The organism is Pseudocitrobacter vendiensis (assembly GCF_943590815.1).
Taxonomy (GTDB): domain Bacteria; phylum Pseudomonadota; class Gammaproteobacteria; order Enterobacterales; family Enterobacteriaceae; genus Pseudocitrobacter; species Pseudocitrobacter vendiensis.
On sequence record NZ_CALSBS010000009.1, the window covers coordinates 1 to 57,440 of the forward strand.

Annotated in this window: 55 protein-coding genes (1 of these 55 running past the window's edge); 40 read left to right on the top strand and 15 right to left on the bottom strand. The window is 54.0% G+C overall.

Features of this window, described 5'->3' with window-relative positions; all coding sequences use genetic code 11:
• Positions 1–253: 253 nt before the first annotated feature.
• The 5 genes from idnO to NMC31_RS11480 all read left to right on the top strand — a co-directional run bounded on the left by idnO (position 254) and on the right by NMC31_RS11480 (position 5,369).
• Complete coding sequence (gene idnO, locus NMC31_RS11460) at positions 254–1,018, top strand: gluconate 5-dehydrogenase (RefSeq protein WP_253897988.1); 765 nt, start codon at positions 254–256, stop codon at positions 1,016–1,018.
• 46 nt (positions 1,019–1,064) lie between these two features.
• Positions 1,065–2,354: an MFS transporter gene (locus NMC31_RS11465; protein WP_253897989.1), complete on the top strand. Its 1,290-nt coding sequence runs from the start codon at positions 1,065–1,067 to the stop codon at positions 2,352–2,354.
• A 78-nt stretch (positions 2,355–2,432) separates the two neighbouring features.
• A complete protein-coding gene (gene idnR / locus NMC31_RS11470; protein ID WP_149462173.1) occupies positions 2,433–3,425 on the top strand; it encodes a DNA-binding transcriptional regulator IdnR in 993 nt (330 codons plus the stop codon).
• Positions 3,426–3,525: 100 nt separating this feature from the next.
• Positions 3,526–4,953, top strand: a complete 1,428-nt coding sequence (gene phoA / locus NMC31_RS11475; RefSeq protein ID WP_253897990.1) for an alkaline phosphatase — start codon at positions 3,526–3,528, stop codon at positions 4,951–4,953.
• A 98-nt stretch (positions 4,954–5,051) separates the two neighbouring features.
• Positions 5,052–5,369 carry a PsiF family protein gene (locus NMC31_RS11480; RefSeq protein ID WP_015965640.1) on the top strand — a complete coding sequence of 106 codons (318 nt, stop codon included), beginning with the start codon at positions 5,052–5,054 and terminating at the stop codon, positions 5,367–5,369.
• 65 nt (positions 5,370–5,434) lie between these two features.
• Here the strand turns inward: NMC31_RS11480 and proC are convergent, their stop codons facing one another.
• The gene (gene proC, locus NMC31_RS11485; protein WP_015965639.1) at positions 5,435–6,244 is read right to left on the bottom strand and encodes a pyrroline-5-carboxylate reductase; all 810 of its coding nucleotides are present in this window, start codon (positions 6,242–6,244) and stop codon (positions 5,435–5,437) included.
• Positions 6,245–6,381: 137 nt separating this feature from the next.
• Between proC and NMC31_RS11490 the strand changes: the two genes are divergently transcribed.
• The 5 genes from NMC31_RS11490 to ppnP all read left to right on the top strand — a co-directional run bounded on the left by NMC31_RS11490 (position 6,382) and on the right by ppnP (position 9,289).
• Complete coding sequence (locus NMC31_RS11490; RefSeq protein ID WP_253897991.1) at positions 6,382–6,834, top strand: YaiI/YqxD family protein; 453 nt, start codon at positions 6,382–6,384, stop codon at positions 6,832–6,834.
• A 273-nt stretch (positions 6,835–7,107) separates the two neighbouring features.
• On the top strand, positions 7,108–7,632 hold the full coding sequence (aroL, locus tag NMC31_RS11495) for a shikimate kinase AroL (protein ID WP_149462169.1): 525 nt from the start codon (positions 7,108–7,110) through the stop codon (positions 7,630–7,632).
• 51 nt (positions 7,633–7,683) lie between these two features.
• Entirely contained in the window at positions 7,684–7,875 is a 192-nt protein-coding gene (locus NMC31_RS11500) for a YaiA family protein (RefSeq protein WP_015965636.1), read from the top strand.
• A gap of 248 nt (positions 7,876–8,123) precedes the next feature.
• Positions 8,124–8,801 (top strand): AroM family protein, encoded by a 678-nt coding sequence (locus tag NMC31_RS11505; protein ID WP_253897992.1) that lies wholly within the window; start codon positions 8,124–8,126, stop codon positions 8,799–8,801.
• A 203-nt stretch (positions 8,802–9,004) separates the two neighbouring features.
• Positions 9,005–9,289: a pyrimidine/purine nucleoside phosphorylase gene (gene ppnP, locus NMC31_RS11510; protein ID WP_015965634.1), complete on the top strand. Its 285-nt coding sequence runs from the start codon at positions 9,005–9,007 to the stop codon at positions 9,287–9,289.
• 42 nt (positions 9,290–9,331) lie between these two features.
• On the opposite strand, the gene rdgC is transcribed toward ppnP, so the two are convergent.
• Complete coding sequence (gene rdgC, locus NMC31_RS11515) at positions 9,332–10,246, bottom strand: recombination-associated protein RdgC (RefSeq protein ID WP_253897993.1); 915 nt, start codon at positions 10,244–10,246, stop codon at positions 9,332–9,334.
• A 98-nt stretch (positions 10,247–10,344) separates the two neighbouring features.
• On the opposite strand from rdgC, the gene mak reads away from it, so the two are divergent.
• Positions 10,345–11,247 carry a fructokinase gene (gene mak, locus NMC31_RS11520; protein ID WP_253897994.1) on the top strand — a complete coding sequence of 301 codons (903 nt, stop codon included), beginning with the start codon at positions 10,345–10,347 and terminating at the stop codon, positions 11,245–11,247.
• Positions 11,248–11,407: 160 nt separating this feature from the next.
• Here the strand turns inward: mak and sbcC are convergent, their stop codons facing one another.
• Positions 11,408–14,545, bottom strand: a complete 3,138-nt coding sequence (gene sbcC, locus NMC31_RS11525) for an exonuclease subunit SbcC (protein ID WP_253897995.1) — start codon at positions 14,543–14,545, stop codon at positions 11,408–11,410.
• Entirely contained in the window at positions 14,542–15,744 is a 1,203-nt protein-coding gene (gene sbcD / locus NMC31_RS11530) for an exonuclease subunit SbcD (RefSeq protein ID WP_253897996.1), read from the bottom strand. Before sbcD ends, sbcC begins: the two co-directional genes overlap by 4 nt.
• Positions 15,745–15,937: 193 nt before the next feature.
• Between sbcD and phoB the strand changes: the two genes are divergently transcribed.
• The 7 genes from phoB to malZ all read left to right on the top strand — a co-directional run bounded on the left by phoB (position 15,938) and on the right by malZ (position 24,481).
• Positions 15,938–16,627, top strand: a complete 690-nt coding sequence (gene phoB / locus NMC31_RS11535) for a phosphate response regulator transcription factor PhoB (protein WP_015965629.1) — start codon at positions 15,938–15,940, stop codon at positions 16,625–16,627.
• A gap of 21 nt (positions 16,628–16,648) precedes the next feature.
• Positions 16,649–17,935, top strand: a complete 1,287-nt coding sequence (phoR, locus tag NMC31_RS11540) for a phosphate regulon sensor histidine kinase PhoR (RefSeq protein ID WP_253897997.1) — start codon at positions 16,649–16,651, stop codon at positions 17,933–17,935.
• 420 nt (positions 17,936–18,355) lie between these two features.
• Positions 18,356–19,675 (top strand): branched-chain amino acid transporter carrier protein BrnQ, encoded by a 1,320-nt coding sequence (gene brnQ, locus NMC31_RS11545; RefSeq protein WP_253897998.1) that lies wholly within the window; start codon positions 18,356–18,358, stop codon positions 19,673–19,675.
• Positions 19,676–19,760: 85 nt separating this feature from the next.
• On the top strand, positions 19,761–21,116 hold the full coding sequence (gene proY, locus NMC31_RS11550; protein ID WP_253898088.1) for a proline-specific permease ProY: 1,356 nt from the start codon (positions 19,761–19,763) through the stop codon (positions 21,114–21,116).
• Positions 21,117–21,379: 263 nt separating this feature from the next.
• Entirely contained in the window at positions 21,380–22,168 is a 789-nt protein-coding gene (locus tag NMC31_RS11555; RefSeq protein WP_253897999.1) for a DUF4225 domain-containing protein, read from the top strand.
• 1 nt (position 22,169) lies between these two features.
• Positions 22,170–22,505: a hypothetical protein gene (locus NMC31_RS11560; protein ID WP_253898000.1), complete on the top strand. Its 336-nt coding sequence runs from the start codon at positions 22,170–22,172 to the stop codon at positions 22,503–22,505.
• 158 nt (positions 22,506–22,663) lie between these two features.
• Positions 22,664–24,481, top strand: coding sequence for a maltodextrin glucosidase (malZ, locus tag NMC31_RS11565; RefSeq protein WP_253898089.1), 1,818 nt, complete (start codon positions 22,664–22,666; stop codon positions 24,479–24,481).
• Between the two features lies 1 nt (position 24,482).
• On the opposite strand, the gene NMC31_RS11570 is transcribed toward malZ, so the two are convergent.
• A complete protein-coding gene (locus tag NMC31_RS11570; RefSeq protein WP_253898001.1) occupies positions 24,483–25,385 on the bottom strand; it encodes a LysR family transcriptional regulator in 903 nt (300 codons plus the stop codon).
• Positions 25,386–25,659: 274 nt separating this feature from the next.
• On the opposite strand from NMC31_RS11570, the gene NMC31_RS11575 reads away from it, so the two are divergent.
• From NMC31_RS11575 to NMC31_RS11595, 5 genes are all read left to right on the top strand, one after another.
• The gene (locus NMC31_RS11575) at positions 25,660–26,301 is read left to right on the top strand and encodes a hydrolase (RefSeq protein WP_015965623.1); all 642 of its coding nucleotides are present in this window, start codon (positions 25,660–25,662) and stop codon (positions 26,299–26,301) included.
• A gap of 58 nt (positions 26,302–26,359) precedes the next feature.
• Positions 26,360–26,902: an antibiotic biosynthesis monooxygenase gene (locus NMC31_RS11580; RefSeq protein WP_108474800.1), complete on the top strand. Its 543-nt coding sequence runs from the start codon at positions 26,360–26,362 to the stop codon at positions 26,900–26,902.
• Between the two features lie 20 nt (positions 26,903–26,922).
• Positions 26,923–28,791 (top strand): amidohydrolase, encoded by a 1,869-nt coding sequence (locus NMC31_RS11585; RefSeq protein ID WP_149462160.1) that lies wholly within the window; start codon positions 26,923–26,925, stop codon positions 28,789–28,791.
• 142 nt (positions 28,792–28,933) lie between these two features.
• Positions 28,934–31,519 carry a DUF2339 domain-containing protein gene (locus tag NMC31_RS11590; RefSeq protein WP_253898002.1) on the top strand — a complete coding sequence of 862 codons (2,586 nt, stop codon included), beginning with the start codon at positions 28,934–28,936 and terminating at the stop codon, positions 31,517–31,519.
• Positions 31,516–32,880: a DUF3999 domain-containing protein gene (locus NMC31_RS11595; RefSeq protein WP_253898003.1), complete on the top strand. Its 1,365-nt coding sequence runs from the start codon at positions 31,516–31,518 to the stop codon at positions 32,878–32,880. The genes NMC31_RS11590 and NMC31_RS11595 overlap by 4 nt, the downstream gene beginning before the upstream one ends.
• 45 nt (positions 32,881–32,925) lie before the next feature.
• Here NMC31_RS11595 and NMC31_RS11600 read toward each other — a convergent pair whose 3' ends face one another.
• Together NMC31_RS11600 and acpH are read right to left on the bottom strand one after the other, a co-directional pair.
• On the bottom strand, positions 32,926–33,528 hold the full coding sequence (locus NMC31_RS11600; RefSeq protein ID WP_253898004.1) for a peroxiredoxin: 603 nt from the start codon (positions 33,526–33,528) through the stop codon (positions 32,926–32,928).
• 140 nt (positions 33,529–33,668) lie between these two features.
• Complete coding sequence (gene acpH, locus NMC31_RS11605; RefSeq protein ID WP_253898005.1) at positions 33,669–34,250, bottom strand: ACP phosphodiesterase; 582 nt, start codon at positions 34,248–34,250, stop codon at positions 33,669–33,671.
• 94 nt (positions 34,251–34,344) lie between these two features.
• Between acpH and queA the strand changes: the two genes are divergently transcribed.
• The 7 genes from queA (at position 34,345) to yajD (ending at position 41,754) form a co-directional block, all read left to right on the top strand.
• A complete protein-coding gene (gene queA, locus NMC31_RS11610; protein ID WP_253898006.1) occupies positions 34,345–35,409 on the top strand; it encodes a tRNA preQ1(34) S-adenosylmethionine ribosyltransferase-isomerase QueA in 1,065 nt (354 codons plus the stop codon).
• Positions 35,410–35,516: 107 nt separating this feature from the next.
• Complete coding sequence (gene tgt, locus NMC31_RS11615) at positions 35,517–36,644, top strand: tRNA guanosine(34) transglycosylase Tgt (protein ID WP_149462155.1); 1,128 nt, start codon at positions 35,517–35,519, stop codon at positions 36,642–36,644.
• Positions 36,645–36,666: 22 nt separating this feature from the next.
• Positions 36,667–36,999: a preprotein translocase subunit YajC gene (gene yajC, locus NMC31_RS11620; RefSeq protein WP_108474808.1), complete on the top strand. Its 333-nt coding sequence runs from the start codon at positions 36,667–36,669 to the stop codon at positions 36,997–36,999.
• A gap of 27 nt (positions 37,000–37,026) precedes the next feature.
• Positions 37,027–38,874, top strand: coding sequence for a protein translocase subunit SecD (gene secD / locus NMC31_RS11625; RefSeq protein ID WP_149462154.1), 1,848 nt, complete (start codon positions 37,027–37,029; stop codon positions 38,872–38,874).
• A 10-nt stretch (positions 38,875–38,884) separates the two neighbouring features.
• A complete protein-coding gene (gene secF, locus NMC31_RS11630; RefSeq protein ID WP_113858774.1) occupies positions 38,885–39,856 on the top strand; it encodes a protein translocase subunit SecF in 972 nt (323 codons plus the stop codon).
• Positions 39,857–39,969: 113 nt separating this feature from the next.
• Complete coding sequence (locus tag NMC31_RS11635; protein ID WP_253898007.1) at positions 39,970–41,370, top strand: M24 family metallopeptidase; 1,401 nt, start codon at positions 39,970–39,972, stop codon at positions 41,368–41,370.
• Between the two features lie 39 nt (positions 41,371–41,409).
• The gene (gene yajD, locus NMC31_RS11640; RefSeq protein WP_253898008.1) at positions 41,410–41,754 is read left to right on the top strand and encodes an HNH nuclease YajD; all 345 of its coding nucleotides are present in this window, start codon (positions 41,410–41,412) and stop codon (positions 41,752–41,754) included.
• A 180-nt stretch (positions 41,755–41,934) separates the two neighbouring features.
• Here the strand turns inward: yajD and NMC31_RS11645 are convergent, their stop codons facing one another.
• Together NMC31_RS11645 and NMC31_RS11650 are read right to left on the bottom strand one after the other, a co-directional pair.
• Positions 41,935–42,789: a nucleoside-specific channel-forming protein Tsx gene (locus NMC31_RS11645; RefSeq protein WP_149462152.1), complete on the bottom strand. Its 855-nt coding sequence runs from the start codon at positions 42,787–42,789 to the stop codon at positions 41,935–41,937.
• A gap of 291 nt (positions 42,790–43,080) precedes the next feature.
• Entirely contained in the window at positions 43,081–43,623 is a 543-nt protein-coding gene (locus NMC31_RS11650; RefSeq protein WP_253898009.1) for a SadB/YajI family lipoprotein, read from the bottom strand.
• Between the two features lie 153 nt (positions 43,624–43,776).
• On the opposite strand from NMC31_RS11650, the gene nrdR reads away from it, so the two are divergent.
• The 6 genes from nrdR (at position 43,777) to pgpA (ending at position 47,870) form a co-directional block, all read left to right on the top strand.
• Positions 43,777–44,226 (top strand): transcriptional regulator NrdR, encoded by a 450-nt coding sequence (nrdR, locus tag NMC31_RS11655; protein WP_108474814.1) that lies wholly within the window; start codon positions 43,777–43,779, stop codon positions 44,224–44,226.
• Between the two features lie 3 nt (positions 44,227–44,229).
• A complete protein-coding gene (ribD, locus tag NMC31_RS11660) occupies positions 44,230–45,333 on the top strand; it encodes a bifunctional diaminohydroxyphosphoribosylaminopyrimidine deaminase/5-amino-6-(5-phosphoribosylamino)uracil reductase RibD (RefSeq protein ID WP_253898010.1) in 1,104 nt (367 codons plus the stop codon).
• Positions 45,334–45,416: 83 nt separating this feature from the next.
• On the top strand, positions 45,417–45,887 hold the full coding sequence (gene ribH / locus NMC31_RS11665; protein WP_001021161.1) for a 6,7-dimethyl-8-ribityllumazine synthase: 471 nt from the start codon (positions 45,417–45,419) through the stop codon (positions 45,885–45,887).
• A gap of 21 nt (positions 45,888–45,908) precedes the next feature.
• Complete coding sequence (gene nusB, locus NMC31_RS11670) at positions 45,909–46,328, top strand: transcription antitermination factor NusB (protein ID WP_015965605.1); 420 nt, start codon at positions 45,909–45,911, stop codon at positions 46,326–46,328.
• Positions 46,329–46,402: 74 nt separating this feature from the next.
• On the top strand, positions 46,403–47,374 hold the full coding sequence (gene thiL, locus NMC31_RS11675; protein WP_253898011.1) for a thiamine-phosphate kinase: 972 nt from the start codon (positions 46,403–46,405) through the stop codon (positions 47,372–47,374).
• Positions 47,361–47,870, top strand: coding sequence for a phosphatidylglycerophosphatase A (pgpA, locus tag NMC31_RS11680; RefSeq protein ID WP_149462148.1), 510 nt, complete (start codon positions 47,361–47,363; stop codon positions 47,868–47,870). Before thiL ends, pgpA begins: the two co-directional genes overlap by 14 nt.
• Before the next feature lie 126 nt (positions 47,871–47,996).
• On the opposite strand, the gene NMC31_RS11685 is transcribed toward pgpA, so the two are convergent.
• Genes NMC31_RS11685 through xseB form a run of 4 tightly spaced genes read right to left on the bottom strand, consistent with a single transcriptional unit; the run spans position 47,997 to position 52,052 of the window.
• Positions 47,997–48,971 (bottom strand): aldo/keto reductase, encoded by a 975-nt coding sequence (locus NMC31_RS11685; protein WP_253898012.1) that lies wholly within the window; start codon positions 48,969–48,971, stop codon positions 47,997–47,999.
• A gap of 57 nt (positions 48,972–49,028) precedes the next feature.
• A complete protein-coding gene (gene dxs / locus NMC31_RS11690) occupies positions 49,029–50,891 on the bottom strand; it encodes a 1-deoxy-D-xylulose-5-phosphate synthase (RefSeq protein ID WP_253898013.1) in 1,863 nt (620 codons plus the stop codon).
• Between the two features lie 18 nt (positions 50,892–50,909).
• Positions 50,910–51,809: a (2E,6E)-farnesyl diphosphate synthase gene (ispA, locus tag NMC31_RS11695; RefSeq protein ID WP_253898014.1), complete on the bottom strand. Its 900-nt coding sequence runs from the start codon at positions 51,807–51,809 to the stop codon at positions 50,910–50,912.
• Positions 51,810–52,052 (bottom strand): exodeoxyribonuclease VII small subunit, encoded by a 243-nt coding sequence (gene xseB / locus NMC31_RS11700; protein ID WP_253898015.1) that lies wholly within the window; start codon positions 52,050–52,052, stop codon positions 51,810–51,812.
• Between the two features lie 210 nt (positions 52,053–52,262).
• Here xseB and thiI point away from each other — a divergent pair, with 210 nt between their 5' ends.
• The 4 genes from thiI (at position 52,263) to NMC31_RS11720 (ending at position 55,919) form a co-directional block, all read left to right on the top strand.
• Positions 52,263–53,711, top strand: a complete 1,449-nt coding sequence (gene thiI / locus NMC31_RS11705) for a tRNA uracil 4-sulfurtransferase ThiI (RefSeq protein ID WP_253898016.1) — start codon at positions 52,263–52,265, stop codon at positions 53,709–53,711.
• A 213-nt stretch (positions 53,712–53,924) separates the two neighbouring features.
• Positions 53,925–54,305, top strand: a complete 381-nt coding sequence (locus NMC31_RS11710; RefSeq protein WP_253898017.1) for a hypothetical protein — start codon at positions 53,925–53,927, stop codon at positions 54,303–54,305.
• A gap of 180 nt (positions 54,306–54,485) precedes the next feature.
• The gene (locus NMC31_RS11715) at positions 54,486–55,115 is read left to right on the top strand and encodes a hypothetical protein (protein WP_253898018.1); all 630 of its coding nucleotides are present in this window, start codon (positions 54,486–54,488) and stop codon (positions 55,113–55,115) included.
• 69 nt (positions 55,116–55,184) lie between these two features.
• Positions 55,185–55,919 carry a GntR family transcriptional regulator gene (locus NMC31_RS11720; RefSeq protein ID WP_253898019.1) on the top strand — a complete coding sequence of 245 codons (735 nt, stop codon included), beginning with the start codon at positions 55,185–55,187 and terminating at the stop codon, positions 55,917–55,919.
• Between the two features lie 36 nt (positions 55,920–55,955).
• On the opposite strand, the gene NMC31_RS11725 is transcribed toward NMC31_RS11720, so the two are convergent.
• Positions 55,956–56,681, bottom strand: coding sequence for a glucosamine-6-phosphate deaminase (locus NMC31_RS11725; RefSeq protein ID WP_253898020.1), 726 nt, complete (start codon positions 56,679–56,681; stop codon positions 55,956–55,958).
• Positions 56,678–57,440, bottom strand: the 3' portion of a protein-coding gene (locus NMC31_RS11730) for a 6-phospho-beta-glucosidase (protein WP_253898021.1). 557 nt of this gene lie beyond the right edge of the window; only the last 763 of its 1,320 coding nucleotides appear in the window; its start codon lies beyond the right edge, outside the window; its stop codon occupies positions 56,678–56,680. The genes NMC31_RS11725 and NMC31_RS11730 overlap by 4 nt, the downstream gene beginning before the upstream one ends.

Genomic DNA, 57,440 nt, shown 5'->3' on the forward strand with positions numbered 1-57,440 from the left:
TCAGGCACGGCCAGTTCCCTCTCCCTGAGGGAGAGGGTGAAAAACAGCGTCATATGTAAGCCCAGGCACGGCCAGTTCCCTCTCCCTTGAGGGAGAGGGTTAGGGTGAGGGGGAAAATGCGACTTCCTCACCCTCATTTCACACAAATGTTCCCCCGATCACAAAACGATCATTTTCCCCACCAGCGATCTTCTCAAAACAACTGTTACGCGTATACAGTTACGCGTAACAGTTGATGTGCAAGAGGTTTTTTATGGGCAACTTATTTGATTTATCGGGTAAACGCGCGCTGGTAACCGGTTCTGCGCAGGGGATTGGCTTGCTGCTGGCTCGCGGCCTGGCAGAGCACGGCGCGGAGGTGGTGATTAACGACATCACCCAACAGCGCGCTACACAGGCAGCGGATGCCCTGACGGCTGAGGGATTCCGCGCAGTGGGTTACGGTTTTGATGTCACTCATGCGCAGGAGGTGGCCAAAGCCATCGACAACATCGAACAGGAGGTGGGCACAATTGATATTCTGATTAATAACGCCGGTATTCAACGCCGTTATCCCTTTACTGAATTTCCGGAAGCCGAATGGGATAAAGTGATCGACGTGAACCAAAAATCCGTATTTCTGGTTTCCCAGCAGGTCGCGAAATATATGATGCAACGTCGGCAGGGGAAAATAATTAATATCTGCTCAATGCAAAGCGAATTAGGACGCAAAACGATTACACCTTACGCCGCCTCAAAAGGTGCGGTCAAAATGTTAACCCGCGGAATGTGTGTTGAGCTGGCGGAATACAATATTCAGGTTAACGGTATTGCGCCGGGATATTTTGCCACCGACATGACCGCCGCGCTGGTTGACGACGAAGCCTTTTCCGCCTGGCTCTACCAGCGCACGCCCGCAGCCCGTTGGGGAAAACCAGAGGAGCTGATTGGTGCGGCAGTTTATCTCGCGGCGCCTGCTTCTGATTTTGTGAATGGTCATATTCTGTTTGTCGATGGCGGAATGTTAGCCGCCGTGTAACAACATAAAATAACGATAGATGATGCTCATCGTCTGAGGATTGAGTATGAAAACACTTAGCAAGCTGCCAGTTCGCCGCTGGTGGTATTTAATGCCGATTATTTTTATTACCTACAGCCTGGCCTATCTTGATCGCGCGAATTACGGTTTTGCCGCCGCAGCCGGAATTGAAAATGATTTAGGGATCACCAAAGGGACCGCATCGTTAATTGGCGCGCTGTTCTTCCTTGGTTATTTCTTTTTCCAGGTGCCGGGGGCAATGTACGCGGTAAAACGCAGCGTGCGGAAAATGATTTTTTTCAGCCTGATATTATGGGGGTTCTGCGCGGCAGCCACCGGTTTCGTCAGTAATATCCCGACATTGATGGCGATTCGCTTTACCCTGGGTATTGTCGAAGCGGCTGTGATGCCCGCGATGCTTATTTACATCAGCAACTGGTTTACCAAAAGCGAGCGTTCACGCGCCAATACTTTCCTGATTCTCGGTAATCCGGTGACGGTGTTGTGGATGTCGATTGTCTCTGGTTACCTGATTCAGGCCTGGGGCTGGCGCGAAATGTTTATCATCGAGGGCATTCCGGCGGTGCTGTGGGCTTTCTGCTGGTGGGCGCTGGTGCGCGATAAACCGTCAGAGGCTACCTGGCTCAGTGAAGAAGAAAAACAAGCGCTTCAGCAGGCAATGGACAGCGAACAAACGGCCATCAAGCCCGTGCGTAACTACGGTGAAGCGATGCGTTCGCGTAACGTCATTATGCTGTGTGCCGTGCATGCGCTGTGGAGTATCGGTGTCTACGGCTTCATGATGTGGATGCCGTCGATTCTGAAAAATGCGGCGCAAATGGACATTGCCTCCGTCGGCTGGCTGGCCGCTGTGCCTTATCTGGCGGCAATTTGCCTGATGCTGGTAGTCTCATGGCTCTCCGATAAACTGCAAAACCGTAAGCTGTTTATCTGGCCTTTGCTACTGATTGCGGGCGTCGCGTTCTTCGGGTCGTGGATGTTGGGCACCCAGGCGTTCTGGCTCTCCTATGCGTTGCTGGTAATTGCCGCAGCCTGTATGTACGCACCTTATGGGCCGTTCTTCGCGTTGATACCGGAACTGCTGCCACGCAACGTCTCGGGCGTGTCGATGGGGTTAATCAACAGTTTCGGCGCGTTGGGTGCGTTTATCGGGGCGTGGCTGGTAGGTTATCTCAACGGCATCACCGGCGGGCCTGGCGCGTCTTACACCTTTATGGCGACCGCGCTGTTTGCGTCGGTGGTACTGATGTACTGCGTGCGCGCGCCAGGCGAAACGACGCGCGGCACGCTGCAAACGAATAAGGCCGCCAGCTAAACGGGTTGGATGCAGATCCTGCCCGGCTGTGATAAGGTTCTCTGCGAGCAAAACAGGCATTATGTCGCAGAGAACCTCATGAAAAACAATCGGATGACATTGCAGGATATCGCTAACCTCGCGGGGCTAAATAAGATGACGGTCAGCCGTTATCTGCGAGACCCTAATCAGGTCTCTGCGCGTAGCCGTGAATTGATTTCGAAAATCATGGAAGAGAACAACTACATTCCCAATCGCGCGCCGGAAATTTTGCTCAACGCGCGCAGTAAAACGATCGGCGTTTTGATTCCTTCGTTTCGCAATCAGATCTTCGCCGACGTACTGGCGGGGATCGAGTCCGTGACCTCCGCGCATCAATACCAAACGCTGATCGCCAACTACGAATACGATCCCTGTCGTGAAGAGCGGGAAGTGCTGAATCTGCTTTCGTATAACATCGATGGCCTGATCCTCACCGGCCGCCAGCATACGGACAGAATGGTACAGTACCTGCGCGCCAGCGGTATTCCGGTGGCGGAGCTAATGGACGTTTCCGGGCAACCGCTCGATATCCAGGTCGGCTTTGATAATGAAAAAGCCGCCTGGGAGATGACCACCGCGTTTCTCGACAGCGGCAAGCGACAGATCGCCTTCTTTGGCTCAATGGATGACCCGCGCGATCTCAGTCGATATCGCGGCACGCAAAATGCGCTGGCGGCGCACGGCCTGGAGCCGTACCACCTGGCGCCGAAAACCATCTCTTCGGTTTCACTGGGGCGTCAAATGTTTCAGCAAATGCGCCAGCAGCGCCCGGATATTGACGCGGTATTCTGCACCAATGATGACCTGGCGGTCGGCGTGCTGCTGGAGTGCCAGGCGCAGAATATCAGCGTGCCGGGCGAGCTGGCGATCGCGGGTTTCCATGGGCTGGAAATAGGGCGGGCACGCCTGCAAAAAGTCGCCAGCGTGGTCACGCCGCGCTTCGAGATTGGCCAGGTGGCCAGCGAATTGCTGCTCAAACGACTGGCGGGTAAAGATGTGCCGGAAAGCGTGAATGTGGGCTATCAGATTTATTACGGCGATACGCTGTAATTAGTGCAAATCATCCTGTGATAAAAATGTAAGAATTTAGTCATGTGACCGTCACATTACTTTTATACAGTCGCTGCGATTTCATTTTTTTAGTTTTTTCATGGAGATGATAATAATGAAGTACAGCGCTCTCTTTATTGCATTAATACCTTTGCTGGCAACCCCGATTATTCACGCAGAAACCCTGACTGCACCCGCGCTTGATAGTCGTGCGGCGCAGGGTGATATCACTGCGCCCGGTGGCGCACGTCGCCTGAGCGGCGACCAGTCAGCGGCGCTGCGTGCGTCGATCATTGATAAACCGGCGAAAAATATTATTTTGCTGATTGGCGATGGCATGGGAGATTCCGAAATTACCGCTGCGCGCAACTACGCGCTGGGCGCGGGCGGCTTCTTTAAAGGCATTGATGCGCTGCCGCTGACCGGTCAGTACACCCACTACGCGCTGGATAAAAAAACCGGGAAACCGGACTACGTCACTGACTCCGCCGCCTCGGCCACCGCATGGAGCACCGGCGTGAAAACCTATAACGGCGCGCTGGGCGTGGACATCCATGAGCAGCCACATCAAACGCTGCTTGAGCTGGCAAAATCCGCAGGCCTTGCAACAGGCAACGTCTCTACCGCGGAATTGCAGGACGCAACTCCAGCGGCACAGATTTCTCACGTGACCTCGCGTAAATGCTACGGTCCGAGCGTGACTACGGAAAAATGCCCGACTAACGCGCTGGAAAAAGGCGGCAAAGGCTCCATTACCGAGCAACTGCTGAACGCACGCGCTGACGTCACCTTAGGCGGCGGCGCGAAAACCTTTGCTGAGACCGCTACCGCAGGCGAATGGCAGGGCAAAACCCTGCGCGAGCAGGCACAGGCGCGCGGCTACCAGCTGATCAGCGATGCCAGCGGGCTGGCGAGCATTACCGAGGCGAATCAGGACAAACCGCTGCTGGGGCTTTTCTCTGACGGCAACATGCCGGTGCGCTGGGAAGGGCCAAAAGCGTCCTATCACGGCAACATTGATAAACCAGCTGTAACCTGTACGCCGAACCCGAAACGTGATGACAGCGTGCCGACGCTGGCGCAGATGACCGACAAGGCGATTACGCTGTTGAGTAGCAACGAAAAAGGCTTCTTCTTGCAGGTGGAAGGCGCGTCGATCGACAAACAGGATCACGCAGCAAATCCGTGCGGGCAAATTGGTGAAACGGTCGATCTGGACGAGGCTGTGCAGAAAGCATTGGCATTCGCACAGAAAGACGGTAACACACTGGTGATCGTCACCGCTGACCACGCCCACGCCAGCCAGATTGTCGCGCCGGATACGAAAGCGCCCGGCCTGACTCAGGCATTGAATACCAAAGATGGCGCGGTCATGGTAATGAGCTACGGCAACTCGGAAGAGGAATCGATGGAGCACACCGGCACTCAGGTGCGCATCGCCGCGTACGGCCCACATGCGGCGAACGTCGTTGGCCTGACCGACCAGACCGATCTTTACTACACCATGAAGTCCGCGCTTGGCCTGTAATATTTCCAGTAGTCCCGACGGCTAAATAGCGCCGTCGGCTTGTTTTATTTCCGCCAGCGTTCAGAATTGTAAGGATTGTCTTATATAAGGATGGTGCAATGAAACTCGCAATACTGGGTGCTTTTGTTTTTGGTCTCTGTTTTGTCTCTACCGCAGGCGCGGCAGATCAAACATTAACGCCGCAGCAGCAGCGCATGCGCGACTGTAATGCGCAGGCAACGGCGAAAACGATCAAAGGTGATGAACGCAAAACTTACATGAGCGCGTGCCTGAAAGGGCAGGATGCAGCGAAAGAGAAAGGCGTGACGCCTCAGCAGCAGAAAATGCGTGAATGTAATGCGAAAGCGACCGAGCAGTCATTAAAAGGCGACGACCGTAAGAAATTTATGAGCGCCTGTCTGAAAAAATCCGCTTAACGCAATCGACTTTTTGGCAAGAAATACGCCCGGTAGAATTTAGCCGGGCGTTTTTATTCAGAGGATCAGGCTTTACTCATTTTCTCTGATTTTTCCATGCAGGCTGCCATGGCTTCGATAACGGCAGAGCGGAATCCTTTTTCTTCCAGTACGCGGACGGCTTCAATCGTTGTGCCGCCAGGCGAACAAACCATGTCTTTTAATTCACCCGGATGCTTACCCGTTTCCAGGACCATCTTCGCTGAACCCATCACCGCTTGTGCGGCAAATTTATAGGCCTGCGCGCGCGGCATTCCGCCCACAACGGCCGCATCGGCCATCGCTTCGATAAACATGAATACATACGCCGGTGCGGAACCGCTGACGCCAACGACCGGATGAATCATCTGCTCGGCGATGATTTCGGCTTCGCCAAAGCAGCGGAAAATGTTCAGCACATCGGCGGTATCTTCCGGCGTGACCAGTGCGTTGGGGGTTACGGAGGTCATTCCTGCGTTCACCAGCGACGGTGTATTTGGCATCGCGCGGACGATTTTACGATCGTGGCCCAGCGCGCGCGCCAGTTGATCCAGCGTGATGCCAGCAGCAATAGAGACCACCAAAGAATCTTTATTAAAGCTGGAAGCGACTTCGCTCAGCACTTTAATCATGATGCCTGGCTTCACGGCACCGAAGACGATGTCCGCCACCTGGGCGACTTCCTGCGCGCTTTCGGCGGCGTTAATACCGAACTGATCGTGCAGGGCGGCGACTTTATCCGGCGATGGGGTATAGACCCAAATCTGGCCCGGCAGCACCTGACCGCTGGCAATCAGGCCGCCAAGAATTGCTTTACCCATATTCCCGCAGCCGATGAAGCCAATCTTCTTGTCCATGATGTCTCCCATTGTGTGTTTTTTTATTAGTGTACCTTTATAGGCGATTTGTCGCGACGAGTAACCTGAACATTACGCGACAGCACGCGCCGGGCATGTCATCATTACCCACCGTTTTGCCAAATTCAGGAGAGGTAATGACAATTTGGGTTGATGCGGACGCCTGTCCGAACGTCATCAAAGAGGTACTGTTTCGCGCGGCGGACCGCACTCAAACGCAGGTAACGCTGGTAGCAAACCAGTCTCTGCGCGTGCCCCCATCACGTTTTATACGGGCGATGGTGGTGCCAAAAGGTTTTGACGTTGCCGATAACGAAATAGTGCGCTTATGTGAACCGGGCGATCTGGTGATCACTGCCGATATCCCGCTGGCGGCTGAAGTGCTGGAAAAGGGCGCGGCGGCGTTGAATCCGCGCGGCGAGCGTTACAGTAACGCGACGATTCGCGAGCGTTTAACCATGCGTGATTTTATGGACACCCTGCGCGCAAGCGGCGTGCAAACCGGCGGCCCGAGCACGTTGAGCCAGCGCGACAGACAACAGTTTGCGGCGGAACTGGATAAATGGCTGCTGGCGGCAAAACATCCTTAATGTGAATTTCGTCACAAAAATGTGTTACCGTTTGCACCGTCTGCTCGCTTGTCAACGAAGCCTGCTTTCGTGTACATTTATCTAAACAATATGTGACACTTTTTCTTTACGCTTTTGCACGTACTGTTTTCAGGCATATTTGTGCTTGTCTTACAGAGTCTGGATAGTTCTGTAACTCTTTATTTACACTTACTTGTGTACTAGTTTGGTGATATCATTCTTAATTCAGATATGCGTCCCGCATCTTCATCGTTCCAGGGAGAACGCCAGGTCATGACTCAGCCTATTTTTTTGATTGGCGCGCGTGGTTGTGGAAAAACAACTATAGGTCAACGGCTTACCCATGCCTGTGATTTTCACTTTGTGGATACCGATCAAGTATTGCAACAGCGTGCCGGCATGACAGTCGCCGATATTGTGGTGCGAGAAGGCTGGGCCGGTTTTCGTGCCCGTGAAACGCAAACGCTGCAATTCGTCACCCAACCGGCAACGGTCGTGGCGACGGGCGGGGGCATCATTCTGGCTGAAGTGAATCGCGACTTTATGCGTCAGAATGGCGTGGTGATTTACCTCAATGCGCCGGTATCGGTCCTGGCGGACCGCCTGGAAGCCTTCCCGGAAGCATCGCAGCGCCCAACGTTAACGGGAAAACCGATCACGGAAGAAGTGGCGGATATCCTGGCGCAGCGCGATGCTCTCTATCGCCAGACAGCGCACCATATTGTTGATGCATCGGCCTGTCCGGACGACGTGGTTGAGCAAATTCTGACCGAACTGCGTCTGGCTCGCGCCTCTTAATTCAGGCATTGCCTATACTTAACGCTCTGTCAGTCAACATAAGGAAGAGCGATGCCGACCAATCCCCCGTATCCACGCGAAGCGCGTATTGAAGTTGTCGAAAAAGGGCAGCCCGGCCAAACGGTCACCTGGTATCAATTACGCGCAGACCACCCCACACCCGATACGCTGATTAGTGAGCATACTACGAAGCAGGACGCGCTTGACGCCAAACAGCGCTATGAAGACCCTTCCAAAAGCTAACACCCCTCAATAAGGCCCAATAATAAAGTGGTTATATTGGGCCTTAATCACACTTTTTACTTATCGTAACTGTTATTAAAAGGTTAAAGTTTAGTTATATCAGGAGCGTGCCGGAATCATCCGGAACCTTTACATTTCGCCTGATAAATGAGCTGCTACGCTTCTGAACGGTGTTTTTTCATCCATCCAGGTGGCCAAGTGGTAAGAAGAGCCGTGTGCAGGCAGGAGTTGTAAAGAAGGTACATAACATGAATACGACGTTGGCGATTCTGACGGTAGGGGTTGTATCCGTCAAAGAAGTGTTGCCACTACTCACTGAGCACATCAGGGAAGATCAGATTACCCATAAGAGTTTGTTAGGAAATCTGAGTCGTGAGGAGGTTATGAAGGAGTATGGGGCGCAACCGGGAGAGGAAACAATTCTGGCGTTGCTTAACGATAACCAACTGGCTGAAGTCTCCCGTTCAAAAATTGAACGCGATCTCCAGGCCATTATTGAAGTGCTGGATAATCAACAGTATGACGTCATTCTGTTGATGAATACGTTTAAACTGCAACATCTGGTGGCGCGTAATGCGATGCTTATCGAGCCTCAGCGAATTATTCCACCGTTAGTGGCGTCGATTGTAGAAGGCCATCAGGTTGGCGTGATCGTTCCCATTGAGGAGATTCTTCGCGCACAACAGGAGAAGTGGCAGGTACTGCCCTCTGAACCCTATTACGAACTGGCAAACCCGATTCACGGTACCGATCTTGAACTGGTGACCGCCGGAGGCAAACTCGTTGAGCAGGGCGCGGATGTACTGGTGCTGGACTGTTTAGGCTTCCATCAGCATCACCGTGATTTGTTACAAAAAGCGCTGGATGTCCCTGTTTTACTGTCAAATGTGCTGGTCGCCAGGCTGGCGGCAGAATTATTAGTTTAACAATATATACCCAAAATAATTCGAGTTGCATGAAGGCGGCAAGGGAGTGAATCCCCGGGAGCGTTCATAAGTACGTGACTGGGGTGAACGAGCGTAGCCAACGCACAGGCAACTTGAAGTATGACGGGTATAAATTCGCGTGACAGGCTTCTGTCCGTACCCCTATATTGAGTGATTAAACACAAGACAATAAGGGCCTGTTTATGCTTCAAAGCAATGAATACTTCGACGGAAAAGTGAAATCCATTGGTTTTACCAGCAGCAGCACCGGGCGCGCGAGCGTCGGCGTGATGGCGGAAGGCGAGTACACCTTTGGCACCGCGCAGCCGGAAGAGATGACGGTAGTCAGTGGCGCGCTGAATGTGTTGCTACCAGGTGCAACCGAGTGGCAAGTGTATACCGCTGGTGAAGTGTTCAACGTGCCCGGCAACAGCGAGTTCCATCTGGAAGTGGCGGAACCGACGTCTTATCTTTGTCGTTATCTGTAAGAGTGTCTCCTTCCTGCTGCGGCAGGAAGGAGTAGTGAAGCATTAACGCTGTGCTTCTCCGCCAAGCCCTTCCACCAGGCTCTTAATCAGAGCAGCCAGTTCCCCGGTCATCAGGATAAAGTCAGCATCAAAACGCGCAGCGTAGTCTTCTCTGTCAAAATCTTCGTTCTGGTCACGCAGTTCATCGCTGAACTTCAGACGTTTAATTGAACCGTCGTCGCACATTACGAACTGAATGCGCTGCTGCCAGTCGAGCGCCAGTTTGGTCACCAGCTTACCGGCTTCGATATGCACCGCAATTTCATCACAAACCAGATCCTGTTTCTTCGCGCGGATCACGCCGCCATCTTCGAGGATCGCTTTCAGCTCTGCTTCATCGAGGATCTGGAAGCTCTGCGCCGCCGAACCGGAACGCACCCATTCGGTCAGGGTCAGCTCGATCGGGTTTTCCATTGTCAGCGGGACAACCGGCAGTGAACCCAGGCTTTTACGCAGCAGGGCGAGGGTGTCTTCCGCTTTTTTAGCGCTGGCGCAGTCAACCATAATCAGATCGTTCACGGTGTCGATCCACATCATCGTCTGGCTGAAGCGGCTGAAGGCGCGCGGCAGCAGAGAGTGCAGCACTTCATCTTTCAGCGAATCTTTCTCGGTTTTTTTCAGCTTACGACCCTGATCGGCTTCCAGCTTGTGGATCTTCGCTTCCAGCGCCTGCTTCACCACCGGAGACGGCAGGATCTTCTCTTCTTTACGGGCGCAAATAATAATCTGACCGTTGGCCGTGTGGGTCAACGCGTCGCTTTGTGACGAGCCCATCGGCGGAACCCAACCGGTTTTCGCCATATCCTGGCTTCCGCACGGGGTGAAAGTCCATTCAGCGAGCTGTTTTTCCATCTCTTCGGCGCGCAAAGAAATGTCGCGGCTGAGACGATAAACCATTAAATTTTTGAACCACAGCATGATATTTCCCACGGCTTTATCGTTAAATTCAGCGGGCATGATAACGAATTGTCTCTATGCTTGCATTGTTAATCGGGGAATTTCAGAAGGAGCGTTCTGTGCGTATTGGGATTGATCTGGGCGGTACAAAAACGGAAGTCATCGCGCTAAGCGACAAGGGAGAGCAGCTGTTCAGGCATCGCTTACCGACGCCGCGCGACTATCGTGAAACGATTGAAAACATTGCTCATTTGGTGGCAATGGCCGAAGAGGCGACCGGGCAAACGGGAACGGTTGGAATAGGTATTCCTGGCTCGATTTCGCCCTACACCGGGGTGGTGAAAAACGCTAACTCCACGTGGCTGAACGGGCAGCCGTTTGATAAAGATCTCAGCGAGCGTCTGAGTCGGGAAGTGCGTCTGGCGAACGATGCCAACTGCCTGGCGGTGTCCGAAGCCATTGACGGCGCGGCAGCGGGTGCACAAACAGTGTTTGCGGTGATTATTGGCACCGGTTGCGGCGCGGGCGTGGCGATTAACGGGCGTTCGCACATCGGCGGTAACGGTACGGCGGGCGAGTGGGGGCATAATTCGCTGCCGTGGATGGACGATGACGAATTGCGCTATCGGGCGGAAGTGCCGTGCTACTGCGGGAAACAAGGCTGCATTGAGACCTTTATTTCCGGCACCGGCTTTGCGACGGATTATCATCGGCTGAGCGGCAACGCGCTGAAAGGGCGGGAGATTATGCAACTGGTGGAACAGGGCGATGCGCTGGCGGAGCAGGCCTTCAGCCGCTATGAGCAGCGCCTGGCGAAATCGCTGGCGAACGTGGTCAATATTCTCGACCCGGATGTGATTGTGCTGGGTGGCGGGATGAGTAACGTTGATCGCTTGTATCGAACGGTACCGGAGTTAGTGAAGCCGTGGGTGTTTGGCCGCGAGTGCGAAACACCGATTCGCAAAGCGGTGCACGGTGATTCCAGCGGCGTGCGCGGCGCGGCGTGGTTGTGGCCGTTGTAGGGGACGCGTTCGGGGGAATTGTGCGGCTATTTCCCCCTCACCCTGGCCCTCTCCCTCAAGGGAGAGGGGACCGATTGTGCGCGATGTGGTGTTCTCCCTCTCCCTGTGGGAGAGGGACGGGGTGAGGGCATCAGCGCGCACATTCCCCCACATTTCAATTTCACTCCACCGCAAACACCTTATCCAGCCTGCTATACCCCAGCCCGTTAATTTTCTTCACTTTAATCTGTACCGGAATGCGCTCTTTCATCGCCTCTACGTGGCTAATCACGCCGATGATTTTGCCGCTCGCGTTGAGCGCATCCAGTGCGTCCAGTGCTGTGTCGAGTGTTTCGCTGTCCAGTGTACCGAAGCCTTCATCAAGGAACAGCGAATCAATGCGCGTCTTGTGGCTTACCAGGTCAGAAAGCGCCAGCGCCAGCGCCAGGCTGACGAGGAAACTTTCGCCGCCGGAGAGGGTTCGCGTGTCGCGTACCGCATCCGCCTGCCAGGTGTCGACCACTTCCAGTTCCAGCGCCTCGCTGGCTTTACGTTGCAGCAGATAGCGCCCGTGCAGGCGGCTTAGCTGGTCGTTTGCCAGCCATACCAGATTATCCAGCGTCAGCCCCTGGGCAAATTTGCGGAATTTATCGCCCTCTTTAGAGCCAATCAGTGCGTTCAGATGCGCCCAGTCTTCCACCTGCGCGCTGGCTTTTTCAATCTCCCGCAGCAGGTTTTGTTGCTGGCGGCGGTTCTCTTCATCCTGTTTCAACTGCTGGCGAAGTTCTCCCTGACGCGCGCTGTTTTCCCGCAACTGCTGGGCCATCAGCGCCAGTTGGGTTTGCACCTGTTCAAGTGAAACATCATCGCTAAGCGTTGCCGGGCGTTGGGCCTGATGACGTTGCAGAGCATCTTGTGCCTGAGTATCCAGCGTGCGGCACTGCTGAAGCTTGCTCTCCAGCGACTGTTTAAGTTGCTCCAGGCGCTCGCGCTCAGGCTGTTCCAGCAATGCGGCCTGAAACGCCACGCGGTCGCTGAATTGTGATTCCGCTAATGCCTGGTCGAATTCGCGCTCGGCCTGATCCAGACGCTCTTTTTCCAACGCTTCCTGCTGCGACAAGGTTTGCCACTGGCTGGCGAGGGAGATGCAATCGTTGTGGATCTGCTGCCATCCCTCCAGCGAAACGGATGTTGTCTCTTCGATTTCACATGCAGGCAGCGTGTCCAGCAACGGCAGAAGCTGGGCGAGTTTATGCTGCGTCTCACCGTGCTGTGTCTGCTGGCTTTGCCAGAGCCGATTTTCCTCTTCGCGCGCCGCCAGCCAGGCGCTCTCTTCCCCGGCAAGCGGTGCGGTGAGCGAAAGCGTTGCCAGTTGAGCCTGCAACGCCTCGCGGCGCTGGGTGAGTTCATTCTGTGCCTGCGAAATCTGCTGCTGAAGGTCGGTTACCTGCTGCTGTAAATTCAGCCGCTGACTGTGCTGATAAAGCTGCTGTTCGTACTCTTCCTGTGCGGCAAGCCACTCGCTAATCGCTTCCCCGGCGTGAAGCGTCACGCCTAACGCGGCCGTCACCTCCTGCCATTGATAGGTAAGTGCTTGCTCCTGCTGAGAAAGGGACTCCAGCTCGCTTTCTTCTAGCTGCTGTTGTTTTTGCAGGGCATCCTGCTGGCCGCGCAGGGTTGCACCTTCTTCCGCCAGCCGTTTGACGTCATGCTCCAGTACATCGCGACGCGCCTGATTGACACCGGGCGTCAGCGCCTGGTATTCCGCAATCGCCGGATGCTCGGTCGCACCGCACAGCGGGCAGGCGCAACCGGGTTGCAGCCTGGCGCGTTCGGCTTGCAGACTCACAATGGTTGCTTCCATGTCGCACAGCGCGCGGACGTCGTTCAGTTGCTGGTTTTGCTCTTTGTAGCGCTGGCGGCGATCGGTCAGGTCAGCGGTCAGTTTTTCCAGCTGCTGGCGACGGTTGCTCTGTGCTTCTATCAACTGCTGACGCCGTTTTTGCAGCGGCAGGAACCGTGCATGCAGTGTAGTGAGCTGCTGGCGCAACGGGCGCGCGGCACTGTGCGCGTTAATGGCGTCGCTGGCTTCGGCCAGATTCAGCGTCAGCGTGGAGGCCGGTAACTGGGCTAGCTGTTTTTCCAGCGTACTCAGGCGCTGCTGGTTGTTCTGCAACTGCGTGTTTTCACGCGCCTGTAAAGCAAACGCAGCGCGCCAGCCGGTGAGTTCACTGCCCCAGTGTTTGAAACGATCGTGCTCCTCAAGCCACTGGTTAAGCTGAGTTTGCGTTTGCTGCAACCTGCGAATCTGTTCAACCGCCGTGGTGCGGATACGGTTACGGCGGGTGGTTGCTTCATGTAAGCGAGTATTTACTTGCAGCGTTTGCTGCCGGGTTCTGGCAAGCGTGATTGCCTGCTCCTGAAGGTGTGCCCAGCGCGGGCGCAGCAGCTCCGCCGGTTGGGCGCGGCGTAACGTGTCCAGTTGGGGCTGCGCGGTTGCCAGGGCCTGTTCTGCTGCGGTTAGCGCTTCCCGGGCGGTATACGTTTCGCGCGTCAGTTCCTGCTGGCGCAGCAACCACTGTTGCTGATGTTGTGCGATAGTCTGCTGCTCCAGTGCGGCTTTCTCTTCGAGAGTAAGCGCCTGCAAACTTCCCAGCAGTGACTGTTGCTGCTCTTCACTTAGCAGCACCATCCCGGAGGATTGCGCCTGTAGCTTTTCAAGATCGGTTCGCGCCAGCTTATGCTTTTCAAAGACTTGCGCAGAAATTCGCCCATAAATTTCCGTGCCGGTGAGTTCCTCCAGCAGCTCCGCGCGCTCTTTCGGGCGCGCATTAAGAAACGCGGCGAACTGCCCCTGCGACAGCAACATTGAACGGGTGAAGCGCCCGTAATCCAGCCCGCTCAACGACGCGATAAGTTCGAGTTTGTCTTTGACTTTGTCGGCCAGAATTTTGCCGTCATCGCGACGCGCCAGCTCAACGCGCGGCGCCTGTAGGTTGCCGTCCGGCTGATTGCGCGCGCGGTTCTGGCTCCAGAATGCGCGATAGGCCACGCCCTGTACTTCAAACTCAACTTCCGCCAGACACTCGGCGGTGTCGCGGGTCATCAGATCGTTTTGTGATTGCGATACCGTGTTGAGGCGCGGCGTTTCGTGATACAGCGCGAGACAAATGGCGTCCAGCAGGGTGGTTTTCCCCGCGCCTGTCGGCCCGGTGATGGCAAACAGGCCGTTGCTGGCGAAGGGTTCGGCGGTGAAATCGATTTTCCACTCGCCTTTCAGCGAGTTGAGATTTTTCAGGCGCAGGCTGAGGATTTTCATGGTTGCGGCTCCTCATCAAGCGAGTGTACGGTGAGATCAAACAACGCTTTCATGCGCGCCTGCTGGGATTCTTCCAGCGTTTCCAGCGCCAGACGACGCTGGAAAACCTCTTCAACTTCCAGTTCGCTCAGGGTTTCACGCAGGCTGTTGTCCATAATGCGCTGACGCTGTTCGCGGCTGCGCCGGACCAGCAGCACATCCACGGGTAAATCATCGGTAATGACCTGAATTTTACGCTGAATATCATGCAGATATTCATCACTGGTGATTTCGATATCCAGCCAGATTGGGGTCTCAGACGGGGCATCGCGATACTGTGCCAACTGGCTGCTGATGCTCTCAAAGTCGCCCTTAATGACCGCCAGCGGTTGCGTGGCCGGGACATCGAGTGGCGTGACGTCCTGAAGCTTACCGTCGACAAAGGTCACCTGGTTAACGCTCTTACTTTTCCCCGTTTCATCGAAGCTGAGCGGGATAGGCGAGCCGCAGTAGCGAATATGCTCGCTGCCACCAATTTTCTGCGCGCGATGAATATGCCCCAGGGCGATGTAATCGGCGGGCGGGAAGTTTTGCGCCGGAAAGGCATCCAGTGTGCCAATATAGATGTCACGCACGGCATCACTTTTGCTGGCACCGACGGTGGTCAGGTGGCCGCTGGCGATAACCGGCAGCGGGCGATCGCTGCGAAGCGTACAGGCCTGCTGGTATTGTTTCTGATAGTAGTCAGTAATGGTTTCCAGTAAATGCTGCTGTTTTTCCGCACCGGAAAGCCCGGCCTGGCTGACGACGATATCGCGCGGACGCAAAAACGGCACCGGGCAGAAAACTGCGCCGGGTGTGCCGTCGCGGCGATTCAGAATAAAAGGCTCGTGTCCGGCGCTGGCAATCACCGTCGTATTCAGGAACGACAAAATATCGCGCGATTCATTCAGCGTGGCGACGGAGTCATGATTCCCGGCAAGCACCACCAGATGACAGCCGGTTTGTTGCAGATTCACCACAAAGCGATTGTAGAGTTCGCGCGCATAGCTTGGCGGCGAGCCGGTATCAAAGATATCGCCCGCCACAATAATGGCGTCTATCTGTTCGCGTTGCGCGGTCTCCAGCAGCCAGTTCAGAAACGCATCGTGTTCTGCGGCACGGCTTTTACTGTAAAAATTCTGGCCTAAGTGCCAGTCTGAAGTATGAAGAATTCGCATCGTCATCCCTGTGGGGAAAAAAGCATAGCCGGGATTATACATTCCCCGGCATCATGATCGACGGGGGAATTCGGGATGTGTCATAAAACGTAAAGGGTCATCATGTAACGGTCATGTTTTTCATAAAAGTGTCATAAATCTGACGCATAATGGCGCCAAATGTATACTGATGGCTAAAAAAACAGGGCATAAAATGGCGAGACGTATTCTGGTCGTTGAAGATGAAGCACCCATCCGCGAAATGGTCTGTTTCGTGCTGGAGCAAAATGGTTTCCAGCCGATTGAGGCGGAAGATTATGACAGCGCGGTGAATCAGCTCAATGAACCCTGGCCCGATCTTATTCTGCTCGACTGGATGCTACCGGGCGGCTCAGGGCTACAGTTTATCAAACATCTCAAGCGTGAAGCGCTGACCCGTGATATTCCGGTTATGATGCTGACGGCGCGCGGTGAAGAAGAGGATCGCGTACGCGGTCTGGAAACCGGCGCGGATGATTACATTACTAAACCCTTTTCCCCGAAAGAGCTGGTGGCGCGTATTAAAGCGGTGATGCGCCGTATCTCCCCAATGGCGGTGGAGGAGGTGATTGAGATGCAGGGTTTAAGCCTTGATCCCACCTCGCATCGCGTGATGACCGGGGAAAACCCGCTCGATATGGGCCCGACCGAATTTAAGTTGCTGCACTTCTTTATGACGCATCCTGAACGCGTCTATAGCCGTGAGCAACTGTTGAACCATGTCTGGGGCACTAACGTTTATGTGGAAGATCGCACGGTGGATGTGCATATTCGCCGCCTGCGTAAAGCGCTGGAACACAGCGGCCACGATCGTATGGTGCAAACCGTTCGCGGCACGGGCTACCGTTTTTCGGCTCGTTTCTGAATGTTGACAGGAGTGTGACGCGTGCTGGAACGGCTGTCATGGAAAAGACTCGCCTTTGAGCTTTTCTTGTGTTGTCTCCCGGCCCTGATATTAGGGCTGCTTATCGGCCATCTTCCCTGGTTTCTGCTGGCCGCGGTGACCGGGTTGTTGATTTGGCATTTCTGGAATCTTTTACGTCTTTCCTGGTGGTTATGGGTCGATCGCAGCATGACGCCACCTCCGGGGCGCGGTAGCTGGGAACCCCTGTTGTACGGCCTTAACCAGATGCAATTGCGTAATAAAAAACGTCGCCGTGAACTGGGTAATCTGATTAAACGCTTTCGTAGCGGTGCAGAATCGCTGCCCGATGCGGTGGTATTGACCACGGAAGAGGGCGCAATCTTCTGGTGTAATGGCCTGGCGCAGCGGTTGCTTGGCCTGCGCTGGCCGGACGACAGCGGGCAAAATATTCTTAACCTACTGCGTTATCCGGAATTTACGCAGCATCTTAAGCAACGCGAGTTTCTTAAACCGCTGCATCTGGTGCTCAATAATGGGCGCCATCTGGAAATCCGTATCATGCCCTATACCGACCGGCAGTTGCTGATGGTGGCGCGCGATGTCACGCAAATGCATCAGTTGGAAGGTGCGCGGCGCAACTTCTTTGCCAACGTCAGTCATGAACTGCGTACGCCATTGACGGTGTTGCAGGGCTATCTGGAAATGCTTCAGGAGCAGGTGCTCGAAGGCCCAACGCGCGAAAAAGCGTTGCATACCATGCGTGAACAGACGCAGCGTATGGAAGGGCTGGTGAAACAGCTGCTGACGCTATCGAAAATTGAAGCCGCACCGACACTCACCCTCAATGAAAAGGTGGATGTGCCGATGATGCTGAAGGTGGTTGAACGGGAAGCGCAGACTCTCAGCCAACATCAGCACGAACTTCATTTTGATATTGATGACACGTTGAAAGTGCTGGGTAATGAAGAGCAACTGCGCAGTGCGGTATCGAATCTGGTGTACAACGCGGTGAATCATACGCCTGCGGGCACGAAAATCACTGTGTGCTGGCAGCATGCGCCGCACGGCGCGCTGTTCAGCGTTGAGGACAGCGGGCCTGGCATCGCGGCGGAACATATTCCGCGTTTAACTGAGCGTTTTTATCGCGTGGATAAGGCGCGTTCCCGACAGACCGGCGGCAGCGGATTAGGGCTGGCGATTGTTAAACATGCGTTGAATCATCACGATAGCCGTCTGGATATCGACAGTCAGCCAGGGAAAGGAACGCGCTTTAGTTTCCTGCTACCGGAACGATTAATTGCCAAATAAAGGGCCTGAACTGGCGCTTGTCACGATGCGTTTCCACAGACCAGCCTCGGCTGGTCTGTTTACTTTGCAGTCAATCAGGGCTCGGATAATTAATGAACAACTGACGCTTTTTTGTTCGCACGATCAGCCATGTGTTTTTCCTATATCTGGTTATTCGTTCCAGGTTTGTCTTTACTATCGGTATAATCGTCTGGTTTTGCGATCCCATATTGCTTTAAAACGTTATAAGCGTTTAAATTGCGCCTAATGCAGTAGGAATCAGACTGTATTTACGTAGCAAATCAAAAAACTATTCTTCCTCACGCTACGAAGGGAGCATATCCCGCTGAGTTTGTTGCTTGTTTCCTCTGAAACATTCCGTTGGAGCGGGCACAAAGTTTTTTATTTGTACAACACCACATCCACAGGCAGTAGTTACATATGACCCATCAGTTAAAAACACGCGACATCATCGCTCTGGGCTTTATGACCTTTGCGTTGTTTGTCGGCGCTGGCAACATCATTTTCCCTCCTATGGTCGGTTTGCAGGCGGGTCCGAACGTCTGGATCGCCGCGCTCGGCTTTTTGATTACCGCAGTCGGTCTGCCTGTGTTGACCGTTGTCGCGCTGGCAAAAGTCGGCGGTGGCGTCGATAGCCTGAGTACGCCAATTGGTAAAGTCGCAGGTGTTCTGCTGGCGACCGTCTGTTATCTGGCCGTAGGTCCGCTGTTTGCGACGCCGCGTACCGCGACAGTCTCATTTGAAATTGGTATTGCCCCGCTGACGGGCGATGGCGCGATGCCGCTGTTTATCTACAGCCTGGTCTATTTTGCGCTGGTGATCCTGGTTTCCCTCTATCCGGGCAAACTGCTGGATACCGTCGGCAACTTCCTCGCGCCGATGAAAATTCTGGCATTACTGGTGCTTTCCGTTGCTGCGGTTATCTGGCCGGCAGGCCCCATCAGCCACGCGCTTGAAGCCTATCAAACAGCACCGTTCTCCAATGGTTTTGTGAATGGTTATCTGACCATGGATACCCTGGGCGCGATGGTATTCGGTATCGTTATCGTTAACGCGGCACGTTCTCGCGGCGTCACTGAAGCCCGCCTGCTGACTCGCTATACCATCTGGGCGGGTCTGATGGCCGGTGTTGGCCTGACGCTGCTGTACCTGGCGCTGTTCCGTCTGGGTTCCGATAGCGCGCTGCTGGTCGATAAGAGTGCGAACGGCGCGGCGATTCTGCATGCGTATGTGCAGCATACCTTCGGCGGGGCAGGCAGCTTCCTGCTGGCGGCGCTCATCTTTATCGCCTGTCTGGTTACCGCTGTTGGCCTGACCTGTGCGTGTGCGGAGTTCTTCGCGCAGTATCTGCCGCTCTCTTACCGTTCGCTGGTGTTTATTCTGGGTATCTTCTCGATGGCGGTCTCCAACCTGGGGCTGAGCCACCTGATTCAGATCTCCATTCCGGTACTGACGCTGATTTATCCGCCATGTATCGCACTGGTTGTATTAAGCTTTACCCGCGGTTGGTGGCATAATTCGACCCGCGTAATTGCACCCGCGATGTTTATCAGCCTGATGTTTGGTATCCTTGACGGTATCAAAGCATCGGCCTTCGCTGATGTGTTGCCTGGCTGGACGGCGCGTCTGCCGATGGCGGAGCAAGGCCTGGCCTGGCTGCTGCCGACGGTGATAATGGCGGTTCTGGCGATTATCTGGGACCGTGCGGCAGGCCGACAGGTAACGTCTAACGCGCATTAATTTTCGCGCGATAACACTCTGTTTAACCACGGGACTTTACGTCCCGTGGTTTTTTGTTTTTTGGTAAGAAATGGCATTGGAAACGATGGAAAACAACAAGCTGAAGCGCGGGCTAAGTACCCGGCACATTCGCTTCATGGCGCTAGGGTCGGCAATTGGTACCGGGCTGTTTTATGGTTCCGCCGATGCAATCAAGATGGCCGGGCCGAGCGTGCTGCTGGCCTATATTATTGGTGGCGTGGCGGCGTATATCATCATGCGCGCGCTGGGCGAAATGTCGGTGCACAACCCGGCAGCCAGTTCTTTCTCGCGCTATGCACAGGAAAACCTCGGCCCGCTGGCTGGCTACATCACCGGCTGGACCTACTGCTTTGAAATCCTGATTGTCGCGATCGCTGACGTAACCGCGTTCGGCATCTATATGGGCGTCTGGTTCCCCGATGTGCCGCACTGGATTTGGGTGCTGAGCGTGGTGATGATCATTTGCGCTATCAATTTGATGAGCGTGAAGGTCTTTGGTGAGCTTGAGTTCTGGTTCTCCTTCTTCAAAGTCGCCACCATCATCATCATGATTGCCGCCGGTTTCGGCATTATCATCTGGGGGATTGGCAACGGCGGGCAACCGACCGGCATACATAACCTCTGGAGCAACGGCGGTTTCTTCAGTAACGGCTGGCTCGGCATGGTGATGTCGCTGCAAATGGTGATGTTCGCCTACGGCGGTATCGAAATTATCGGTATTACCGCCGGTGAAGCAAAAGACCCGGAGAAATCCATTCCGCGCGCCATCAATTCCGTGCCGATGCGTATTCTGGTGTTCTACGTGGGTACACTGTTTGTGATCATGTCTATTTACCCGTGGAACCAGGTGGGCACTGACGGCAGCCCGTTTGTGCTGACTTTCCAGCATATGGGCATCACCTTCGCTGCCAGCATCCTCAACTTTGTGGTGCTGACGGCCTCGCTTTCAGCAATTAACAGCGATGTGTTCGGCGTGGGCCGTATGCTGCACGGCATGGCCGAGCAGGGCAGTGCGCCAAAAGTGTTTGCCAAAACCTCGCGTCGCGGTATTCCGTGGGTCACCGTGATGGTGATGACCATTGCGCTGCTGTTTGCGGTGTATCTGAACTACATCATGCCGGAAAACGTCTTCCTGGTGATCGCCTCGCTGGCGACCTTTGCCACCGTATGGGTGTGGATTATGATCCTGCTCTCACAGGTCGCCTTCCGCCGTCGTCTGTCGCCGGAAGAGGTGAAAGCGCTGAAATTCAAAGTGCCGGGTGGCGTGACCACGACGATTATTGGCCTGATTTTCCTCGTCTTTATCATCGGCCTGATCGGTTATCACCCGGATACGCGTATTTCTCTGTATGTTGGTTTTGCATGGATTGTGCTGCTGCTGATTGGCTGGATGTTTAAATCGCGTCGTAGCCGTCGTTAATATGCGCAATGGGTTGGCCTGATAAGCGAAGCGTCATCAGGCAAAAAATAGTTAAATCGAAGCCCGATAACGTCTAGTTATCGGGCTTTTTTTTTATATTGATATGGTAAATAAATTATTTTGATCATTGTCAAGGGATCTTATTAGAACAAGTGTAATGTAATGATTGTTATCATTTAATATTGCAAATATTCTATCGTTGATAATGATAAAAAATATGTATTGTCATTTGGTGTTTTTTTTGAGATTAAATGGAGTTACTCATGAGTAGTTATGGTTTAATGAGTTTGAAAAACATAAAGGCAGATATAGACAGGCTTGTATTCGATATAGCATTTCACTACTTGAATGATATAAAGATACGCTCTGAATTTATGGTGTCAGAAAATATGACCTCTGATGATTATATAGATGGTTATGTATCGGGGAGAACAAGTTTCGCGCAGGCGATGGACGGACTAAATAAACAATACCATCGTTTACTCGAGAATCAAAGTCAACTACAAATGGGAAGTATTAAACTTTACGCAATTGCTGAACGTGAAAAAGACAGACACTCTACACTTACCATTACTCTGAAAAGGGTCGGTTTTGTTAGTGGTGCTATGCAGGTTATTGGTGGTGCCGGTATTTGCAAAGTAAGTCTTGGCGCAGCGTGTAAAGCTTATGGTTTTCCTTTAATGATTCAGGGTACAGAGAATATTTGGGAGAACGGCTACTACTTGGTTTACCATACTGATCCCGAGAAAGTCCCAGTTCGTGAGGCTTACCGCTATGCAGCCAGGCTCCTTGGCGGAGACGACAAAGACGGAGACATCGCATTTTCTGCAGGAGATATTGTTTTATCCGCAGGTTCCTTATCGTCATTTGTCCTGAAAGAAGATTCATGGAAATTGTTTCATTTTATTCAAGAGGATTATATTCGTAACTGGAGTCAATTAGGTGCTGCAGGATGGCTTAATGAAGTAGTGGGTAACGCAGCAAGTGTATTCTCCATTAAAAAGGCTATTGGCGAAAATGAAACGAACTGGAAAAAGTTAGGCAAGGAATAACATGTACAATAAAGAAGATATGAACCTTATTGAAAAATTGACTGCACTAGGCCTGGATGTATATACAATTCAGCGGTTAATCAACGTTGCAAATATGAAAAGGATTAGCATCCAAAAAGCGTACAGATTAACTGAAGCTAATGTTTTTAATGTTGATTTGATTTTGATAGTCATTGTGATTTTTTTTGTTGCTTCTATTGGTCTGAGTAACATCAAAGACCTGCTTGCCTTAGCTTTGATATTTGGTCTGGTGTTTGTTGTTATTGAAATAACCTGTCGTTTTCATAAGGGGTTCTGGAGAATGCTAAAATGCTATATCAGGTTGCGTGGAATATAGTGTAATGAGAGCGATTTGTGATTTGCCTAACTTGTATTTTTTTAATTGTTAGCTGACTCCGCCCCCAGCCTCCGCCCCCGAAAAACGACGAAAAGAGGAGTAGAGCCCAAATAGCTTGTGGCAAGGTGGGCTCACTGTTAACTGAGGGGAATTAAATGATGTTGAACGCCTGGCATCTGCCTGTCGCACCCTTTATTAAGTCGCACGACGATCGCCTGTCGCTGACCTTGTGGTTGCGCGGAAACGACCTGCCGCAGCGCATCACGATGCGTGTGGAAATCGACAATGAAGAGTGCGTCGTGGCGATGAAACGCCTGAGCAAATCACCGGTACCGGGCGTAACCGCCTGGCGCGGTGAGATACCGCTCGACAGCGGGCAGCCGCGCCGCCGCTATGCTTTTAAACTCTTGTGGCCAGACCGCCAGCTTTGGTTTGCGCCAAAAGGGTTTAGCCCTATTCCACCCGCGAAGCTTGAGTTGTTTGCGGTCGATCTGCCCGACAGCGGGCCGCAGTGGGTGGCTGATCAGATCTTCTATCAAATCTTCCCGGACCGTTTTGCCCGTAGCGAAACGCGTACGCCGGAACAGGACAAGGTTTATTACCACCACGCCGCCGGGCATGACATTATTCTGCGCGACTGGGATGAGCCCCTCACCGCAGACGCAGGGGGGTCGACGTTCTACGGCGGCGACCTGGACGGTATCAGCGAAAAGCTGCCGTATCTGAAAAAACTGGGCGTGACCGGGCTGTACCTGAACCCGGTTTTCACCGCGCCAAGCGTGCATAAATATGACACTCAGGATTATCGCGAAGTAGACCCGCAATTTGGGGGGAACGCGGCTCTGCTGCGCCTGCGCGAAAATACCCAGCGCGAGGGGATGCGCCTGATCCTCGACGGCGTGTTTAACCACAGCGGCGACACGCATGCCTGGTTTGATCGGCAGAATACCGCAAGCAGCGGGGCGTGCCATAACGCGTCGTCGCCGTGGCGCGACTGGTACAGCTTCTCGCCGGAGGGCCGCGCGCTGGACTGGCTGGGCTATCCAAGCCTGCCGAAGCTTGATTATCAGTCAGAATCGCTGGTCAATGAAATCTATCGCGGCGAAGAGAGCATCGTCCGCTACTGGCTGAAAGCGCCGTGGAATATGGACGGCTGGCGGCTGGATGTGGTGCATATGCTCGGTGAGGGCGGCGGCGCACGCAATAATCTGCAACACGTCGCGGGAATAACCCAGGCGGCGAAAGAGACGCGCCCGGACTCTTACGTTTTCGGCGAACATTTTGGCGATGCGCGCCAGTGGCTACAGGCTGATACGGAAGATGCGGCGATGAATTATCGCGGCTTTACACTGCCGGTGTGGGCGTTTCTGGCCAATACCGACCTCTCTTACGATCCACAAAAAATCGATGCGCAAACCTGCATGACGTGGATGGAAGATTATCGTGCGGGGCTGTCGCATCAGCAGCAGTTGCGGATGTTTAATCAGCTAGATAGCCACGATACCGCACGCTTCAAAACACTGTTGGGCAAAGATGTCGCCCGATTAGGGCTGGGCGTAGTGTGGTTGTTCAGTTGGCCGGGCGTGCCGTGCATCTATTATGGCGATGAAGTCGGTGTGGACGGCGCGAACGACCCGATGTGTCGTAAGCCGTTCCCGTGGGATAAAAGTCAGCAGGACGGTGAACTGCTCGCGCTTTATCAGCGGATGGCGAAACTGCGTAAAAAGAGCGAAGCATTGCGGCGCGGCGGTTGCCAGGTGCTGTACGCCGAAGATAACGTCGTGGTGTTTGCGCGTGTCCTGAAAAGGGAGCGCGTGCTGATAGCCATTAACCGTGGTGAGGCCTGCGAAGTGGTGCTGGAAGATACGCCGCTGCTGAGCTTTAACACGCTCACGCAGCGGGAAGGCAGTGGCGAAAATCAGGATGGCGTACTGACGCTACCTGCACTGTCGGCCACGGTCTGGTTTGGCGAGTAAATCAGGGGTAAAGCGGGACGGTCAGATTGTAGTTGATGACCGCTTCCCGCCACCATTGCTGTGCTAGCCCGTCATGGCCGTTGCGCCAGGCAATATAGGCAACATCTTTCTGTCGGCACGACACCACCTTTTTCTCAATCAGATCGCCGGCGTCTATCCAGGGATGGGCAATATGTCGCGGCAGGAACCCGCAGCCTAACCCGGCTCGCAATAGAGTAACTTTGGAATGAAAATCATCGACGCGGATCTGCGCCTGTTCATCAATAAGATTAGAATTGATGGGGCGGCACAGGCGTGCGCTGTCACTGACCACGACGGCACGATGTTTGATCATTTGTTCCACGGTTATCGGTTCCTGCTCCTGCGCCAGCGGATGTACCGGAGAGACCACAAAGGCGTTGTCGAGCATACCAAGCATATGCCATGACCAGGCGGCAGAAGTCGGGGGATCGTTTATTGCCCCCAGAATGATATCTGCACCGTTGTGCGTCAGTTCCTCCCACGCGCCGGCCAGCGTATGGTGGCTGAAATTAAGGCGGGTCTGTTTATTCAGGGCATAGAATTCTTCAATGATAGGTATCAGTGCGTCGAATGGAAAAGAGTCATCCAGCGCGATTAACAGCTCTTTTTCCCATCCCGAATTGACCTGCACGGCCTGTTTTTCCAGATCGCGCGCGGCGCTGAGTAATACGCGCCCCTTTTCCAGCATCATCCTACCCGTGTCGGTAAACTTTGCGCGGTGTCCTGAACGATCGAGAAGTGTAATATCGAGTTCGCTTTCAAGCTTTTGCACCATATAGCTGAGCGCGGCAGGGGTTTTATAAAGCGACTCCGCAGCAGCAGCAAAACTGCCGTGTCGGTCGATCGCGTCAAGGATTTGTAAAACGTCCAGATTAATACGCATAACGTTAATTATTTCCCGAATAAAATCTTTCCTGTTTTAACAAAAACCATGGCAACTATGCTAGTAAAGAAATTTCATAAATCAATAGTTTGCGTGCTAATTTTCGATAACTTGTTCATTTAATAACATAATATTTACCGTCATCGAACCATAAATTTTCTTTAATAACTCGTTAAAAATTTCCGGCTATACTCATCATGCATTCTGATTCAGTATCCACCTGTCATTTAGCCCTAAAATTTCTACTTAACTCATTGCTTAAGAAGGTGTTTTTATGTCTATTCGGGAACTGATCGATCCATCCAACTCCACCCTCATTTTTATCGACCATCAACCGCAAATGTCCTTCGGCGTGGCGAATATCGATCGTCAGACGTTGAAAAATAACACCGTTGCATTGGCAAAAGCCGGTAAAATTTTTAACGTCCCAACCATCTATACCTCAGTTGAAACCAAAAGCTTCAGTGGCTATATCTGGCCGGAACTGCTGGCGGTTCATCCGGAAATTAAACCGATTGAACGCACCTCCATGAACTCCTGGGAAGATGAAGCTTTCGTGAAGGCGGTAAAAGCCACCGGACGTAAAAAGCTGATTATTTCTGCCCTGTGGACTGAGGTTTGTCTGACCTTCCCGGCATTAATGGCGCTGGAAGAAGGTTTTGAAGTTTATGTGGTTACCGATACGTCTGGCGGTACTTCGGTTGATGCGCACGAACGTTCCATCGATCGTATGGTTCAGGCGGGCGCCGTTCCGGTAACCTGGCAGCAAGTGCTGCTGGAGTACCAGCGTGACTGGTCACGTAAAGAAACTTACGACGCGGTGATGGATCTGGTTCGTGAGCACAGCGGCGCCTATGGTATGGGCGTGGATTATGCTTACACCCTGGTTCACGGCGCGCCGGAACGCAAAGCGTAATGACGACGACGGGGGGCGAAACGCTTCCCGTCAGAATGCGACAGCAAGGAAAACCGTCATGACGCAAAAACATGTAACGCTGGTGATTACGCATGCGCTGCGTCCGGAAGATGCGGACCAGTATGAAGCCTGGCTCGGCAAAATCATGCCCGTTGCCGCAGAGTATCCCGGCCATCTTGGCGCTAACGTTATTCGCCCGGCGGACGGGCAGGGTGCCTGGAATATCATCATTCGCTTCGATACCCTGGAGCACCTCTACGCCTGGACGCAGTCCGAAACGCGCAAACAGCTGGTGGATGAAATTACCCCCCTGTTAGCCGAAGGCGATCACACGGAAGTCCGAACCGAAGCGGCGTTCTGGTTTACGCCACCGTCACCGCACGTGCGTCAGCCAAAACAGTGGAAACAATTTCTCATCACGCTGCTGGTGATCTTTCCCAGCACCAACCTGGTGCCGTGGATAACCGGCGCGCTTTTCCCCGCCCTGCAGGGCTCCTTGCTGCTTCATTTCATTAACGATGCCTGTGTGGTTGCGCTGGTTGTCTGGCTCTGGATGCCCATCGTGACCCGACTATTCGCCGGATGGCTTAAAAAAGCCTGATCCGGTTTGAGGAGAGTGACATGTCACAAAAAGCCACACTGATCCTGAATCAGGGTCGAATTCACACGCTCGATCGTCAGCATCCGCTGGCGGAAGCGGTGGCGATTGCCAACGGTAAAATTCTGGCAACAGGCAGCAACGATCAAATTATGTCCTACGCGGGCGAAGGCACGCAGATTGTCGATCTGAAAGGGCATACGGTGATCCCGGGGCTGAATGACTCGCACCTGCACCTGATTCGTGGCGGCCTGAACTACAACCTTGAGCTGCGCTGGGAAGGTGTGCCGTCGCTGGCAGACGCATTGAGAATGCTGAAAGATCAGGCCGATCGCACGCCGTCGCCGCAGTGGGTGCGCGTGGTGGGCGGCTGGAGCGAATTCCAGTTTGCCGAACGCCGCATGCCAACCATTGAAGAGCTGAATGAAGCCGCGCCGGATACGCCGGTGTTTGTGCTGCATCTGTACGATCGCGCGCTGCTCAACCGCGCGGCGCTGAAAGCCGTGGGTTACACCAAAGAGACGCCAAACCCGGCGGGCGGCGAAATCGTGCGTGATAATAACGGCAACCCAACCGGGATGCTAATCGCCAAACCCAATGCGATGATCCTCTACTCAACGCTGGCGAAAGGGCCAAAACTGCCGCTGGAGATGCAGGTTAACTCGACTCGCCAGTTCATGCGCGAGCTGAACCGCCTTGGGCTGACCAGCGCCATTGATGCCGGCGGCGGCTTCCAGAACTACCCGGAAGATTACGAAATCATCGAAGAACTGCACGCTAAAGAGCAGATGACGATTCGTATCGCCTATAACTTGTTCACGCAGCGGCCGAAACAGGAGCTGGAAGATTTCGAGCGCTGGACGGATATGCTGAAACCGGGCCAGGGCACCGATTTCTATCGTGCCAACGGCGCAGGCGAGATGCTGGTATTCTCGGCGGCGGATTTCGAAGACTTCCTCCAGCCGCGTCCGGACCTGCCGGAAGGGATGGAAGATGAACTGGAGCGCGTGGTGCGTCACCTGGTAGAGCACCGCTGGCCGTTCCGCCTGCACGCCACCTATGACGAATCGATCAGCCGTATGCTGGATGTGTTCGAAAAAGTGAACCGCGACATTCCGTTTAACGGCCTGCACTGGTTCTTTGACCACGCAGAAACCATCACTGAACGTAATATCGAACGTGTTAAAGCGCTGGGCGGCGGGATTGCAGTACAGCACCGTATGGCCTTCCAGGGTGAATACTTCATTGAGCGTTACGGCAAAGAAGCGGTGAAACATACCCCGCCGGTTGCCAAAATGCTGGCTGCTGATGTGCCTGTCGGCCTGGGTACGGATGCCACCCGCGTGGCAAGCTACAACCCGTGGACCGCGCTTTACTGGCTGGTTTCTGGCCGCACGGTTGGTGGTATGGCGATGTATGACGATGAAAACCGTCTGCCGCGCGATGTGGCGCTGGAACTGTGGACCGCAGGCAGCGCGTGGTTCTCCAGTGAGCAGGGTAAAAAAGGCCGCATCGAGAAAGATCAGCTTGCCGACCTGGTGGTGCTGTCGAAAGACTACTTCAGCGTGCCGGAAGAAGAGATCAAGGGTATTGAATCGGTGATGACTATCGTGGATGGCAAAGTGGTGTATGCCGCCGGTCACTTCACGCCGCTGGCGCCGCCAGCGATTCCGGTAGTACCTGACTGGTCACCGGTGGTGAAAGTGCCGGGCCATTATCGCTCTGCGCCGCCGGTTGCCGGAAAAATGGGCGCCGTGGTGCAGATGCACCAGTGCTGCGGTAGCTGCGGCGTACACGGCCATCAGCATGATATCGCGCGTAAGTCGTCGATTCCTGTCTCCGATGAACAGGCATTCTGGGGCGTGTTGGGCTGTTCCTGCTTCGCGTTCTGATGCCACTGCTAGCCGGATGGGGCCACCCATCCGGTTTTATGTTGTTCCCTTCTTAAAATCCTTTCTCTTTACAAAGATTATTAGCGTAAATGCAACCATTTGTGTCAATCTGCATCTATCCGTGATGGCTTAAGGTGGAAACATGGACGAGCTGGTAATCCTTGGCTGTATCGTACTGTTCTTTGCGCTGGTGGTGGTACCCATCCTGGCGATTGTCGCCATAAATCGTACTTCTGCCATGCGCTATGAGATTTCGCTGCTTCGCCGTCGGCTCGAGGAGCTGGAGCAACGCGGTGCTCATGATGCGCCGGAGCCAAAACCGGTTGCGGCAGTTGAACCGGTGATTCCCGTCGAGCCCGTTCAACCCGCGCCCGCCAATCCCTGGCAGCCCACGGAAAAACACGAACCGGTATCACCGCCCGAGCGCGCGACATCGTCGGCATTTGGCGGCGTATTCACGTCATTATTACGCTGGTTTATGCAGGGTAACCCACTGGCTAAACTGGGTGTTCTGCTGCTGTTTCTTGGGCTCTCTTTCCTGTTGCGCTATACGGTCGAGCATGCGCTGTTTCCGCTGGAGCTGCGTCTTGTGGCGACTGCGCTTTGTGCGGTGGTGCTGCTGGCTATCGGCTGGCGATTGCGGCATAAACAGCGCGTCTATGCGTTGATCCTGCAGGGCGGCGCAACGGGCGTGCTTTATCTCACCGTTTTCGGCGCATTTCGCCTGTGGCAAATGTTGCCGATAACGCTGGCCTTTGCGCTGCTGGTGCTGATTTGCGCGGCAAGCGTTGGCCTGGCGGTGCTGCAAAATGCCCTGAGCCTGGCGATGCTGGCGAGCCTCGGCGGCTACCTTGCGCCAGTGCTGCTCTCAACGGGAAGCGGCAACTACATTGCGCTGTTCTCTTTCTACCTGCTTCTGTCCATTGGCATTCTGGCGATTAGCGCGCGACAACACTGGCGCGAGCTGAATCTATTAGGACTGCTTTTTACCTTTGGCGTGGGCGGATTGTGGGGCATGAATGATTATCGCCCTGAATACTGGCTTAACTGCCAGCTGTTCCTTATCGCCAATATCCTGATTTTCGGCGTCCTGAGCGTACTGATCTCCTGGCGATCGCAGGAAAAAGGCAAGCGTGTGGTTGACGGCGTGTTGCTCTTCGCACCGCCGCTGATTGGTTTTGGCATGCAGTATGTCATGACCCAACACATGACGTATGGCCCGGCAATCAGCGCGCTGGGCTACGGCGCGTTTTATCTGGCGCTGGCGTGGCTGGTTTTGCGTCGATTCCCGTCGGCGGAACGTACCCTGGTGCTGGCTGCGCTGGCGCTGGGCGGCGCTTTCACTACGCTCGCCATTCCGCTGGCCCTTTCCGCGCGCTGGACAGCGATGGCCTGGGCGCTGGAAGGTGTGGGTGTGCTGTGGCTGGGGATGCAACAGCAGCAGCGGCGCATGAGTTTTAGCGGCACTGCGCTATTACTGCTGGCGCTGGGCAGCGGCCTCTGGGCGCTGATGGACGAGACAACGCCGCTCTCTATCATGATGATTTTCGCCGTGCTTAGCCTTAGCTGGCTCGCTGCCGCCTGGTTGTGGCGCTCGGAAATACGACGTCTGAGCCTGGCGCTGTTAATCGGCGGCGTCGCATTCTGGGTGATTGCCCTCGCGGGCGCGTCACAGCTCATCACCCCCCAGAATACGACGACAGGATTCGTTGTGCTTTCCTTGATGGCGCTCTCGGCCTGGGTCTGGCGTTATATGCGCCAGCGTTTGGTATGGCGTGAACTCGGCTTTGCGCAGTGGCTGCTGTGGCCCGCTATGCTGTTGATGCTGTTTGAGCAAATTCATCAGCAGCAACTTTTCGCCGCAGGCTGGCACAACCTGGCGTGGGTAATTGCGCTGCCGTCTGCGCTCATGCTGCTTTATCGTGATGACAGTACGGTGCCTGCACGCCTTTCGCAGGGGCTGCATCTCGCGTTGTTATGGATGCTGATGCTCGCATTTGGGGCCGAACTGCTGTGGTTTGTGCAGTCGCTGCCGTGGGGAATGAGCGCCTGGCAAAGCGGCCTGCTGATGGCAGCGGGAGGTATTACCCTTTTGCTGATACACGCCGCGATTCGCCGGGCCTGGTGGCCGTTCTGCCGCTGGCCGGAAATGTATGGCGGCGTGGCGATTGCTCCCGTGGCGGCCCTGTTGCTTGGTTTGCTCGTACTGACCAACTTACAAAGCGGTGTGGTCTACCGTCAGCTTTATCTGCCGTTGATTAACCCTCTGGAAGAGGGGGCGGCTTTTGCACTGCTTGGGCTTTATGTTGCAGAGCGCTATGTTCGGCGTTATCTGCCGTCGGCATGGCGCGCGTCGGGGGCGTGGCTGCTCGCCGGGCTGGCTTTCTGGTGGCTGAACGGCATGCTGATGCGCGCACTGGCGTGGTATGGCGACGTTGCCTGGGATTTCAGCGCGCTCTGGCAGTCGCGGCTTATTCAAACCACCTTTGCGCTGTTCTGGATGCTGATAGCGCTCATCATTATGATTCGCGCAACGCGCAACGTCTCACGCAAAATGTGGCTGTGCGGTGCTGTGCTATTAGGCGTCGTTATTATCAAACTGATGCTGGTCGACAGCGCAGGCGGTGGCGGTCTGGCGCGCGCGGTGGCGTTTATTGGTGTGGCGATACTGGTATTGATTGTTGGTTATTTCTCGCCGTTGCCACCGAAAGCAGGAGAGCAAAAATGAAACGGATAAAAGCGATGGTGTGCAGCCTGCTTCTGGCGGGCAGTTCCTCTGCCTTTGCGGCGGAATCCCCGCGTGACTACGCTACGGGAATGACGCTGGAAACGTCTTCGTCATCACCGTGGTATCGCGTGGCGTTACCGCGTGAGGTCTATCAGCACAGCGCCTGGCCCGACTTGCGCGACGTTCGGGTATTTAATCAACAGGGCGAGCGCGTTCCCTTTACGTTAATGACGAAGTCAACGCCGCCTGCCGTAGCGGATTCGGTCGTCCTGCGCCTGTTTCCTTTAGCGGCCTCGCCAATCACCACGACGGATGCCCGTGCGCCGCAGACGATCCGCCTGAAGGCAGCCAATGGTGTGGAAATTAACCTTCAGGGCGATGAGGCAAAATCGGTGGGTCAGAGCTATTTACTGACCTTACCAGACAGCCGGGAAGCGTCGCTACACCTGACACAACTGCGGCTGGACTGGGCGGCGTCGAGCACAAGCTGGCAGGGTAACGCTTCGGTTTACGCCAGCCGGGATCTCAGCCACTGGCAGCGCGTTCAGGAAAATGCGCCGCTGATGGATCTTTCCCGTGACGGCGAACGGTTGAAGATGAACATAGTGGCTGCCGAATTGACGCTGTCGCCCAAAGGCAGACGTTACTTGCTGCTGGTTCTTGACCCACAAACGCCCATGCCGGAGTTAAAAGGCGTAATGGCCGTGGCGCAACCGCAAGAGCCGCTTACTGAGCGTATTCAGCTCCCGGCGGCGGTCGCCAAAGCCACATCAACCGAGGCCATCTGGCAATGGGATCAACCGCAACCGTTAAGCGCGCTTTCGATCACGCTGATGGAAGAAGGGGTTTTGCCAGTCGAGATCGCCTGGCGAAGCGATGAAAAAAGTGAATGGCGGTCACTGGCAAAAAGCGTGTTATATAACGTCAACGATCAAGCGCAGCAGGCGTTTCCGCTCTCTGCCAATGTTGTCGAGGCCATTCGTATTACCACGGTGGATGCCCATCTGCCGCAAACGCTGCCGAGGGTAAGCGGTGAGCGTGAGGTTAAAGTGCTGGTCTTTAATGCGCAGGGCAAGGGCCCCTATATGCTGGCCTGGGGAAATAAGGCGGCGGAAAACGTTGCATTGCGTCTGAACCAGTTAATTCCTGAATCGCTCCCGGCGAGCAAAAACATCGAGACGCTGCCCTGGGCGCAGCCGCTGGAGGCCGTCAAACTGGGCGGTGAAGCGCGATTGCAGGCGGTGAGTGCGGGTGAACAACAGAAATTGTGGGTCGCCATTGCGGTGTGGGCAGTGCTTATCGTCGGCGTGGGGGCGCTGCTGATGGTGGCGTGGCGAATCTGGCGAGAAGCCCGGCGCTAAAAACAAAAAGGCTCGCCTGCGCGAGCCATTTTTTTCGTCCGCCAATTACAGGCTGGAGACGTTTTCGGTCAGGTATTTGGCTACGCCGTCCGGGGACGCCGCCATACCTTCTTTCCCTTTTTCCCACTGCGCCGGGCACACTTCGCCGTGTTCTTCGTGGAACTGCAGCGCGTCAACCATACGCAGCATTTCGTCGATGTTACGGCCCAGCGGCAGGTCGTTAACCACCTGGTGGCGAACAACGCCCTTGGCGTCGATCAGGAAAGAACCACGCAGCGCTACGCCCGCGTCCGGGTGTTCGATGCCGTAGGCTTTCTGGATTTCGCGTTTGATGTCAGCAACCATCGCGTATTTCACCGCACCGATACCGCCTTTGTCGACCGGGGTGTTACGCCATGCGTTGTGAACGAATTCGGAGTCAAAGGAAACACCGACCACTTCTACACCGCGTTTCTGGAACTCTTCGTAGCGTTTATCGAACGCGATCAGTTCAGACGGGCAGACAAAGGTGAAGTCCATTGGCCAGAAGAACAGCACGGTGGCTTTGCCGTTGGTGTGCTGTTTGAAGTTAAAGTTTTCAACGATTTCGCCGTTACCGAGCACTGCCGCAGCGGTAAAGTCAGGAGCCTGACGAGTAACCAGAACCATGGGTTCTCCTTTGAGTGTAGAAAGTAAGTAGTACGCAACGTGGGCCAGTATAGAGAGTGAACCGCGATGACTCAAAGAGGCTACAGCAATCGATGTTTAAAGTTCTGCCTATTAATAGATAAATGTTTGACAGGTCAGGGTTAAAGCTCGCGGGCTTTAGCCTGTGTCATCATCTGCGGATAAAACTGCCAGAACTGTTTCTCCAGTTGCGCATAATGCTGGTTTAAATCGTGCCAGGAGTCACGCAAAGCGTCCAGTTTCGGACGTCGGCTGGCCATGCCGTTCAGCACGCGCTGAATAAATTCCATTTCGCGATAGCGCTCCAGCCAACGTTCTGACCAAAGGTAGTCATTCAGATTCACGAAGCGCGGTGGCGAGTCGGGCAGAATCAGCGACACCTGCTCATGGGCGTACGCGACGAACTCCGACAGCGCCATCTGCGGGGAAAGCTGCGACCAGTGACGCGAGAGAAAATGGTCCCACATCACATCAAGCGTGATAGGCGCAACGCGCCGCGTCTGCGGGCGGAACCACTCCAGGGCTTCCTTCACCTCGGGCAGATTATCGGTCAGCACGTCAATGCGCCGATGCATGTAAATCCCGTCGACCACGTCTGCCGGGTATCTGTTATCCGGATTGCCGCGCACAAAATCGGCCAGTAGATTGCCGGACAATGAGCTGTCAGCGAGGTACGCGAGATGCAGGTGAGCTAAAAAATTCATCGATTATTATCTATCCAGAGGGGGATAGGGTTGCAGGGAGAACGCCCCGGCACTAGACTACCCGCCTCATTATTAAGTCCAGAGTCTTAGAGTCATGCGCCTTGCCGATTTTTCCTTTGAATTACCTGAATCCCTGATTGCCCATTATCCACAGCCTGAGCGCAGCGGTTGCCGCTTGCTGTCGCTGGACGGGCCGACAGGCGCGCTGACGCACGGTACTTTCACCGATCTGCTCGATAAGCTCAACCCTGGCGATCTTCTGGTCTTTAATAATACCCGCGTCATTCCTGCGCGTCTGTTCGGTCGCAAGGCCAGCGGCGGCAAGATTGAAGTGCTGGTTGAGCGTATGCTCGATGATAATCGTATTCTGGCACATATTCGCGCCTCTAAAGCACCGAAGCCGGGTGCGGAGCTGCTGCTGGGCGATGACGAAAGCATCAATGCGACCATGGTCGCACGTCATGACGCGTTATTTGAAGTGCAGTTTAACGATGAGCGCCCGGTATTAGATATTCTTAACAGTATCGGCCACATGCCGCTACCGCCGTACATCGATCGCCCGGATGAAGACGCCGACCGCGAACTTTATCAAACTGTTTACAGCAGCCGTCCTGGCGCTGTCGCGGCGCCCACGGCTGGCCTGCACTTTGATAACCCTCTGCTGGCGAAGCTGCGTGAGAAAGGCATTGATATGGCGTTTGTGACCCTGCACGTGGGCGCAGGCACTTTCCAGCCGGTACGCGTTGAAAGCATTGAAGAACACACCATGCACTCTGAGTATGCGGAAGTGCCGCAGGATGTGGTTGATGCGGTGCTGGCGGCGAAAGCGCGCGGTAACCGTGTGATTGCGGTCGGTACTACCTCTGTGCGTTCGCTGGAAAGCGCGGCGCAGGCGGCGAAAAACGACCTGATTGAACCGTTCTTCGGCGATACGCAAATCTTTATCTATCCGGGCTATCAGTACAAAGTGATTGATGCGCTGGTGACCAACTTCCACCTGCCGGAATCGACGCTGATTATGCTGGTTTCCGCGTTTGCAGGTTATAAAAACACCATGCACGCCTATCGTGAAGCCGTAAAAGCGGAATATCGCTTTTTTAGTTACGGTGACGCGATGTTTATCACGTACAATCCGCAGGCCATTAACGAACGTCCCTGACAGGGGCGTGTTTTTCCCCCTCTCCCTCAGGGAGAGGGCCGGGGTGAGGGTGAACCTCACTTCGCAACATTAACCATCAGACTGTCTCTCTGATGCAGGAGAATAGCGTGAAATTTGAACTGGACACCACCGACGGACGCGCACGCCGTGGCCGCCTGGTCTTCGATCGTGGCGTAGTGGAAACGCCTGCCTTTATGCCCGTCGGTACCTACGGCACCGTAAAAGGCATGACGCCGGAAGAAGTTGAAGCCACCGGCGCACAGATTATCCTCGGCAACACCTTCCACCTGTGGCTGCGCCCGGGTCAGGAAATCATGAAACTGCACGGCGATCTGCATGACTTCATGCAGTGGAAAGGCCCGATCCTCACCGACTCCGGCGGCTTCCAGGTCTTCAGCCTTGGCGATATCCGTAAGATAACCGAACAGGGCGTACACTTCCGTAACCCGATCAACGGCGATCCTATCTTCCTCGATCCGGAAAAATCGATGGAGATTCAGTACGATCTCGGTTCAGATATCGTGATGATCTTCGACGAATGTACGCCGTATCCGGCGGACTGGGACTATGCTAAACGCTCCATGGAGATGTCTCTGCGCTGGGCCAGGCGTAGCCGCGAGCGTTTTGATGGCCTCGGCAATAAAAATGCGCTTTTTGGCATCATTCAGGGTAGCGTTTACGAAGATTTACGAGATATCTCCGTTAAAGGTCTGGTAGATATCGGTTTTGATGGCTACGCTGTCGGCGGCCTGGCAGTAGGTGAACCGAAAGCAGACATGCATCGCATCCTGGAGCACGTCTGCCCGCAAATTCCTGCTGACAAACCGCGTTACCTGATGGGCGTCGGTAAACCAGAGGATCTGGTTGAAGGTGTGCGTCGCGGTATCGATATGTTTGACTGCGTTATGCCAACGCGTAACGCGCGCAATGGTCATCTGTTCGTGACCGATGGCGTGGTGAAAATCCGTAATGCGAAGCATAAGAGCGATACCAGTCCACTCGACGCTGAGTGTGATTGCTATACGTGTCGCAATTATTCACGTGCGTACTTGCATCATTTAGACCGTTGCAACGAAATACTGGGCGCACGTCTCAACACGATTCATAACCTTCGCTACTATCAGCGTTTAATGGCTGGTTTACGCAAGGCTATCGAAGAGGGTAAATTAGAGAGCTTCGTGACCGATTTTTACCAACGTCAGGGGCGCGAAGTTCCAGCTTTGAACGTTGATTAATATTAATAATGAGGGAATTTTAATGAGCTTTTTTATTTCTGATGCGATAGCAGCACCGGGTGGCGCAGCACAGGGCAGCCCGATGTCTCTGATTCTGATGCTGGTAGTGTTTGGTCTGATTTTCTACTTCATGATCCTGCGCCCACAGCAGAAACGCACCAAAGAGCACAAAAAGCTGATGGACTCCATCGCGAAAGGCGATGAAGTGCTGACAAACGGTGGTCTGGTTGGTCGCGTAACCAAAGTAGCGGAATCTGGATACATTGCTATCGCGCTGAACGACACCACTGAAGTGGTTATCAAACGTGACTTCGTAGCTGCCGTTCTGCCGAAAGGCACCATGAAGGCGCTGTAATTTACTGTTTTCCCAAAGGGAACTGCCGTGTTAAACCGTTATCCTTTGTGGAAGTACATCATGCTGGTCGTCGTGATTATCGTCGGCCTGCTTTACGCACTTCCCAACCTGTATGGTGAGGATCCGGCTGTTCAGATCACTGGTGCGCGCGGAGCCGCCGCCAGTGAGCAAACGCTGATCCAGGTCCAGAATACTTTACAACAAGAAAAAATCACCGCTAAGTCTGTGGCACTGGAAGAGGGCGCTATTCTTGCGCGCTTCGACTCCACCGACGTCCAGCTGCGTGCTCGTGAAGCGCTGCTGAGCGTGCTGGGTGATAAATACGTCGTGGCGCTAAACCTTGCTCCTGCAACCCCGCGCTGGCTGGCGATGATCAAAGCCGAGCCGATGAAGCTGGGTCTTGACCTGCGTGGTGGTGTTCACTTCCTGATGGAAGTGGATATGGACACGGCGCTCGGTAAGCTTCAGGAACAAAATATCGACAGTCTGCGCAGTGACCTGCGCGAGAAAAACATTCCGTATTCCAATATTCGTAAGTCAGATAACTATGGTCTGACGATTCTGTTCCGCGACAGCGCGGCACGCGATCAGGCGAATACCTGGCTGAGCTCCCGTCACCGCGACCTGGTTATCACTAATCAGGGCAGCAACCAGCTGCGTGCAGTCATGAGCGATGCGCGTCTGAGCGAAGCGCGTGAATATGCGGTACAGCAGAACATCAACATTCTGCGTAACCGTGTTAACCAACTGGGCGTAGCTGAGCCTGTGGTACAGCGTCAGGGTGCGGACCGCATCGTCGTTGAACTGCCGGGTATTCAGGATACCGCGCGTGCGAAAGAAATTCTGGGTGCTACCGCGACCCTGGAATTCCGTCTGGTGAACACCAATGTTGACCAGTCCGCTGCTGCATCTGGCCGTGTGCCGGGCGACTCTGAAGTGAAACAGACCCGTGAAGGTCAGCCAGTTGTGCTGTACAAACGCGTGATTCTGACCGGTGACCATATCACCGATTCCACTTCCAGCCAGGACGAATACAACCAGCCGCAGGTTAACATCTCGCTGGATAGCGCAGGTGGTAACACCATGTCTAACTTCACGAAGGATAACATCGGTAAACCGATGGCGACCCTGTTCGTGGAGTACAAAGACAGCGGTAAGAAAGATGCGAACGGGCGTTCTGTACTGGTGAAACAGGAAGAGGTGATTAACATCGCCAACATCCAGTCTCGCCTGGGGAACAGCTTCCGTATCACCGGTATCAACAACCCGAACGAAGCGCGTCAGCTCTCTCTGCTGCTGCGTGCCGGTGCGCTGATTGCGCCGATTCAGATTGTTGAAGAACGTACTATCGGCCCAACTTTGGGTATGCAGAACATCAAACAGGGCCTGGAAGCATGTCTGGCAGGTCTGGCCGTTTCTATCCTGTTCATGATTTTCTTCTACAAGAAATTTGGTCTGATCGCGACCAGCGCGCTGATTGCTAACCTGGTACTGATCGTCGGTATCATGTCACTGCTGCCAGGGGCCACGCTGAGTATGCCGGGTATTGCGGGTATCGTACTAACCCTTGCGGTGGCGGTCGACGCCAACGTACTGATCAACGAACGTATCAAAGAAGAGTTGAGCAACGGGCGTTCGGTGCAGCAGGCAATCAACGAAGGTTATGCGGGCGCATTCAGTTCCATCTTTGATGCGAACATCACCACGCTGATTAAAGTTCTGATCCTGTATGCAGTCGGCACCGGGGCAATCAAAGGCTTTGCTATTACCACCGGTATCGGTGTGGCAACGTCGATGTTTACCGCAATTGTCGGTACGCGTGCCATCGTAAACCTGTTGTATGGCGGCAAACGCATCAACAAGCTGTCAATCTGAGGAGTGCGTTGTGGCACAGGAATATACTGTTGAACAATTGAACCACGGCCGTAAAGTCTATGACTTTATGCGCTGGGATTACTGGGCTTTCGGCATCTCTGGCCTGCTGTTGGTGGCTGCCATCGTCATTATGGGCGTGCGCGGCTTCAACTGGGGGCTCGATTTCACCGGTGGTACGGTAATCGAAATTACGCTGGAAAAACCGGCTGAAATTGATGTGATGCGTGAAGCGCTGCAGAAGGCGGGCTTTGAAGAGCCGCAGTTGCAGAACTTTGGTAGCAGCCACGACATCATGGTCCGCATGCCGCCAACTGAAGGCGAAAATGGCGGTCAGGTGCTGGGGAGCCAGGTTCTGAAGGTGATTAACGAATCCACCAGTCAGAATGCGGCAGTGAAACGCATCGAGTTCGTTGGGCCGAGCGTGGGTGCAGACCTTGCGCAAACCGGTGCAATGGCGCTGATCGTGGCGCTGATCTCTATCCTCGTTTACGTCGGTTTCCGCTTCGAGTGGCGACTGGCGGCGGGTGTGGTTATCTCACTGGCGCACGACGTTATCATTACGCTGGGGATACTCTCGTTATTCCATATCGAGATTGACCTGACTATCGTGGCATCGTTGATGTCGGTTATCGGTTACTCGTTGAACGATAGCATCGTGGTATCTGACCGTATTCGTGAGAACTTCCGCAAGATTCGTCGCGGGACGCCTTACGAAATCTTTAACGTGTCACTGACCCAAACGCTGCACCGTACGTTGATCACCTCCGGTACGACGTTAGTGGTCATTCTGATGCTGTACCTCTTCGGTGGTCCGGTACTGGAAGGCTTCTCACTGACCATGCTGATTGGTGTGTCTATCGGTACCGCGTCTTCTATCTATGTTGCGTCTGCACTGGCGCTGAAACTGGGTATGAAGCGCGAGCATATGCTGCAGCAGAAAGTCGAGAAAGAAGGGGCGGATCAACCGTCAATTCTGCCGTAAGACGACTTTCTCGTCAGAATCGGAATCCCGGTCGCAAGGCCGGGATTTTTTTATTACAGTCTCGCCAATATTGGTTACTCTCCGTGGATGGCCTTTGACATGGAGTAACGCCAGTGACCATCACACTTGATTCCCTTTCTCTGCAAACCGTACCGCAGCCAGCCGTCTGGCATCATCTTCCCTCCGTGATCTTAAGCGATGAAACTCTGCGTGAGCGCAAAGCCAAAGTACTGGCCGGGATGGCCTCTCGCGGGCTGGACACGCTGGTGATTTATGCCGACAAAGAGCACGGCGGCAATTTTGAGTATCTCACCGGATTTATCCCGCGCTTCGAAGAGGCACTGCTGGTATTGCACAGTGAGGGGGATGCCGTGTTGGTGCTCGGTAACGAAAATCTGAAACTGGTGGCGCATGCGCGGCTGGAAAACAGGGTGGTGCACGCCCCATGGTTCTCCCTGCCTAACCAGCCGATGGACAATCAACAATCACTGCCGGACGTCCTGAGCAGTGCGGGCATCGTTGCCGGAAAAAACTATGGCCTGGTGGGCTGGAAACTGTTTACTGGGGCTCATGACGATTCCTGGAAGATGTTTGATCTCCCGTCTTTTATCGTTGAGGCTATTCGTCAGGCGGCAGGGCCGGAAGCCACGCTGTGCAATGCCACCGGGATTTTTATCTCGCCAGAACACGGTGCGCGAACGGTCAATAACGCCAATGAACTGGCGCACTACGAGTACGGCGCGAATCTGGCGTCAACGGCGATTCTCGATGCCCTGAATGCCATCGAGCCAGGAAAAACCGAAAAGCAGATCGGCGCATTGCTTGCGGCCCAGGGGCAGCCGAATAACGTCGTGATGATTGCCGCAACCGGCGATCGCTTCGCCTGTGCCAATCTTTACCCTGGCGATAAACAGATACAGCGCGGTGACAAATTTTCGCTCACCACCAGTTACAAAGGCGGCCTGAGCAGCCGTGCGGCGTATGTGGTGGCGGATGAAAGCGAACTGGCGCCGGAGGTAGCGGATTATCTCGACGTGGTGGCGAAGCCTTACTATCGCGCCGTTGCGACCTGGCTCACCCACATCCGCCCAGGTATGTTGGGCAGTGAAATGTATGCGCTGATTGAACAGGTATTGCCGAAGGCGGAGTATCACTGGCACCTCAATCCGGGCCATCTGGTGGCGGATGAAGAATGGCTGTGCTCGCCGATTGGCCCGGACTCCAGCATACCGCTGCGCAGCGGTATGTTACTGCAAATTGACATCATTCCATCCCGCGCAGGTTACGCCGGAGCCAGCATCGAAGACACTGTCGCACTGGCCGATAAAGCGCTGCGAGATGAGCTTGCGCAGGTATACCCAGAGCTGTGGAACCGCGTGTTAATGCGTCGCCATTACATCAAAGAGCATTTAGGCCTTAGCCTGCCGGACGAAGTGTTACCGTTGTCGAATACGGTGGGGTATCTGCGCCCCTGGCTGCTCGACCCAACGCGAGCGTTGGTGTGTACAGAGTGATAAACTGTCCAAAACCTTTAATTTCATTACTGAGCAATTATGGCCATCATCCCTAAAAACTACGCGCGGCTGGAAAGCGGCTATCGCGAAAAAGCACTGAAACTGTTTCCGTGGGTCTGCGGGCGCTGCTCGCGTGAGTTTGTTTACTCGAACCTGCGTGAGTTAACGGTTCACCATATGGATCACGATCACACTAATAACCCGGAAGATGGCAGCAACTGGGAGCTATTGTGCCTGTTCTGTCACGATCACGAGCACTCGAAATATACCGAAGCGGATCAATACGGTTCAACGGTAATTGCCGGGGAAGACGCGCAAAAAGATGTGGGTGAGGCGAAGTACAACCCGTTCGCCGATCTGAAAGCAATGATGAATAAGAAGTAATAAAAAAGCACCGAACGTTTATCACGTCGGTGCTTTTTTTTGCCTGATGCGCTTTTACGTCGGGTGGCGGCTACGCCTTACCCGACCTACATTGATGTATGGAGGCTACGCCTCATCGGACCCACATTGCTTCCGTAGGCCGGATAAGGCGTTCACGCCGCCATCCGGCAAACAGCGAAATCAGAAGTTGTAACCCGCCACCAGATACCAGCCGAAGCCGTTGGATTTAATCGGCTCAGCCTGCCATACCGGCTCATCGCCATCTTTCCACTGACCACCGTTGTGGAAGTAACGCGCGACCACAGAGTAGTGCCAGTGATCGTAGTTCAGCGCCAGAATGTGGCTGGACGCGATAGAGTTGCTGGTGCGGTACTGATCGTCGCCCAGATCTGAACCCCAGTCGAAGTTGGTGAAGCTGATGTAGCTCAGCTTACCGCCCCACAGGTCAGTAATCGGCACGAAGTATTTGATTTTGAAACGATAGCCATCCCACTCATTTTCGTTGGATGCGCCATAGTTTTGCCACTGATATTTGGCATACACGTTCAGAGACAGCCCCATCGGCAGGCCGGTATCGATATCGGTACCCAGACCCATATACCAGGTGCTCTGACGGCCTTCGCTGTTGCGGCCCATATCGTAGATATAGTTGTTCGCGAAGTACCACTCTTTGAACGGACCAAAGCTCAGGTCAGTATTGGTCAGCTTGTCGATAGAGAAACGTGGCTCAATTTCCATAAACAGCGGGGAACCGTGGTTCCAGATACCGCGAGAGTTACCGTCGCCACCGAAGAAACGCGGCGCATCGACGTAACCATAGAAATCAAACCAGTCTTTCTTAGCGAAGGCTTCATATTCCAGATAGGTGTCGTTACGCAGCGTCGGCCCGAAACGGGTGTGGTAGCTGCCTACCACGTTGACGCTCTGATGCCACCAGTCGGAAAGGTACTGTGGTTTGTCATTTTCTGCTGCACCGGCAGTGAAAGACGCGGAGAGTGCCACTAAAGCACCGGCTGCTAATAATGTTTTTTTCATATGTTTGCCACTGATAAAAAATCCCTAACGGGAATGAAAGTAAGCGTCGAAGCTTTACAAAATGTTTCGTATTTCTGCGTGCCTATTATAAGAATCATTGCTCACAAAAATCAGTTACGGGTCACACATTTTTCATATACGTAATCGATTGCGTTCACGTTTGCGTAGATTGAACGGCGGCGATTGTACTTATCTTGTGAATGATTGCCAATCTTCAAAAAAAAGAGATGAATGGGTGAGAGGGGATATGGGGGAAAATTTGCGCCAGAGATGTCTGGCGCGAAGCTGTGCTTACTGTACGGTAGCGGGCTGAATATCGTGAACGCGAACAAACCCGAGTTGCTCCGGCGTAATGCCATTCAGCTGTAGCGGAATATCGACATCGCTGGGCGCGAGAATACTGGCTGGCGCGTTAATGAGCTGATTCTGCACGTTAACTTCCTGGAAGTTGTCGGTTGTGCCCTGAATCTGACCGTATTCTACCGTGCCGCTAAACGCCGGTAGCGCATCGTTAGACTCGCCCTGGATACGCAGCGTTACCGCCGTACCCTGCGCGTTTGGCGCGATGTTGCGCAAAGACAGGCGCAGCGTGCCTATCTGGCTCTTCAGCAGCGCAGCCGTATTGGAACCGGGAATGATGTACGCACCGCTGGCAGATTTCGCATTCAACGCGTTCTGCTGGCTGATCTTCACCGTTTCTTTGTTCAGTTTGGTCATTTCCTGATTGAGCGTACTGATACTTTCGTGCATCTGACGAACCTCGGCTTGCTGTGCGCAGGCAGTCAGGCTAAAGAGGCTTCCCAGTACGGCAATTCTTAGGTAACGTCTTGTCATTATGTCTGTTTCCTTATGGTCGGGATCACGTAATGGTAGATCGCAAAAGGGATTCTGGCATCGATCCATTGTCTCAAAAACGCTCTTCCTTTGTTGTCGAGCCATATCAGGGTAAAATAGGTTTCAGTTACCACCTCATAGTCAGGACGATGTATGCACTGCCCATTCTGTCTCGCCGTAGATACCAAAGTGATCGACTCTCGTCTGGTTGGCGAGGGCTCCTCCGTCCGCCGCCGTCGGCAATGCCTGGTTTGCAACGAACGTTTCACCACGTTTGAAGTGGCTGAACTGGTGATGCCGCGCGTCGTAAAAAGCAATGATGTGCGCGAACCATTCAATGAAGACAAGCTGCGTAGCGGCATGCTGAAAGCGCTGGAAAAGCGTCCCGTCAGTGCCGATGACGTCGAAATGGCGATCAATCACATTAAATCGCACCTGCGCGCCACCGGGGAACGTGAAGTGCCGAGCAAACTGCTGGGTAACCTGGTGATGGAACAGTTGAAAAAGCTCGATAAAGTGGCCTATATCCGCTTTGCGTCGGTTTATCGCAGCTTCGAAGATATTAAAGAATTCGGCGAAGAGATCGCTCGTCTACAGGACTAAGCTATGCACGACGAAATGTACATGGCGCGCGCGCTGAAACTTGCCGCGCGTGGTCGCTTCACCACTCATCCGAACCCGCGTGTCGGCTGCGTCATTGTCAATCAGGGCGAAATCGTCGGCGAAGGTTTTCACTACCGGGCTGGTGAGCCGCACGCGGAAGTTCATGCGTTGCGCATGGCGGGCGAAAAAGCCAAAGGCGCGACGGCGTATGTGACGCTTGAACCCTGTAGTCATCACGGTCGCACGCCACCTTGCTGCGACGCGCTGATTGCCGCAGGTGTTTCCCGCGTGGTGACCGCCATGCAGGACCCCAATCCCCAGGTGGCCGGACGCGGGCTTTATCGCCTGCAACAGGCGGGTATCGAGGTCAGCCACGGCCTGATGATGAGTGAAGCGGAAGCGCTGAACAAAGGCTTCCTGAAACGCATGCGTACAGGCTTCCCGTATGTTCAGCTCAAACTTGGCGCGTCGCTGGACGGGCGTACGGCGATGGCGAGCGGCGAAAGCCAGTGGATTACCTCGCCGCAAGCGCGTCGCGATGTGCAGCGTCTGCGCGCAGAGAGCCACGCAATTCTCACCAGCAGCGCCACGGTGCTCGCCGACGACCCGGCGTTAACCGTACGCTGGAATGAACTGAGCGCGGAGACTCAGTCGCTTTATGCCGAGGAAAACCTGCGCCAGCCGATACGTATTGTGATCGATAGCCAGAACCGCGTTACGCCCGAGCACCGCATCGTGCAGCAGCCCGGCGAAACCTGGTTTGCACGTACGCAAAGCGATGAACGCCACTGGCCAGAAAGCGTAAAATCGATGATTACGCCAGAGCATAATGGTCATGTTGATCTGGTTTTACTGATGATGCAGCTTGGTAAACAGCAGATTAACAGCATCTGGGTGGAGGCCGGCCCGACGCTTGCTGGCGCGCTGATTCAGGCGGGGGTCGTTGATGAGCTTATTGTCTACGTAGCGCCTAAACTATTAGGCAGCGATGCGCGTGGATTATGTGTCCTGCCAGGGCTTGAGAAACTGGCCGACGCCCCCCATTTCAAATTCAACGAGATACGCCATGTAGGCCCGGATATTTGCCTGCATTTGACGAACGCGTAATGCCTCCTGAAAAGGGAAGCAGCGCACAGAATATTATGATAAAATCCGCCCCCCTGCGGGGCAAATGAACCCAAAGGAAGAGTATGAACATTATTGAAGCTAACGTTGCTACCCCGGACGCTCGCGTCGCCATCACCATTGCGCGTTTCAACAACTTTATCAACGACAGCCTGCTGGAAGGTGCGATTGACGCCCTGAAACGTATTGGTCAGGTCAAAGATGAAAACATTACCGTTGTTTGGGTGCCTGGCGCTTACGAACTGCCACTGGCGGCTGGCGCGCTGGCGAAAACCGGTAAATATGACGCGGTGATTGCACTGGGTACGGTTATCCGTGGCGGCACTGCACACTTCGAATATGTCGCTGGCGGGGCAAGCAATGGCCTGGCGCACGTCGCTCAGGACAGCGAAATCCCGGTAGCCTTTGGTGTTCTCACCACTGAAAGTATTGAACAAGCCATCGAACGTGCTGGCACCAAAGCCGGTAACAAAGGTGCAGAAGCTGCACTGACCGCGCTTGAGATGATTAATGTATTGAAAGCCATTAAGGCCTGATTTTTTTGTAAGGGGAATTCCGTGAAACCTGCTGCTCGTCGCCGCGCCCGTGAGTGTGCCGTTCAGGCGCTTTACTCCTGGCAGTTGTCCCAGAACGACATCGCCGATGTTGAATACCAGTTCCTGGCGGAACAGGACGTCAAAGATGTAGACGTAATGTACTTCCGTGAACTGCTGTCCGGGGTGGCGACTAACAGCGCGTACCTCGATGGATTGATGAAACCTTACCTGTCTCGTCTGCTCGAAGAGCTGGGTCAGGTGGAAAAAGCGGTGCTGCGTATCGCGCTGTTCGAGCTGTCCAAACGTGATGATGTGCCGTATAAAGTGGCCATCAACGAAGCTATCGAACTGGCAAAAACCTTTGGCGCTGAAGACAGCCACAAGTTTGTCAACGGCGTGCTGGATAAAGCAGCTCCTGCAATCCGCCCCAAGAAAAAGTAATCTGCAGGCCGGTGCGAGTGTGGTTTTTGCCGCATTCCCCGGCCTTGTTTTATTCTCCTGCAGAGGCATAACGTATGGCATGCGGCGAATTTTCCCTGATTGCCCGTTATTTTGACCGCGTAAGAAGCGCCCGCTTTGATGTTGAGACCGGAATCGGTGACGACTGCGCGTTGCTCAATATTCCCGAAAAACAGACCCTGGCAATCAGCACCGACACTTTGGTGTCCGGCATTCATTTTCTTCCTGATATCGACCCCGCCGACCTGGCGTATAAAGCGCTGGCTGTAAACGTCAGCGATCTCGCGGCAATGGGCGCAGACCCGGCATGGCTGACGCTTGCCCTGACGCTGCCGTCGGTGGATGAACGCTGGCTTGAAGCGTTCAGCGATAGTCTGTTTGAACAACTCGATTACTACGATATGCAGTTGATTGGTGGCGACACGACGAAAGGTCCGCTTTCCATGACGCTGGGTATTCATGGCTACGTGCCTGTCGGCCGGGCACTGAAGCGCTCGGGCGCAAAACCGGGCGACTGGATTTATGTCACCGGTACGCCGGGGGATAGCGCCGCCGGGCTGGCGATTCTGCAGAACCGCCTGAGAGTGAGCGATGAAACGGATAACGCGTATCTGGTTAAACGCCACCTGCGCCCGACGCCGCGCATTCTGCAAGGGCAGGCGCTGCGCGACCTCGCCAGTTCGGCGATCGATCTTTCCGACGGCCTGGTTTCCGATCTCGGCCATATTCTGAAAGCCAGCGAATGCGGCGCGCGAATCGACCTGGATGCACTCCCTTATTCTGAGGCGATGCAGCGTCATGTTGACGGCGAACAGGTGATGCGCTGGGCACTTTCTGGCGGAGAAGATTACGAACTGTGCTTCACCGTACCGGAACTTAACCGCGGCGCGCTGGACGTGGCGTTAAGCCATCTTGGCGTGCCGTTTACCTGCATCGGCCAGATGAGCGCTGACGTAGACGGAATGCATTTTCAACGCGGCGGCGACGTCGTGACGTTCGACTATAAGGGATTCGATCACTTTGGCTAGCAAAGACGTGGCGAAAAGCCGTCTCAATTTACGCAACCCCTGGCACCTGCTGGCGGTCGGTTTCGGTAGCGGCTTAAGCCCGATTGTGCCGGGGACAATGGGGTCGCTGGCTGCGATTCCCTTCTGGTATCTGATGACCTTCCTGCCGTGGCAGCTCTATTCGCTGGTGGTGATGCTCAGTATTTGTATCGGCGTGTATTTGTGTCACCAGACGGCAAAAGACATGGGCGTCCACGACCATGGCAGCATCGTGTGGGATGAGTTCGTCGGCATGTGGATTACGTTGATGGCGCTGCCGACGATGGACTGGCAGTGGGTTGCCGCCGGGTTTGTGATTTTCCGTATTCTCGATATGTGGAAACCGTGGCCGATTCGCTGGTTCGACCGCAACGTTCACGGCGGTATGGGGATTATGGTTGACGACATCGTCGCTGGGGTGATTTCGGCGGGGATACTGTATTTTATCGGGCACCATTGGCCGATTGGTGTGATTTAGGGGGGAGGATTTTTCCCCCCTCACCCTAACCCTCTCCCGCAGGGAGAGGGGACCGACCGCGGAAATATTCAAGACCTGCTCTGGTTTTCACCCTCTCCCGGTGGGAGAGGGCCGGGGTGAGGGGCCTTACTTAAACCCTACTACCGGATGCGGCTGATACGGTGTTTCCAGCTCCGCAATCTGTTCCGGTTCCAGCGTTAAATCCACCGCGTTCAACAACTCATCTAACTGCTCTTCCCGCGATGTGCCGATAATCGGTGCCGCCACCCCCGGTTTGCTCAACAGCCACGCCAGCGCCGTCTGGGCGCGGGTAGCGCCAAGATCGTCCGCTACGTGCGCCAGCCGATCGGCAATTTGCGCATCGTTCGCTTCGGTGGTGCTGTAGAGCGTGTTACCAAACTCATCGGACACCAGACGCGCGGTGGTTTCGCCCCACGGGCGGGTTAAGCGTCCACGCGCCAGCGGGCTCCAGGGGATCACCGCCACGCCTTCGCGGTTGCACAGCGGCAGCATTTCATTCTCTTCTTCACGGTAAATCAGGTTGTAGTGATCCTGCATGGTAACGAACGGCGCCCAGCCATGCTGTTTTTGCAGCGCCAGCGCATGAGCAAACTGCCGCGCGTGCATCGAGGACGCGCCGATATAACGTGCTTTCCCCGCTTTCACTACATCGTTTAACGCTTCCAGCGTCTCTTCAATCGGCGTGCTGTAATCCCAGCGGTGAATTTGCAGCAGGTCGACGTACTCCATCCCCAGGCGTTTCAGGCTGTCATCGATGGATCGCAGAATTTGCGCGCGGGAAAGTCCCTCCGCCAGGTCACCGACCTGATGATAAACCTTGGTCGCGACCACGACGTCTTCACGGCGAGAGAAATCGCGCAGGGCGCGGCCTACTATCTCTTCGCTGCTGCCGTCTGAATAGCTGTTGGCGGTGTCGAAAAAATTAATGCCACCTTCAAGAGCGCGATGAATGATAGGGCGGCTGCTCTCTTCGGGTAAGGTCCAGGCGTGTTTGCCCCGATCCGGTTCGCCAAAGGTCATGCAGCCCAGGCAAAGACGGGAAACCCGAAGGTCGGTGTGTCCTAAGAGGTTGTATTGCATGGTTCCGCTCCTGCTTATAAGGTTTACCTTTAAGCATAGCAGGAGCGGAGAGGAGGGTTATGCCAGCCAGTTCGCGATTTTGGCTTCGATGCCTGCCGCGTCAAGACCAAGGTCGGCGCGGATCTCTTCCTGTGTGCCCTGAGGAATGAAGAAGTCCGGCAGGCCGATATTCAGCACTGGCACCGCTTTACGGTTTGCCATCAGCACCTCGTTAACGCCACTGCCTGCGCCGCCCATGATGGCGTTCTCTTCCAGCGTTATCAGCACATCGTGTTGCTCAGCCATTTCAAGAATCAGACTTTCATCAAGCGGTTTCACAAAACGCATATCCACCAGTGTGGCGTTGAGTTTCTCTGCGACCGCCGCGGCGTCAGGTAACAGCGTCCCGAAGTTCAGAATGGCGATTTTCTCGCCCTGACGTTTCACCACGCCTTTGCCGAGCGGCAGTTTCTCCAGCGGCTGAAGTTCAGCGCCGGTGCCGCAGCCGCGCGGATAACGCACAGCGCTCGGGCCGTCGTTGTAGTGATAACCGGTATACAACATCTGACGACACTCGTTTTCATCGCTCGGCGTCATGATGACCATCTCCGGGATGCAGCGCAGGAACGAGAGGTCAAACGCGCCCTGGTGCGTCTGCCCGTCAGCGCCGACAATCCCCGCGCGGTCGATGGCGAACATCACCGGCAGTTTCTGGATAGCCACATCGTGGATAACCTGGTCGTAGGCGCGTTGCAGGAAGGTGGAGTAAATCGCCACAATCGGTTTGTTCCCGCCAATCGCCAGGCCCGCGGCGAAGGTCACCGCATGTTGTTCGGCGATTGCCACGTCAAAGTACTGGTCTGGGAATTTTTTCGAAAATTCGACCATGCCGGAGCCTTCACGCATTGCAGGCGTCACCGCCATCAACTTGCTGTCTTTAGCCGCCGTTTCACACAGCCAGTCGCCGAAAATTTTAGAATAAGAGGGCAGGCCGCCGCTGCTTTTCGGCAATTTTCCGCTGGTATGGTCAAATTTAGGCACCGCATGGAATGTAATAGGATCTTTTTCGGCAGGCTCGTAGCCGCGCCCTTTTTTGGTCATGATGTGCAGGAACTGCGGGCCTTTAAGGTCACGCATGTTTTTCAGCGTATTCACCAGACCCAGCACATCGTGGCCGTCGACCGGGCCAATGTAGTTAAAGCCCAGCTCTTCAAACAGCGTGCCAGGCACCACCATGCCTTTGATATGCTCTTCGGTGCGCTTAAGCAGTTCTTTAATCGGCGGTACGCCGGAGAACACTTTTTTGCCGCCTTCGCGCAGAGAAGAGTAGAGCTTGCCGGAAAGCAGTTGCGCCAGATGGTTATTCAGCGCGCCGACGTTCTCGGAAATCGACATCTCGTTGTCGTTCAGCACGACCAGCATGTCAGGTTTGATATCACCCGCGTGGTTCATCGCTTCAAAGGCCATGCCTGCGGTGATCGCGCCATCGCCAATCACGCATACTGTGCGACGCTGCTTCTCTTCACGTGCGGCGGCAACGGCGATGCCAATCCCGGCAGAAATAGAGGTAGAAGAGTGACCGACGCTTAATACGTCATATTCACTCTCACCGCGCCACGGGAACGGGTGCAGGCCGCCTTTCTGACGAATGGTGTCAATTTTGTCGCGGCGTCCGGTCAGGATTTTATGCGGATAGGCCTGATGACCCACGTCCCAAATCAGCTGATCGAACGGCGTATTGTAGACATAGTGCAGCGCCACGGTGAGTTCCACCGTGCCAAGCCCGGAGGCGAAGTGTCCGCTGGAACGGCTCACGCTGTCGAGCAGGTAACGACGCAGTTCATCGCACAGCTTCGGCAGGCTCTCTTTTGGCAGCAGGCGCAACTCCTGAGTGGAATCGACCAACGCCAGGGTCGGGTATTTGGCAATATCAAAACTCATCAGAGACTCATTTATTGTTTATTTGTCGCGCAGGATGATGTAGTTCGCCAGCGCTTCCAGTGCAGTAGTATCCAGTGACTGTGCGGCCAGTTCAGTTAACGACTGACGGGCCTCTTCAATCAGGTCACGGGCTTTAGTGCGGGCTTGCTCAAGGCCCAGCAGTGCGGGATAGGTGCTTTTGCCTAATTGCTGATCGGCACCCTGGCGCTTTCCGAGGGTCGCAGTATCACCCACCACATCCAGAATGTCATCCTGAACCTGGAATGCCAGGCCGATACATTCAGCGTACTTATCCAGCAGTGGCAAAGCGCTACGGCCTTTCTCGCCTGCGCTCAATGCACCTAAACGCACAGCGGCGCGAATCAACGCACCGGTTTTATGACGGTGAATACGCTCAAGCGCTGCCAGATCAACATGCTTACCTTCTGCATCGAGATCCAGCGCCTGACCGCCGCACATGCCCGCGACGCCGCTGGCCTGTGCCAGTACAGAAACCATCGCCAGGCGATCGCGGTCCGACACGTTGGTCATCGGCGCATCACTCAGTATAGAAAACGCCAGCGTTTGCAGGGCATCGCCGGCCAGAATTGCATTCGCTTCGCCAAATTTAATGTGGCAGGTCGGTAGGCCGCGACGCAGATCGTCATCGTCCATTGCCGGAAGATCGTCATGCATCAGCGAATAGGCATGAATGCACTCGACGGCGGCAGCGGGGGCGTCAAGCGTGAGCTGATCGACGCCAAACATTTTCCCGGTAGCGTATACCAGGAACGGACGCAGGCGTTTACCGCCTAATAATGCGCCATACTGCATCGCTTCAACCAGCGGAGTGTTCTGAAAGGGCTGAGGCTCAATAAAACGCCGCAACGCGCTGTTGGCGTGTTCGACGCAGGCATTTAACTGCTGCGAAAAATCCATTTATTCATTGTCCGGCGTAAAAGGGGTCAGAGAAGCGTTGTCGTTGTCTGCCAGCAGGATCTGCACGCGTTGTTCCGCCTGTTGCAGCTTGGACTGCCCCTGACGCGCCAGCTGTACGCCGCGCTCGAATTCGTTCAGTGCCTCTTCCAGCGGAAGATCGCCGCTTTCGAGACGATTAACGATCTGCTCCAGTTCGGTGAGTGCAGTTTCGAAACTGGCCGGGGCTTCATTTTTCTTTGGCATAGTGAATGATCAGCTCTATTTATATCGCGATGACGACTATGGTAGCCCAGTCGCGTCCTGAATCAAATAACACACAATGGTATATGGGAAACCGCGCAGCTTAACCACGAAGATGGTATACTCCGCGACCTGGATGCAGGTACCCCGGTGCGCTGCAGTACAAATTTTACCTACAGCCCGCATCGGGCTTGCCAACGAACCATTGCCGCCATGAAGTTTATCATTAAATTGTTCCCGGAAATCACCATCAAAAGCCAATCTGTGCGGTTGCGCTTTATTAAAATTTTAACCGGGAACATTCGTAACGTTCTAAAGCATTATGACGAGACGCTTGCCGTTGTTCGTCACTGGGATCACATCGAAGTTCGCGCCAAAGATGAAAATCAGCGGCTGGATATCCGTGACGCCCTGACCCGTATTCCGGGCATCCATCATATTCTAGAAGTTGAAGATGTGCCGTTCACCTCGCTGCACGACATCTTTGAAAAAGCGCTGGTGCAGTACCGCGATCAAATTGAAGGCAAAACCTTCTGCGTGCGCGTGAAACGTCGTGGTAAACACGAATTCACCTCGATTGAGATCGAGCGCTACGTTGGCGGCGGTCTGAATCAGCATGTTGAATCCGCGAAAGTGAAGCTGACCAACCCGGACGTCACCGTTAACCTGGAAATCGAAAACGATCGCCTGCTGCTGGTCAAAGGCCGTTATGAAGGTATTGGCGGTTTCCCGATCGGTACCCAGGAAGATGTGCTGTCGCTGATTTCCGGCGGTTTCGACTCCGGCGTCTCCAGCTACATGCTGATGCGTCGCGGCTGTCGCGTGCACTACTGCTTCTTTAACCTTGGCGGCGCGGCGCACGAAATCGGTGTTCGTCAGGTTGCGCATTACCTGTGGAACCGCTTCGGTAGTTCCCACCGCGTGCGTTTTGTTGCCATTAACTTCGAACCGGTGGTTGGCGAAATTCTCGAGAAAATCGACGATGGCCAGATGGGCGTGGTGCTGAAACGTATGATGGTGCGTGCGGCATCGAAAGTGGCTGAACGCTACGGCGTACAGGCGCTGGTGACCGGTGAAGCGCTGGGGCAGGTTTCCAGCCAGACGCTGACCAACCTGCGTTTAATTGATAACGTCTCCGACACGTTGATTTTGCGCCCGCTGATCTCCCACGATAAAGAGCACATCATCAATCTGGCGCGTGAAATCGGTACGGAAGACTTTGCGCGTACCATGCCGGAATATTGCGGCGTGATCTCGAAAAGCCCGACCATCAAAGCGGTGAAAGCGAAAATCGAAGCGGAAGAAGAGCACTTCGATTTCAGCATCCTGGATGACGTGGTGGCAAATGCCAACAACCTCGACATTCGCGAAATTGCGCAGCAGACCGAGCAGGCAGTGGTGGAAGTCGAAACCGTCAGCGGTTTTGGCGACAACGATGTGATCCTGGATATTCGTTCCGTTGATGAGCAGGATGACAAACCGCTGAAAGTGGAAGGCGTGGAAATTGCATCTCTGCCGTTCTACAAGCTGAGCACCCAGTTCGGCAACCTCGACCAGGGCAAAAACTACCTGCTGTGGTGCGAGCGCGGCGTGATGAGCCGCCTGCAGGCGCTTTACCTGCGCGAGCAGGGCTTTGCCAATGTGAAGGTTTATCGCCCGTAAGTGCATGGTTATTGCTGAAGAAAAAACCTCGCGACGCGAGGTTTTTTTATGCCTGCGGTTGTCGGATAGCGGCTGCGCCTTATCCGACCTTGTATCTTGAACTGGTAGCTGATTAGCTATCAGCTACAAAAGGTATTTTTACGGACATGCGGAGGTTATTCGTGGTGGGTACAATTCGGGTTTCAGGGGGGAAAGGGATGGAGTGAATTGCAAATGGATCTACGCGATGCGGGTTGGCATGATATAGGTGATGTGCGTTTTCAACTGACTATTCCTGGTGGCTCGCTGGTAAGCCTTCAGGCAAGCTTATCTATCTGGGTCAATGAGTCTGGAAAACTGTTGTTATATTTATCCAATTCAAAGGTACTTTATTTCGTTGTTATCAGTATCTTTTTAGGTGTTGCACTGGCAATTAGCGGAATAAAAATATCAACAAATAAGTTATATCATCGGTTGTTTCAGCAAAATGAAAGCTGTAAAAACGGTTATGCGTTATTTCTTGCTGATATTGGGATGGGGGGGGGTAAACAGAACGTCCTGTGGGTTTGTTGCCTGGTCCGAGGTAAATTCTGTTGTTTTGTTAGGGCGCCATGATTATATTTTGATGAAAGGATCTCATTATGCGTGGATTCCACATGAGATCCGGGATGAATTACGAAAACCCGCCATCCATTTCATCCAAAAACAAATTGCGATTCATAATATAGCTTAATAGCCGTAGGCTCGATAAGCGCAGCGCCATCGGGCATTTGATGGAAATAATAGGGTAAACATATGGAAATAACTCAATCAAACATAAATTCTAATAATGTCAGATACAGCGTTAATATTCCGGCAGGTTGTCTGTCTTTTAAACATTATACGTGGGCAAGTTCTCTTGTTCGGAGGCATTTACCCCGGCGGCCAGCATGGCTGGTGTGGATGAAAAAGATACTAATATTTAGTGGGGTTCTTTTCATATTTTATTTCGTTAATAGCCATTATCATCTCGCAGTGTCTGTATGGCGAATAGGTGCAGAACATTATAGCGTTAGAATACGAAATAATAATGTGCTTACGTTTTTTTTGACAATATTTATCCTTGGTTCGATATTTACTCGTATTATGTTTCATCGTTACTTTATTCATGTTCGTCATAACTTCTTTGCGGTGAGTGAGTTTGTACTCCATGGCTATTGTCTGGAGTTAACCTATTCTGGTGTTCAATGGAAAAGTAATAATGGCTACGCATTCATACCCTGGTCAAAGACAAAAGGTATTTTAAGTGATGGTCATAATGACTACATTGACCTGGGTATACAGGGCTTTTTATGGATCCCGATTAATTTGCCTGGATATCCGCGCAAAGCGCTTTTGGATTTTTGTCACCAACAGATTGCCGCCAGTAAGATTACCGATAAGTAATGCCGCTTGCTGGCAACACCGTAACCCCTGGTGCTAAAGTACCTCCTCAACACCAGCGGCGAGGACAGCATGCAAAAAGTACACAAGTACATGGAAATCAAAGAGAAGATCAAAAAAGATATTCTCAGCCTGAAATATAAGAAAGGCGAAAGCATCCCTTCCGAGCGCGATCTGGCGGCGATTTATGACGTCACTCGCGTGACGGTACAGAAGGCGATGGCGAGCCTGGTACAGGAGGGGTTTATTGAGCGCATTCATGGCAAGGGCATGTTTGTGCTGAAAAACACCGAATCAAATATCTACATTCTTAACAACGAGAAGAGCGACAGCATTCTGGGTTTTTCCCGTGAGTTTCAGGGGCAGGTTGCAGTGACCAGTCAACTGATTGATTTTAAGCAGATTAAAGCCGATGATGCGCTGGCCGCGCAGCTTGATATTGCGTCAGGCGACGAAGTTTGGTTTATCCGCCGAATTCGTCTGCTTGATGGTGAACCGGTACTGATTGAAGACAGTAATATTCCTTGTCGGGTCATTGATACCATTCCAGAATCGGTGCTGAAAGAGGGGTCGCTGTATGGCTATATCGAAACGTTCACGAATAAAAAAATCAAAGATGCCGATTCGCTGATTGAAGCCGCGTTGTTTGATGGCGAACAGGCGTCGCTGCTGAATATCGTGCCAGGGCTGCCGATGCTTAAGATAACTGAAGTGACCCGACTGGGTGGCGGCAGAGTATTTAACTACTCCATCAGCTACAACCGCGCCGATATATTCCGGGTGAAGAACATGCGTATTGAGCGTTAAGAAACAGGCCGGGGTATGCACCCCGACCCACCCGTTCTACGCCTGAATCAGGCTAGCCGCTCCGGCATCCAGCGCCAGCGTACAGCGAGCATGGTTTTTTACCAGCGTTGAGGGGATATCTGCCGTCGGCGCGCTGTTCAGCGTCGTGGCGACAATCTCCGCTTTCTTCTCTCCATTCGCCATCACGATAATCTGTTGCGCTTCCAGTAACGTTTTCAACCCCTGGGAAATACCATGCGTGACGTCGCGCGCGCCGCCGAAATATTTGACGGATACCGCTTTGGTGATGGGATCCAGCGGAACGATATGGCAACGGTTGTTGAGGTCCGCGCCGGGTTCGTTGAAGCCAATATGTCCGTTCATGCCAATGCCCAGCACCAGAATATCAATGCGTCCATGTTCCGCGATGAAGGCATCGACGTGCTGGCATTCCGCTTGCGGGTTCGCCGTCAGCCCGTCAAAAAAGCAGATTTGATCCGGGCGAAGCGGCAGCTTATCGAAGAGATGGCTATATACCATCTCCCGACAGCTGCCTTTATCCTCGCGCCCCAGCCCGAGCCACTCATCCAGACCAACAAATGCGGCGCGTGAGAGATCAAGCCCTTGCTGGCTGGCTTCAACCAGCACCTTAAAGACGCCAAGCGGGGTATCGCCACCAGCAATGCAGACCAGCGCATCGGGTTTGTTTTTCAGCGTCTGGATAACCTGTTGACCGACATATTCACACAGTGCGGGGTAATCCTGGCGAATTTCAATATTCATTTTGCATCCTTAGCGTATTGCGGAAGATAGCGTTGGTTGACGTCCAGATACTCATCAAGAATCTGCTCTGCAATGGTTGCCGAAGGCACCAGCGGGTTGATGCTCAGCGCCAGTAAAGCGGTATCGTAATCACCGGTAACGGCGGCTTCGACGGTAAGCTCTTCGTAGGCTTTCACGCTCTGAATCAAACCACGAATTTTCACTGGCAGGCGGCCATAAGCGACAGGGTGCGCGCCATGCTTGTCGATAACCGCATTGGTCTCAAGGGTGACGTGATCCGGCAGATCCGGCGTGGTGCCGTTGTTGACGGTGTTGACCACGTGGATCTCTTTTTTATCGTTATAAATAGTGCTGATGATTGAACAGGCGGTATCGGAGTACCATGCACCTCCGCGTTTCTCCAGTTCTTTTGGTTTATGATTCAGGTGTTCATCCTGATAAAGCTCAAATAGACGTTTCTCTATTTCGCGCGTTTGTTCGCCACGCGTGCCCTTCGTGGCGGCATCCTGCTGCGCGGTTTCCACCATTTCGCGATTGAGGAAAAAGTATTTCAGGTAGGAAATCGGATACATATGCAGCGCCTGAGCAAAACGGGCAGTGAAGCCGATATCCGGGATATTTTTCAACGAGTTGTTGGCGCTGCCTTCGGCGAGCTTGTTAATAAAATCATCGGTTTTATCTTCACCGTGAATGGCGATGCGGTCGGCAAAAATCAGGTGGTTCAGGCCGATAATGCGCGTATCGACAGCGGACTTTTCC

Excerpts from the sequence above, each read along its gene's own strand:
- idnO (WP_253897988.1), top strand. The coding sequence starts at position 254 with ATGGGCAACTTATTTGATTTATCGGGTAAACGCGCGCTGGTAACCGGT.
- NMC31_RS11465 (WP_253897989.1), top strand. The coding sequence starts at position 1,065 with ATGAAAACACTTAGCAAGCTGCCAGTTCGCCGCTGGTGGTATTTAATG.
- idnR (WP_149462173.1), top strand. The coding sequence starts at position 2,433 with ATGAAAAACAATCGGATGACATTGCAGGATATCGCTAACCTCGCGGGG.
- phoA (WP_253897990.1), top strand. The coding sequence starts at position 3,526 with ATGGAGATGATAATAATGAAGTACAGCGCTCTCTTTATTGCATTAATA.
- NMC31_RS11480 (WP_015965640.1), top strand. The coding sequence starts at position 5,052 with ATGAAACTCGCAATACTGGGTGCTTTTGTTTTTGGTCTCTGTTTTGTC.
- proC (WP_015965639.1), bottom strand. The coding sequence starts at position 6,244 with ATGGACAAGAAGATTGGCTTCATCGGCTGCGGGAATATGGGTAAAGCA.
- NMC31_RS11490 (WP_253897991.1), top strand. The coding sequence starts at position 6,382 with ATGACAATTTGGGTTGATGCGGACGCCTGTCCGAACGTCATCAAAGAG.
- aroL (WP_149462169.1), top strand. The coding sequence starts at position 7,108 with ATGACTCAGCCTATTTTTTTGATTGGCGCGCGTGGTTGTGGAAAAACA.
- NMC31_RS11500 (WP_015965636.1), top strand. The coding sequence starts at position 7,684 with ATGCCGACCAATCCCCCGTATCCACGCGAAGCGCGTATTGAAGTTGTC.
- NMC31_RS11505 (WP_253897992.1), top strand. The coding sequence starts at position 8,124 with ATGAATACGACGTTGGCGATTCTGACGGTAGGGGTTGTATCCGTCAAA.
- ppnP (WP_015965634.1), top strand. The coding sequence starts at position 9,005 with ATGCTTCAAAGCAATGAATACTTCGACGGAAAAGTGAAATCCATTGGT.
- rdgC (WP_253897993.1), bottom strand. The coding sequence starts at position 10,246 with ATGCTGTGGTTCAAAAATTTAATGGTTTATCGTCTCAGCCGCGACATT.
- sbcC (WP_253897995.1), bottom strand. The coding sequence starts at position 14,545 with ATGAAAATCCTCAGCCTGCGCCTGAAAAATCTCAACTCGCTGAAAGGC.
- sbcD (WP_253897996.1), bottom strand. The coding sequence starts at position 15,744 with ATGCGAATTCTTCATACTTCAGACTGGCACTTAGGCCAGAATTTTTAC.
- phoB (WP_015965629.1), top strand. The coding sequence starts at position 15,938 with ATGGCGAGACGTATTCTGGTCGTTGAAGATGAAGCACCCATCCGCGAA.
- brnQ (WP_253897998.1), top strand. The coding sequence starts at position 18,356 with ATGACCCATCAGTTAAAAACACGCGACATCATCGCTCTGGGCTTTATG.
- proY (WP_253898088.1), top strand. The coding sequence starts at position 19,761 with ATGGAAAACAACAAGCTGAAGCGCGGGCTAAGTACCCGGCACATTCGC.
- NMC31_RS11555 (WP_253897999.1), top strand. The coding sequence starts at position 21,380 with ATGAGTAGTTATGGTTTAATGAGTTTGAAAAACATAAAGGCAGATATA.
- NMC31_RS11560 (WP_253898000.1), top strand. The coding sequence starts at position 22,170 with ATGTACAATAAAGAAGATATGAACCTTATTGAAAAATTGACTGCACTA.
- malZ (WP_253898089.1), top strand. The coding sequence starts at position 22,664 with ATGTTGAACGCCTGGCATCTGCCTGTCGCACCCTTTATTAAGTCGCAC.
- NMC31_RS11570 (WP_253898001.1), bottom strand. The coding sequence starts at position 25,385 with ATGCGTATTAATCTGGACGTTTTACAAATCCTTGACGCGATCGACCGA.
- NMC31_RS11575 (WP_015965623.1), top strand. The coding sequence starts at position 25,660 with ATGTCTATTCGGGAACTGATCGATCCATCCAACTCCACCCTCATTTTT.
- NMC31_RS11580 (WP_108474800.1), top strand. The coding sequence starts at position 26,360 with ATGACGCAAAAACATGTAACGCTGGTGATTACGCATGCGCTGCGTCCG.
- NMC31_RS11585 (WP_149462160.1), top strand. The coding sequence starts at position 26,923 with ATGTCACAAAAAGCCACACTGATCCTGAATCAGGGTCGAATTCACACG.
- NMC31_RS11590 (WP_253898002.1), top strand. The coding sequence starts at position 28,934 with ATGGACGAGCTGGTAATCCTTGGCTGTATCGTACTGTTCTTTGCGCTG.
- NMC31_RS11595 (WP_253898003.1), top strand. The coding sequence starts at position 31,516 with ATGAAACGGATAAAAGCGATGGTGTGCAGCCTGCTTCTGGCGGGCAGT.
- NMC31_RS11600 (WP_253898004.1), bottom strand. The coding sequence starts at position 33,528 with ATGGTTCTGGTTACTCGTCAGGCTCCTGACTTTACCGCTGCGGCAGTG.
- acpH (WP_253898005.1), bottom strand. The coding sequence starts at position 34,250 with ATGAATTTTTTAGCTCACCTGCATCTCGCGTACCTCGCTGACAGCTCA.
- queA (WP_253898006.1), top strand. The coding sequence starts at position 34,345 with ATGCGCCTTGCCGATTTTTCCTTTGAATTACCTGAATCCCTGATTGCC.
- yajC (WP_108474808.1), top strand. The coding sequence starts at position 36,667 with ATGAGCTTTTTTATTTCTGATGCGATAGCAGCACCGGGTGGCGCAGCA.
- yajD (WP_253898008.1), top strand. The coding sequence starts at position 41,410 with ATGGCCATCATCCCTAAAAACTACGCGCGGCTGGAAAGCGGCTATCGC.
- NMC31_RS11645 (WP_149462152.1), bottom strand. The coding sequence starts at position 42,789 with ATGAAAAAAACATTATTAGCAGCCGGTGCTTTAGTGGCACTCTCCGCG.
- NMC31_RS11650 (WP_253898009.1), bottom strand. The coding sequence starts at position 43,623 with ATGACAAGACGTTACCTAAGAATTGCCGTACTGGGAAGCCTCTTTAGC.
- nrdR (WP_108474814.1), top strand. The coding sequence starts at position 43,777 with ATGCACTGCCCATTCTGTCTCGCCGTAGATACCAAAGTGATCGACTCT.
- ribD (WP_253898010.1), top strand. The coding sequence starts at position 44,230 with ATGCACGACGAAATGTACATGGCGCGCGCGCTGAAACTTGCCGCGCGT.
- ribH (WP_001021161.1), top strand. The coding sequence starts at position 45,417 with ATGAACATTATTGAAGCTAACGTTGCTACCCCGGACGCTCGCGTCGCC.
- thiL (WP_253898011.1), top strand. The coding sequence starts at position 46,403 with ATGGCATGCGGCGAATTTTCCCTGATTGCCCGTTATTTTGACCGCGTA.
- NMC31_RS11685 (WP_253898012.1), bottom strand. The coding sequence starts at position 48,971 with ATGCAATACAACCTCTTAGGACACACCGACCTTCGGGTTTCCCGTCTT.
- dxs (WP_253898013.1), bottom strand. The coding sequence starts at position 50,891 with ATGAGTTTTGATATTGCCAAATACCCGACCCTGGCGTTGGTCGATTCC.
- ispA (WP_253898014.1), bottom strand. The coding sequence starts at position 51,809 with ATGGATTTTTCGCAGCAGTTAAATGCCTGCGTCGAACACGCCAACAGC.
- xseB (WP_253898015.1), bottom strand. The coding sequence starts at position 52,052 with ATGCCAAAGAAAAATGAAGCCCCGGCCAGTTTCGAAACTGCACTCACC.
- thiI (WP_253898016.1), top strand. The coding sequence starts at position 52,263 with ATGAAGTTTATCATTAAATTGTTCCCGGAAATCACCATCAAAAGCCAA.
- NMC31_RS11710 (WP_253898017.1), top strand. The coding sequence starts at position 53,925 with ATGGATCTACGCGATGCGGGTTGGCATGATATAGGTGATGTGCGTTTT.
- NMC31_RS11715 (WP_253898018.1), top strand. The coding sequence starts at position 54,486 with ATGGAAATAACTCAATCAAACATAAATTCTAATAATGTCAGATACAGC.
- NMC31_RS11720 (WP_253898019.1), top strand. The coding sequence starts at position 55,185 with ATGCAAAAAGTACACAAGTACATGGAAATCAAAGAGAAGATCAAAAAA.
- NMC31_RS11725 (WP_253898020.1), bottom strand. The coding sequence starts at position 56,681 with ATGAATATTGAAATTCGCCAGGATTACCCCGCACTGTGTGAATATGTC.